Annotated in this window: 55 protein-coding genes (1 of these 55 only partly in view); 12 read left to right on the top strand and 43 right to left on the bottom strand. The window is 66.5% G+C overall.

All coding sequences use genetic code 11. The features are described from left to right. Window positions 1-747, top strand: the 3' portion of a protein-coding gene (locus tag CBM981_RS10080) for a glycerol-3-phosphate dehydrogenase/oxidase (RefSeq protein WP_087068294.1). The gene continues 867 nt to the left of window position 1, outside the view; 747 of the gene's 1614 nt are visible here — the last part of the coding sequence; its start codon lies off the left edge, out of view; its stop codon occupies window positions 745-747. Here the strand turns inward: CBM981_RS10080 and CBM981_RS10075 are convergent. The 7 genes from CBM981_RS10075 to CBM981_RS16215 form a co-directional block, all read right to left on the bottom strand. After that, on the bottom strand, window positions 639-2354 hold the full coding sequence (locus tag CBM981_RS10075; protein ID WP_087068293.1) for an alpha-amylase family protein: 1716 nt from the start codon (window positions 2352-2354) through the stop codon (window positions 639-641). The two genes, CBM981_RS10080 and CBM981_RS10075, sit on opposite strands and share 109 nt — an antisense overlap. Before the next feature lie 99 nt (window positions 2355-2453). Then, on the bottom strand, window positions 2454-3440 hold the full coding sequence (locus CBM981_RS10070; protein ID WP_087068292.1) for an ABC transporter ATP-binding protein: 987 nt from the start codon (window positions 3438-3440) through the stop codon (window positions 2454-2456). After that, on the bottom strand, window positions 3437-4198 hold the full coding sequence (locus tag CBM981_RS10065; RefSeq protein ID WP_087069343.1) for a carbohydrate ABC transporter permease: 762 nt from the start codon (window positions 4196-4198) through the stop codon (window positions 3437-3439). The genes CBM981_RS10070 and CBM981_RS10065 overlap by 4 nt, the downstream gene beginning before the upstream one ends. A gap of 110 nt (window positions 4199-4308) precedes the next feature. Further along, the gene (locus CBM981_RS10060) at window positions 4309-5151 is read right to left on the bottom strand and encodes a carbohydrate ABC transporter permease (protein WP_087069342.1); all 843 of its coding nucleotides are present in this window, start codon (window positions 5149-5151) and stop codon (window positions 4309-4311) included. 23 nt (window positions 5152-5174) lie between these two features. Then, window positions 5175-6482 (bottom strand): ABC transporter substrate-binding protein, encoded by a 1308-nt coding sequence (locus tag CBM981_RS10055; protein ID WP_087068291.1) that lies wholly within the window; start codon window positions 6480-6482, stop codon window positions 5175-5177. After that, the gene (ggpS, locus tag CBM981_RS10050) at window positions 6479-8008 is read right to left on the bottom strand and encodes a glucosylglycerol-phosphate synthase (protein ID WP_087068290.1); all 1530 of its coding nucleotides are present in this window, start codon (window positions 8006-8008) and stop codon (window positions 6479-6481) included. The genes CBM981_RS10055 and ggpS overlap by 4 nt, the downstream gene beginning before the upstream one ends. Window positions 8009-8615: 607 nt before the next feature. Then, the gene (locus tag CBM981_RS16215) at window positions 8616-9212 is read right to left on the bottom strand and encodes a hypothetical protein (RefSeq protein ID WP_369801602.1); all 597 of its coding nucleotides are present in this window, start codon (window positions 9210-9212) and stop codon (window positions 8616-8618) included. Window positions 9213-9231: 19 nt separating this feature from the next. Between CBM981_RS16215 and argS the strand changes: the two genes are divergently transcribed. Then, window positions 9232-11046: an arginine--tRNA ligase gene (gene argS, locus CBM981_RS10040; RefSeq protein WP_087068289.1), complete on the top strand. Its 1815-nt coding sequence runs from the start codon at window positions 9232-9234 to the stop codon at window positions 11044-11046. A gap of 26 nt (window positions 11047-11072) precedes the next feature. Here argS and CBM981_RS10035 read toward each other — a convergent pair whose 3' ends face one another. The 3 genes from CBM981_RS10035 to CBM981_RS10025 are packed head-to-tail and all read right to left on the bottom strand — an operon-like array spanning window position 11073 to window position 14186. After that, the gene (locus CBM981_RS10035; RefSeq protein ID WP_087069341.1) at window positions 11073-12020 is read right to left on the bottom strand and encodes an amidohydrolase family protein; all 948 of its coding nucleotides are present in this window, start codon (window positions 12018-12020) and stop codon (window positions 11073-11075) included. Window positions 12021-12024: 4 nt separating this feature from the next. After that, window positions 12025-12888 (bottom strand): aldo/keto reductase, encoded by an 864-nt coding sequence (locus CBM981_RS10030; RefSeq protein WP_087068288.1) that lies wholly within the window; start codon window positions 12886-12888, stop codon window positions 12025-12027. A gap of 35 nt (window positions 12889-12923) precedes the next feature. Next, complete coding sequence (locus CBM981_RS10025) at window positions 12924-14186, bottom strand: MFS transporter (protein ID WP_172820871.1); 1263 nt, start codon at window positions 14184-14186, stop codon at window positions 12924-12926. Window positions 14187-14568: 382 nt separating this feature from the next. Here CBM981_RS10025 and CBM981_RS10020 point away from each other — a divergent pair, with 382 nt between their 5' ends. From CBM981_RS10020 to CBM981_RS10000, 5 genes are all read left to right on the top strand, one after another. Continuing rightward, on the top strand, window positions 14569-14805 hold the full coding sequence (locus tag CBM981_RS10020) for a hypothetical protein (protein ID WP_197686653.1): 237 nt from the start codon (window positions 14569-14571) through the stop codon (window positions 14803-14805). Between the two features lie 310 nt (window positions 14806-15115). Beyond that, on the top strand, window positions 15116-16027 hold the full coding sequence (locus tag CBM981_RS10015; protein ID WP_087068286.1) for a DnaJ C-terminal domain-containing protein: 912 nt from the start codon (window positions 15116-15118) through the stop codon (window positions 16025-16027). Further along, complete coding sequence (locus CBM981_RS10010) at window positions 16020-16328, top strand: chaperone modulator CbpM (protein WP_087068285.1); 309 nt, start codon at window positions 16020-16022, stop codon at window positions 16326-16328. The genes CBM981_RS10015 and CBM981_RS10010 overlap by 8 nt, the downstream gene beginning before the upstream one ends. 19 nt (window positions 16329-16347) lie before the next feature. After that, entirely contained in the window at window positions 16348-16629 is a 282-nt protein-coding gene (locus CBM981_RS10005; protein WP_087068284.1) for a hypothetical protein, read from the top strand. A gap of 175 nt (window positions 16630-16804) precedes the next feature. Then, a complete protein-coding gene (locus CBM981_RS10000; RefSeq protein ID WP_087068283.1) occupies window positions 16805-18130 on the top strand; it encodes an alpha-amylase family protein in 1326 nt (441 codons plus the stop codon). 19 nt (window positions 18131-18149) lie between these two features. Here CBM981_RS10000 and CBM981_RS09995 read toward each other — a convergent pair whose 3' ends face one another. The 10 genes from CBM981_RS09995 to CBM981_RS16210 all read right to left on the bottom strand — a co-directional run bounded on the left by CBM981_RS09995 (window position 18150) and on the right by CBM981_RS16210 (window position 28251). Beyond that, window positions 18150-19781 carry a glutamate synthase-related protein gene (locus CBM981_RS09995; protein WP_087068282.1) on the bottom strand — a complete coding sequence of 544 codons (1632 nt, stop codon included), beginning with the start codon at window positions 19779-19781 and terminating at the stop codon, window positions 18150-18152. 673 nt (window positions 19782-20454) lie between these two features. After that, a complete protein-coding gene (locus CBM981_RS15350; RefSeq protein WP_157665402.1) occupies window positions 20455-20898 on the bottom strand; it encodes a hypothetical protein in 444 nt (147 codons plus the stop codon). A 357-nt stretch (window positions 20899-21255) separates the two neighbouring features. Continuing rightward, window positions 21256-22367 (bottom strand): IS3 family transposase gene (locus tag CBM981_RS09990; RefSeq protein WP_087068281.1). Its coding sequence is split into 2 segments (ribosomal slippage): window positions 21256-22106 and window positions 22106-22367, totalling 1113 coding nucleotides; the frame shifts between segments, so codons are not numbered across the junction. Between the two features lie 227 nt (window positions 22368-22594). Next, window positions 22595-22951 (bottom strand): endoribonuclease MazF, encoded by a 357-nt coding sequence (gene mazF / locus CBM981_RS09985; RefSeq protein ID WP_087068280.1) that lies wholly within the window; start codon window positions 22949-22951, stop codon window positions 22595-22597. Next, window positions 22951-23193 (bottom strand): AbrB/MazE/SpoVT family DNA-binding domain-containing protein, encoded by a 243-nt coding sequence (locus CBM981_RS09980; protein ID WP_087068279.1) that lies wholly within the window; start codon window positions 23191-23193, stop codon window positions 22951-22953. The genes mazF and CBM981_RS09980 overlap by 1 nt, the downstream gene beginning before the upstream one ends. A 214-nt stretch (window positions 23194-23407) precedes the next feature. Continuing rightward, window positions 23408-23752 (bottom strand): hypothetical protein, encoded by a 345-nt coding sequence (locus tag CBM981_RS09975; RefSeq protein ID WP_197686652.1) that lies wholly within the window; start codon window positions 23750-23752, stop codon window positions 23408-23410. A 173-nt stretch (window positions 23753-23925) separates the two neighbouring features. Continuing rightward, complete coding sequence (locus CBM981_RS09970) at window positions 23926-25452, bottom strand: IS5 family transposase (RefSeq protein WP_225867339.1); 1527 nt, start codon at window positions 25450-25452, stop codon at window positions 23926-23928. A 187-nt stretch (window positions 25453-25639) separates the two neighbouring features. After that, complete coding sequence (locus CBM981_RS09965; protein WP_087068278.1) at window positions 25640-26689, bottom strand: ATP/GTP-binding protein; 1050 nt, start codon at window positions 26687-26689, stop codon at window positions 25640-25642. A gap of 302 nt (window positions 26690-26991) precedes the next feature. Next, window positions 26992-27888, bottom strand: coding sequence for a hypothetical protein (locus CBM981_RS15345; protein ID WP_157665401.1), 897 nt, complete (start codon window positions 27886-27888; stop codon window positions 26992-26994). Between the two features lie 189 nt (window positions 27889-28077). Next, on the bottom strand, window positions 28078-28251 hold the full coding sequence (locus CBM981_RS16210; protein ID WP_369801695.1) for a hypothetical protein: 174 nt from the start codon (window positions 28249-28251) through the stop codon (window positions 28078-28080). On the opposite strand from CBM981_RS16210, the gene CBM981_RS09955 reads away from it, so the two are divergent. Next, window positions 28250-29386 carry an IS5 family transposase gene (locus CBM981_RS09955; protein WP_087066680.1) on the top strand — a complete coding sequence of 379 codons (1137 nt, stop codon included), beginning with the start codon at window positions 28250-28252 and terminating at the stop codon, window positions 29384-29386. The genes CBM981_RS16210 and CBM981_RS09955 overlap by 2 nt on opposite strands. Here CBM981_RS09955 and CBM981_RS15710 read toward each other — a convergent pair. From CBM981_RS15710 to CBM981_RS09900, 13 genes are all read right to left on the bottom strand, one after another. Beyond that, complete coding sequence (locus tag CBM981_RS15710; protein WP_197686651.1) at window positions 29361-29765, bottom strand: addiction module antidote protein; 405 nt, start codon at window positions 29763-29765, stop codon at window positions 29361-29363. The two genes, CBM981_RS09955 and CBM981_RS15710, sit on opposite strands and share 26 nt — an antisense overlap. Then, entirely contained in the window at window positions 29765-30067 is a 303-nt protein-coding gene (locus CBM981_RS09945; RefSeq protein ID WP_087068277.1) for a type II toxin-antitoxin system RelE/ParE family toxin, read from the bottom strand. Before CBM981_RS09945 ends, CBM981_RS15710 begins: the two co-directional genes overlap by 1 nt. Before the next feature lie 168 nt (window positions 30068-30235). Continuing rightward, window positions 30236-30568 carry a type II toxin-antitoxin system HicB family antitoxin gene (locus CBM981_RS09940; protein WP_087068276.1) on the bottom strand — a complete coding sequence of 111 codons (333 nt, stop codon included), beginning with the start codon at window positions 30566-30568 and terminating at the stop codon, window positions 30236-30238. Then, window positions 30565-30819 carry a type II toxin-antitoxin system HicA family toxin gene (locus tag CBM981_RS09935; protein ID WP_087068275.1) on the bottom strand — a complete coding sequence of 85 codons (255 nt, stop codon included), beginning with the start codon at window positions 30817-30819 and terminating at the stop codon, window positions 30565-30567. Before CBM981_RS09935 ends, CBM981_RS09940 begins: the two co-directional genes overlap by 4 nt. 371 nt (window positions 30820-31190) lie before the next feature. Continuing rightward, on the bottom strand, window positions 31191-32129 hold the full coding sequence (locus CBM981_RS09930; protein ID WP_087067884.1) for an IS481 family transposase: 939 nt from the start codon (window positions 32127-32129) through the stop codon (window positions 31191-31193). A gap of 105 nt (window positions 32130-32234) precedes the next feature. Beyond that, window positions 32235-33482 (bottom strand): fibronectin type III domain-containing protein, encoded by a 1248-nt coding sequence (locus CBM981_RS15340; RefSeq protein WP_157665400.1) that lies wholly within the window; start codon window positions 33480-33482, stop codon window positions 32235-32237. Window positions 33483-33685: 203 nt separating this feature from the next. Continuing rightward, window positions 33686-34702 (bottom strand): hypothetical protein, encoded by a 1017-nt coding sequence (locus tag CBM981_RS15335; RefSeq protein WP_157665399.1) that lies wholly within the window; start codon window positions 34700-34702, stop codon window positions 33686-33688. A 376-nt stretch (window positions 34703-35078) separates the two neighbouring features. Continuing rightward, window positions 35079-36329, bottom strand: coding sequence for an NAD(P)/FAD-dependent oxidoreductase (locus CBM981_RS09925; protein ID WP_087068274.1), 1251 nt, complete (start codon window positions 36327-36329; stop codon window positions 35079-35081). Window positions 36330-36369: 40 nt separating this feature from the next. Next, the gene (locus tag CBM981_RS09920) at window positions 36370-37851 is read right to left on the bottom strand and encodes a DUF1254 domain-containing protein (protein WP_087069339.1); all 1482 of its coding nucleotides are present in this window, start codon (window positions 37849-37851) and stop codon (window positions 36370-36372) included. Window positions 37852-37998: 147 nt separating this feature from the next. Continuing rightward, window positions 37999-38391, bottom strand: coding sequence for a large conductance mechanosensitive channel protein MscL (mscL, locus tag CBM981_RS09915; RefSeq protein ID WP_087068273.1), 393 nt, complete (start codon window positions 38389-38391; stop codon window positions 37999-38001). Window positions 38392-38468: 77 nt separating this feature from the next. Continuing rightward, on the bottom strand, window positions 38469-40043 hold the full coding sequence (locus CBM981_RS09910; protein WP_087069338.1) for a mechanosensitive ion channel family protein: 1575 nt from the start codon (window positions 40041-40043) through the stop codon (window positions 38469-38471). Window positions 40044-40125: 82 nt separating this feature from the next. Then, a complete protein-coding gene (gene ligA / locus CBM981_RS09905; RefSeq protein ID WP_087069337.1) occupies window positions 40126-42228 on the bottom strand; it encodes an NAD-dependent DNA ligase LigA in 2103 nt (700 codons plus the stop codon). 28 nt (window positions 42229-42256) lie between these two features. After that, on the bottom strand, window positions 42257-42676 hold the full coding sequence (locus CBM981_RS09900) for a hypothetical protein (protein ID WP_087068272.1): 420 nt from the start codon (window positions 42674-42676) through the stop codon (window positions 42257-42259). Window positions 42677-42732: 56 nt separating this feature from the next. Between CBM981_RS09900 and CBM981_RS09895 the strand changes: the two genes are divergently transcribed. The 3 genes from CBM981_RS09895 to CBM981_RS09890 all read left to right on the top strand — a co-directional run bounded on the left by CBM981_RS09895 (window position 42733) and on the right by CBM981_RS09890 (window position 44720). Next, on the top strand, window positions 42733-43281 hold the full coding sequence (locus CBM981_RS09895) for a SprT family zinc-dependent metalloprotease (RefSeq protein ID WP_087068271.1): 549 nt from the start codon (window positions 42733-42735) through the stop codon (window positions 43279-43281). 670 nt (window positions 43282-43951) lie between these two features. Beyond that, entirely contained in the window at window positions 43952-44170 is a 219-nt protein-coding gene (locus CBM981_RS15905) for a hypothetical protein (RefSeq protein WP_172820870.1), read from the top strand. Between the two features lie 28 nt (window positions 44171-44198). After that, window positions 44199-44720, top strand: coding sequence for a DUF1269 domain-containing protein (locus tag CBM981_RS09890; protein WP_087068270.1), 522 nt, complete (start codon window positions 44199-44201; stop codon window positions 44718-44720). Here CBM981_RS09890 and CBM981_RS09885 read toward each other — a convergent pair. Both CBM981_RS09885 and CBM981_RS09880 read right to left on the bottom strand, forming a co-directional pair. Continuing rightward, window positions 44660-45193 (bottom strand): hypothetical protein, encoded by a 534-nt coding sequence (locus CBM981_RS09885; RefSeq protein WP_197686650.1) that lies wholly within the window; start codon window positions 45191-45193, stop codon window positions 44660-44662. The two genes, CBM981_RS09890 and CBM981_RS09885, sit on opposite strands and share 61 nt — an antisense overlap. Before the next feature lie 84 nt (window positions 45194-45277). Beyond that, on the bottom strand, window positions 45278-45916 hold the full coding sequence (locus CBM981_RS09880; protein ID WP_087068269.1) for a chorismate lyase: 639 nt from the start codon (window positions 45914-45916) through the stop codon (window positions 45278-45280). 56 nt (window positions 45917-45972) lie between these two features. On the opposite strand from CBM981_RS09880, the gene CBM981_RS09875 reads away from it, so the two are divergent. Beyond that, window positions 45973-47067 (top strand): glycosyltransferase family 4 protein, encoded by a 1095-nt coding sequence (locus CBM981_RS09875; RefSeq protein WP_157665398.1) that lies wholly within the window; start codon window positions 45973-45975, stop codon window positions 47065-47067. On the opposite strand, the gene CBM981_RS09870 is transcribed toward CBM981_RS09875, so the two are convergent. The 8 genes from CBM981_RS09870 to CBM981_RS09835 form a co-directional block, all read right to left on the bottom strand. Then, entirely contained in the window at window positions 47051-47923 is an 873-nt protein-coding gene (locus CBM981_RS09870) for a hypothetical protein (RefSeq protein WP_157665397.1), read from the bottom strand. The two genes, CBM981_RS09875 and CBM981_RS09870, sit on opposite strands and share 17 nt — an antisense overlap. An 80-nt stretch (window positions 47924-48003) precedes the next feature. Next, complete coding sequence (fghA, locus tag CBM981_RS09865; RefSeq protein WP_087068266.1) at window positions 48004-48915, bottom strand: S-formylglutathione hydrolase; 912 nt, start codon at window positions 48913-48915, stop codon at window positions 48004-48006. A gap of 11 nt (window positions 48916-48926) precedes the next feature. After that, entirely contained in the window at window positions 48927-50039 is a 1113-nt protein-coding gene (locus CBM981_RS09860) for an S-(hydroxymethyl)glutathione dehydrogenase/class III alcohol dehydrogenase (RefSeq protein ID WP_087068265.1), read from the bottom strand. Window positions 50040-50110: 71 nt separating this feature from the next. Further along, the gene (gene mnmG / locus CBM981_RS09855; RefSeq protein ID WP_087068264.1) at window positions 50111-52060 is read right to left on the bottom strand and encodes a tRNA uridine-5-carboxymethylaminomethyl(34) synthesis enzyme MnmG; all 1950 of its coding nucleotides are present in this window, start codon (window positions 52058-52060) and stop codon (window positions 50111-50113) included. Between the two features lie 104 nt (window positions 52061-52164). Continuing rightward, the gene (locus CBM981_RS09850; RefSeq protein WP_172820869.1) at window positions 52165-52923 is read right to left on the bottom strand and encodes a hypothetical protein; all 759 of its coding nucleotides are present in this window, start codon (window positions 52921-52923) and stop codon (window positions 52165-52167) included. Between the two features lie 5 nt (window positions 52924-52928). Next, on the bottom strand, window positions 52929-54344 hold the full coding sequence (dnaB, locus tag CBM981_RS09845) for a replicative DNA helicase (RefSeq protein WP_087068262.1): 1416 nt from the start codon (window positions 54342-54344) through the stop codon (window positions 52929-52931). A 208-nt stretch (window positions 54345-54552) separates the two neighbouring features. After that, window positions 54553-55011 (bottom strand): 50S ribosomal protein L9, encoded by a 459-nt coding sequence (gene rplI, locus CBM981_RS09840; protein WP_087068261.1) that lies wholly within the window; start codon window positions 55009-55011, stop codon window positions 54553-54555. A gap of 65 nt (window positions 55012-55076) precedes the next feature. Continuing rightward, window positions 55077-56054, bottom strand: coding sequence for a fatty acid desaturase (locus CBM981_RS09835; RefSeq protein WP_087068260.1), 978 nt, complete (start codon window positions 56052-56054; stop codon window positions 55077-55079). Window positions 56055-56120: the final 66 nt, after the last annotated feature.

The following is a 56120-nucleotide window of genomic DNA, read 5'->3' as shown; positions in this document are numbered from 1 at the left end:
AACCAGCCGAGTGCGGAGGAAGAGGCCTACCTGCTCAGCTACGTGCGCCGCTGGTTCCCCGGGCACGGCGAACCGGAGGTGGCCAGCCGCTGGGCCGGAGCCCGGCCGCTGCTGCGGCCCGCCGCTGCCGCCACCGGCGACACGGCCACCGTGGTGCGGGAGCACGAGGTGGAGACCCTCCCCTCGGGCCTGATCAGCGTGATGGGGGGCAAGTGGACCACCTGCCGGCCCATGGCCCTCGATGGTCTGGAGGCCGTGGCGGCCCAGCTGGGCCATCCCCTGGGCGAGCCGGCGGGGCCGACGCCGATCCTGGGGGCCGCCGCCAGCCCCGAGGCCACCCGCCGGGAACTGGCGGCCCTCGAGCATCGCCTCCTGGAGCACCATGGCCCGCAGCTGGTGCGGCACCTGCTGGCCAGCCACGGGCTGCAGGCCGAAGCCGTGCTGGCCTGCGCCGCCACGCCGCAGGAGTGGGAGCCCCTCAGTGCCGTGATCCCCCTCACCGCCTCCGAGGTGCGCCATGCGGCCCGCCATGAATGGGCCCGCAGCCCCGAGGATGTGCTGGCCCGTCGCTGCCGCCTGAGCTTCGTGGACACGGCCGAGGCGGAGCGGCTCACCCCGCTGGTGCAGGAGCTGCTGGATCAGGAGCTCGCTGACGCGCCGGGCCGGCCGGCGGCGGCGGAGACCACGCTGGAGTCGGTGGCTGAGTCGGCGTCGGGTTCGCCCACCAGCCACCAGAAGAACCCGTAGGCCGGCAGGTACACGTACCAGGCGTCACTGGCGGCGGGGAACTCGCAGCCCCAGAGCACCTCCCGCACCCGGCTGCCGCGCCAGCGGTCCAGGTCGAGCTGGGTGGAGGCCCCGGCGGCCGAGAGATTGGCGGCCACCATCACCGTCATGTCCTCGCTGCGGCGCGCGTAGCAGAGCACGCTGGGGTGGCCGCTCTCCAGCAGCTGGAAGTCGCCGGAGCGCAGGGCCGGCAGCTGCCGGCGGCTGGTGAGCATGCGGTGGTGCCAGTTGAGCAGGGAGCCGGAGAGCTGCTGCTGCACCGCCACGTTCACCACGCGGTAGTCGTAGCCGGGTGCGGTGATGGGGGGGAGCACCAGCAGCGGATCGGGGGCGGTGGAGAAGCCGCCGTTGCGCTCCGGCGTCCAGGCCATCGGCGTGCGGTTGGCGTCCCGGTCCCGCAGGCCGGGCCAGTCGCCCATGCCCAGCTCGTCGCCGTAGTACAGGCAGGGGATGCCCGGCAGGCTGTAGATCAGCCCGTGCAGCAGCGTGTTGGGGCGCGGGTCGCCGTTGAGCAGGGGGGCGAGGCGCCGGTTGATGCCCCAGTTCAGCCAGTGCCCCTCCGCGTTGGGGAAGCCGGTGCGCACCGCCTCGATCACGGATTCGTCCACCAGATGGCCGTCCCCCAGCCAGAGCTCGTCGTGGTTGCGCAGCGGCAGGGCCCAGCGGCAGCCCGGCACCGTGGCCTGGGCCTCGCGCAGGCAGCGGCGCAGCTGATCGCAGCGGCCCCGTGCCACCGCCGCGAACAGGTGGGCGGTGAGCCCGAACTCGAAGGCGGCGTGCAGTTCCCCCTCCGCCAGGTAGGGCGCCGATTCCTGCACGGGCTGGATGGCCTCCGCCAGCAGCAGCACCTCCCGGCCGCAGGCGTCCACCCGCCGGCGCAGTCGCCGCAGGAAGGCGTGGGTTTCGGGCAGGCCCTCACAGCGGCTGCCCTCCTGCTCGAACAGAAAGGGCACGGCGTCGAGGCGGAAGCCGTCCACCCCCTGGGCCAGCCAGAAGTCCACCACCGCCAGCATCTCCTCCTGCACGGCCGGGTTGGCGTAGTTGAGGTCGGGCTGGTGGCGCAGGAAGCGGTGCAGGTAGTACTGGCCGGCCACCGCGTCCCATTCCCAGTTCGACTCCTCGAAGTGGCGGAACAGCACCGGCGCCTCGGCGTAGCTGCGGTCGTCGTCGCGCCACACGTAGAAGTCGCGCTCGGGGCTGCCCTTGGCGGCCCAGCGGGCCCGCTGGAACCAGGGGTGCAGCACGCTGGTGTGGTTCAGCACCAGATCGAGCACCACGCGGATTCCGCGGGCCTGGGCCTCCTCCAGCAGCCGCGTCAGATCCTCGAGGCCGCCGAGCTCCGGGTGGATGGCGGTGAAGTCGGTGATGTCGTAGCCGCCGTCCTTGAGGGGGGAGGGGTAGATCGGCGTCAGCCAGATCGCGTCCACCCCCAGCCACTCCAGGTAGGCCAGCTTGGCGGCGATGCCGGCCAGATCGCCGATGCCGTCACCGTCGGCGTCGGCGAAGCTGCGCGGCATCACCTCGTAGATCACACAGCCTTCCCACCAACGCACCTGGGGATCGGGCATCCGGCACCAGCGCCTCGGCTCTCTGCTCCGGGTCTAGGCGCCTCCGCCGGGCGGCGCCAGCGGCTGTTGCAGGCTGCTCGGCTGTTGGCCCCCCGGGCTTCAGCAGCGCTCTCCGCTGGCCTGGTGGAAGCGATGTTCGTGGCAGGGGTCCCAGCCCAGCTGCAGCGCCGCGCCGATCTCCTGGCTGCCGCCGGTGGTCCAGCGCAGCTCGCCGTGGCGGCTGGCCAGGGTGAGCTGCTGGCTGGCGCCATGCCACTCGCGGCTGCGCACCTGCACCGGCAATCCCCCCTCCGCCACCGGATGGAGGTGTTCGGGCCGGATGCCGAGCACGGTGCCGTCGTCCATCGGCAGCAGGTTGATCTGGGGGCGGCCGATGAAGCTGGCCACCACCACGTTGGCGGGCCGGCCGTAGAGCTCCTGGGGGGTGCCGCACTGCTGCAGCCGGCCGTCCTGCAGCACGGCGATGCGGTCGGCGATGCCCATGGCCTCCTGCTGGTCGTGGGTCACGTACACCACCGGCGCCTGGCCGCCGCAGAGGATGGCGCGCAGCTGGGGCCGCAGCTCCTCGCGCAACTGGGCATCGAGGTTGCTCATCGGTTCGTCCAGCAGGAACACCCGCGGCTCCCGCAGCAGGGCCCGGGCCAGGGCCACCCGCTGGCGCTGCCCGCCGGAGAGGTCGGCCGGGCGGCGATCGCGGAAGCCCTCCAGCTGCAGCATCGCCAGCACCCGGGCCATGGCCTCCTGGCGGCGCTGCCGCGGCACGCCCCGCAGCTCCATGCCCAGCGAGAGGTTGCGCGCCACGCTGAGGTGGGGGTAGAGCGCGTAGCTCTGGAACACCATCGCCACCTGGCGCCGGCCCGCCTCCACCCCGGTCAGGTCGCGGCCGTCGAGGAGGATCCGCCCGCCATCGGGCTGATCGAGCCCGGCGATCAGGCGCAGGATCGTGCTCTTGCCGCAGCCGCTCGGCCCCAGCAGGGCGAGGCATTCACCAGCCTCCACCGAAAGGTCGATGCCGGCCAGGATCACCTTGCCGTCCAGGCGCCGCTCCAGCCTGTCCAGGCGCAGGGCCGGGGTCGTGCTGCTCATCCTTTGATCGCTCCCTGGGTGAGGCCGGCCACGATCTGGCGCTGGAACAGCAGCAGCAGGGCCAGCAGCGGCACGCTGCCGAGCACGGTGGCGGCGGCGAAGGCGCCGTAGGGCACCGTAAACACCGAGGACCCGGCGATCCGGGCCATGGCCGGCGCCAGGGTGAGCAGGTCGGTGCGGCTCAGCCAGGTGAGGGCGATCGGGAACTCGTTCCAGCTGAACAGGAACACCAGCAGGCCCGTGCTCACCACCGAGGGGCCCATCAGGGGCAGCAGGATCCAGCGCAGGCGCTGGGCCAGGCTGAAGCCCTCCAGCACGGCGTTCTCCTCCAGCTCCACCGGCAGCTCGGCGAAGGCCGCCTGCAGCAGCAGCAGGGCCAGGGGCAGGGAGAGGCCGGCGTAGGGCAGGCAGAGGGCCAGCAGGTTGTTGGCCAGGCCGAACTGCCGCGCCACCTCCAGCAGGGCCAGGAACAGCAGCACGTAGGGGAACACGGCTGCCGCCAGCAGGCCGCCGCCGATCAGCAGCCGCAGCAGTCCCTGGCGGCGGCTGAGGGCGTAGGCGCAGGGGATGGCGAGCACCAGGGTGAGCAGGGTGCTCAGGGCCCCCACCACGGTGCTGTTGAGCAGATAGCGCCAGAAGGGGGGATCGCCGCTGAGCACGGCGCCGTAGTTGGCCAGGGTCCAGCCGCGGCCGAGGCCGCCGGCGCCGGCCAGCAGCGCTTCCGGGGTGCGCAGGGAGGTGTAGAGCTGCCACAGCATCGGCCCGAGGCTCCAGAGCAGCAGCAGGGCGATCAGGGCGTTGCGGCCCGGGGACCCGGTGCGGGAGGGCCGCGGCGGGGCGGAACGGGAGGAGGTGGAACGGGAGGACGTCATGACGCGCCCCCCCCGGCGCGGCGCTGGCTGAGCACCAGCAGGGCGGCGCCGGCCAGCAGCAGCACGAACATGCCGAGCATCACGGTGGCGCTGTAGCCGAAATCGAGGAAACGCATGGCGTTGAGGTAGGCGTAGAGCGCCAGGCTCTCGGTGCTGCTGGCCGGGCCGCCGCCGGTGAGCACCACCACCAGGTCGAACACCCCGAGCGCCTGGGCCAGGCGGAACAGCAGCACGATGAAGATGTAGGGCTGCAGCAGGGGCAGGGTGATGCGGCGCAGGGCCTGCCAGGCGCCGCCCCCCTCGAGGGCGAAGGCCTCGTAGAGGTCGGCCGGGATCATCTGCAGGCCGGCCAGCAGCAGCAGGGCCACGAACGGGGTGGTCTTCCAGACGTCGGCGAACACCACCGCCAGCCAGGCCAGCTGGGGGGAGGCCAGGAACGGCAGGGTCGGCAGGCCCAGCAGCTGCAGCAGGCCGTTGATCGGGCCGTTGGGATCGTTGAAGATCCAGCGCCAGCCCAGGGCCATCACCGTGGTGGGCAGGGCCCAGGGCAGCAGGGTGAGGCTGCGCACCACGCCGCGGCCCCGCCAGCGCTGATGCAGCAGCAGGGCGATGCCCAGGCCCAGCAGCAGCTCCAGCCCCACGGACACGGCCGCGAAACGTACGGTCTGCAGGGCGTCCTGCCAGAAGCGCCCATCCCCCAGCAGCCGCTCCCAGTTGGCCAGGCCCACCGGCACGGGCTTCAGGCCCGTGAACACCGACTGGGCCTGCAGGCTCAGGCCGGCGTAGTCGAGGATCGGCCAGAGGAACACCGCCAGCAGCAGCAGCAGGGCCGGCGCCATCAGCGCCAGGCTGAGCACCGGGCTCACGGCGTCACCTCCCGGCCGCTGGCGGCGCGCTGGCCGCTGGCCTCCAGCAGCTGCCGGCTGGCGCGGCCGGCGCGGGCCATGGCTTTCCCGGGCGCCGTGTCGCCGGTGATCACGCCGCTGAGCTGGCGCTGCACGATGTCGCTGAGCTGGGCGTAGCCGGGGTTGATCGGCCGCAGCACGGCGTCCTCGAGGGCGGCGCGCAGCACCGGCAGCAGCGGCCGCTGCGCCACCAGCTCCGGGTCGTCGAACAGGGCGGTGAGGGTGGGCGTGTAGCCCCAGCGCTCCACCAGCCGGCGCTGGCTGGCCGGGCCTGTGAGGGCCTGCAGCGCCTGCACGGCCTCGGCCGGATGGCGGCTGCCGGCGAGCACCGAGAGCCCCCAGCTGCCCTGGGTGGCGCCTGGGGACCGGCCGGGCTCGGCCACCATCGTGGTGACCCCCACCTTGCCGGCCACGCGGCTGCCGCTGCCCTGCAGCTCCTGCCAGGCATAGGGCCAGTTGCGCAGGAAGGCGGCCTCGCCGGCCTCGAAGCTCTGCAGCGCCTCGGGTTCGGCGAAGTTGGCCACGGCCGGTGGACTGACGCCCGTGTCGATGAGGCTGCGCAGCCAGGTGGCCGCTTCCGTGGCTGCGGCGGAGTCGAGCCCGAAGCCGGGCCCGACGGGTCCCCAGGTGCCGCCAAAGCCGTGCAGCACCTCCAGGAACACGCAGCTGAGCCCTTCGTACTGGCGGCCCTGCCACACGTAGCCCCAGCGCACCTGGCCCCGGCGCTGCAGGTCGCGGGAGACGGCCACCAGCTCGGCGGGGGTGCGGGGCGGCTCGTCCATCAGGTCGGTGCGCCAGTAGAGCAGGCCCATGTCCGCCACCAGTGGGACGCGCCAGAGGCGGCCGTCGATGCGGTTGCCCTCGCGGGCGCCGGGGGCGAGGGGGGCGAGGGCGTCGGGACCCAGCCAGTCGTCGAGGGGCAGCAGCCAGCCGGCGGCGGCGTACTTGGCCGTCCAGGTCACGTCCATCAGCAGCAGGTCGTAGGGGCTGTCGCCCAGCAGCAGGCTGCTGATCGCCAGATCCGACACCGACTCGGTCTCGAAGGGGCCGCGGGTCACGGCCAGGCGGACATTCCGCTGCCCGCGGTTGAAGGCGTCCACCAGCTCGGCGGTGGCATCGGCGAAGGGGGCCGGCATCAGCACCCGCACCGTCACCGGGGCCCGCGCCCACACCAGGCCGCCCCAGGCGAGGGCGACGGCCAGGCCGAGGGCCAGCGCCAGGCCCAGGCCGCGGCCCAGCCGTGTCCGCCTCCCGGCCAGGCTCAAATCGCCCGCAGGGCGCCGAGTTCCTGCTCGGCCCAGTGCTGCACGGTGAACTCCTCCACGGCCTCCGACATCGAGGCCATGCGCCGCACCTGCTCGTCCTTCGGCATGGTGAGGGCCGTGAGGATGGCGTTGTCCATGCTCCGGTGGGAGTAGGGGTTGGTGACCACCGCGTCCTCCAGTTCCACCGAGGCGCCGGAGAATTCCGAGAGCACCAGCACGCCGTCCCGGCCCTGGCGGGCGGCCACGTATTCCTTGGCCACGAGGTTGAGGCCGTCGCGCAGCGGCGTGATCCAGCACACGTCCGACTGGGTGAACCAGGCCACCAGCTCGTTGTATGGCGTGCGCCGGGTGGAGAGGCGCACGGGGGTCCAGTCGATGCGGCCGAAGCGGCCGTTGATCCGGCCGGTGATCTCCTCCACCGAGCGCTGGATGTCCTCATAGATGCGCATGCCACTGGCGGCGGCGACGCAGGCGAGGAACAGCTCCACTTTTCCGTGCCACTCGGGATTGTTCTCCAGCACGCGCTCATAGGAGAGCAGCATGTCCTCATTGCCCTTGGTGTAGTCCACCCGGGAGGCCGAGATGATCAGCTTGCGGCCGGCGTGCTGCTCGGCGATCTGGGCCGCCATCCCCTGCACCTCCTCGGAGGCGGCGATCTCGCGGATCACGCCCGGCGAGGTGCCCACCGGGGAGGCCTGCACGTGCACGCGGCGGCCGTTGTGCTCCAGCCAGGGGATCACCGTGGGCTGGGCCAGGGCGCTGCCGAAGTGGCGGAACTTCTCGGCCACCGGCACCGGCTCGCCGCATTGGGCGCCGCGCAGGTTGATGGCGGTGCGGGAGAAGTTGTCGGCGTAGCGGGGGATGTGAAAGCCTACCAGATCGCAGCAGAGCAGGCTGTCGAGAATTTCATCCCGCCAGGGCAGGATGCTGAACACGTCGTTGGAGGGGAACGGCGTGTGGTGGAAGAAGGCGATGCGCACGTCGGGCCGCAGCTCCCGGATCTGGGCCGGTACCAGCCAGAGGTTGTAGTCGTGCACCCAGATGGTGGCGCCCTCGGCGGCCTCCTCGCAGGCGGCCCGCGCGAAGGAGTGGTTCACCTGCACGAAGGTGTCCCAGTCGGAGTTGTCCACACTGAACAGCCCCGGAAAGCTGTGCAGGATCGGCCAGAAGGATTCCTTCGAGGTGACGTGATAGAAGCTGGAGATCTGCTCCTTGGTGAGGGGAAGCCGCCGCAGGGTGAAGGGGCTGGCGGAGGGAACCGTGAGGCGCTCGTCGGGGGCGGTGGCGGCGTCGGCCTCCTCCCGCCAGGAGATCCAGGTGCCGGAACGTTCCTCCTGGAAGAGATTGCGCAGGGTGGGAATGATGCCGTTCGGGCTCTTCTGATCCACGAACTCCACGCTGCCATCGGCCGCCGTCTTCAGATCGTAGGGGGAGCGGTGGTACACCAGCACAAAGCTGCTGGCGCCGAAGCGGGGAGCGGTGACAGCGGGTTGCTGGGAGGTGAGCATGGAGGAGGGTGGCGTCATGGTGAGAACGGGATGGCCGGAACTGGAAGGTTTGAGCTGGACGGCAGGAGCGCGGCCGGATCGCCCGGAGCCACTGGATCGCTCGGAGCCATGGGAGCCAGAGCCATGGGAGCCAGGACATCGGGCGGGCGTGGAGGTCGCATCAGCCGTGGCGCAGTCACCATCCGCGCTGGGATGGATCTCGCTGGGATGGATGGATCCAGACCAGAATCGTGGCGGTGAAGGTGACGCTCAAGCGAAGAGATCTCTGCGGCTGAACCTGCAGTTGACTGGATGGCTGCACTTTCTTTCTGAGACCTCATTGCGGCGGCGTCGCTCTGAAACTTGTCCGTCTTCCTGTATCTCTTGCAAGAACACTCGCAGATGATTGTAGAACATCTGTATCGCTATTGTCAACCGATGCCGGATTCGTTTGCTCTGATCAGGGGGAGAGCTCCGCATCTCCAGAGGGTTGCCTGCATCGTGGCTTGCCTGCGTCGTGGCTTGCCTGGATCGTGGGCTGCGCCCGCGCTGTGCTCGTCGTGATCTCGGTCACATCGCGCCGTGAGCGGCAGCACAGGAGCGTGGCGGGACGCCGCCGGGACCCCGGCGCAGCCCTACGTTGCGGTCACCCTGTCAGAGGCTTGGACGTGCCGCTCAGCTCGGTCAACGCAGGACAGCGGGTGCGGATCGAGTCCCTGCCCCAGCATCCGGCCCTGAAGCTGAGCAGGTAGAAGCCGAACAGCACCAGCCCCGGCGCCCACCAGGGCCGCGGGAAGAACACCCCCACCAGGAAGAGATACACCGTGAGCCGGGCCTGGCAGAGGGCGAAGGGGATGCAGAGCATCGCCAGCAGGCGCATGCCCCGGTCGCGGATCACGCGGGTGCCCAGGATCGAGGGCACGTTGCAGCCGAAGCCCATCACCTGCAGCACGAAGGCCCGCCCGTCCAGCCCCAGCCACACGCCGTCGATCAGCAGGCCCCGCACGAACTCCGGCGCGCCGATTGCCGCCAGGGCAGGGTCCAGCGCCAGGTTCTGGATGCCGTCGAGCAGGCCCGCCAGCAGCTCCTGCAGCGGCGCGGTGATGGCGTAGAGCAGCTGGAACACCAGCAGCACCAGGGCCAGGTGACCGATGTGGCAGGCCTGGCCTCCAGCCCCTGCCCCGGGGCCGCCCGATGGCGGGGGGGGATGATCGGAGCCGGACCGCTCCCTTGCCCCGGCCACCAAGCCGCCGCCGCCCTCCATGCTCCGACTCGCCCAAGCCCTTGAAGCCCAGCTCGCGGCGGCCCTGGAGCGGGCGTTCCCCGAGGCGGCCGCCGCGGCCCGATCCGCCGGGAGCCCCCTGGATCCCCAGCTGGCGCCCGCCAGCAAGCCCGAATTCGGCGACTTCCAGGCCAACGGCGCCCTGCCCCTGGCCAGGCCGCTGAAGCAGCCGCCGCGGGCGATCGCCACCGCGATCGTGGCGCAGCTTCAGGCCGATCCGGCCTTCGCGGAGCTCTGCGCTGAACCCCAGATCGCCGGGCCCGGCTTCATCAACCTCACCCTGCGGCCCCAGCGGCTGGCGGCGGAGGTGGCCGAGCGGCTGGGCGACCCGCGCCTGGGGGTGCCGCGCGTGCAGGGCCCCGGGGGCAAGGCACCGGCGCCGGTGGTGGTGGACTTCTCCAGCCCCAACATCGCCAAGGAGATGCACGTGGGGCACCTGCGCTCCACGATCATCGGCGACGCGCTGGCGCGGGTGCTGGAGTTCCGCGGCCACCCGGTGCTGCGGCTCAACCACGTGGGCGACTGGGGCACCCAGTTCGGCATGCTGATCACCCACCTCAAGCAGGTGGCGCCCGAGGCGCTCACCACCGCCGACGCGGTGGACCTGGGCGATCTGGTGGCCTTCTACCGCGAGGCCAAGAAGCGCTTCGACGAGGACGAAGCCTTCCAGGCCATCGCCCGTGAGGAGGTGGTGAAGCTGCAGGGGGGCGATCCGGTGTCGCTGAAGGCCTGGGGGCTGCTGTGCGACCAGAGCCGCCGCGAATTTCAGAAGATCTACGACCGGCTCGACATCCAGTTGCGCGAGCGCGGCGAATCCTTCTACAACCCCTATCTCGAGGCGGTGGTGGCCGATCTGGAGGCCGCCGGCCTGCTCGTGACCGACGCCGGCGCCCGCTGCGTGTTCCTCGAGGGGGTGAGCGGCAAGGACGGCCAGCCGCTGCCGGTGATCGTGCAGAAGAGCGACGGCGGCTTCAACTACGCCACCACCGACCTGGCCGCGATCCGCTACCGCTTCGCGCCGCCGCCTGTGGGTGACGGGGCCCGCCGGGTGATCTACGTGACCGACGCCGGCCAGGCTGGGCACTTCGCCGGCGTGTTCCAGGTGGCGCGGCGGGCCGCCTGGGTGCCGCAGGGGGCGCGGCTGGAGCACGTGCCCTTCGGGCTGGTGCAGGGCGACGACGGCAAGAAGCTCAAGACCCGCGCCGGCGACACGGTGCGGCTGCGGGATCTGCTCGATGAGGCGGTGGAGCGGGCCGAGGCGGATCTGCGCCGGCGCCTGGAGGAGGAGGGCCGCAGCGAAGACGAGGCCTTCATCGCCCACGTGGCCACCACGGTGGGCCTGGCGGCGGTGAAGTACGCCGACCTCAGCCAGAACCGGATCACCAACTACCAGTTCAGCTTTGATCGGATGCTGGCGCTGCAGGGCAACACGGCGCCCTATCTGCTCTATGCCGTGGTGCGGATCGCCGGCATCGCGCGCAAAGGGGGCGATCTGGAGGGGGCGGTGGAGGCCTCTTCCCTGCGCTTCAACGAACCGCAGGAGTGGGCCCTGGTGCGGGAGCTGCTGAAGTTCGACGCCGTGGTGGCCGAGGTGGAGGAGGAGCTGCTGCCCAACCGCCTCTGCAGCTATCTGTTCGAGCTCAGCCAGGTGTTCAACCGCTTCTACGACCAGGTGCCGGTGCTCAAGGCCGACCCTGAAGCCCGCCTCTCGCGCCTGGCCCTCTGCCGGCTCACGGCCGATACCCTGCGGCTGGGGCTGGGGCTGCTGGGCATTCCCACGCTGGAGCGGATGTGAGCCGGCGGGCGGGTCCGGGCCTGCCGTCAGGGTGACGCTTCGGGGTCGTCCCCGAAGAAGATGCGCGCGGCGTTGCCGCCGGCCACCCGCCGCCGGGCCTGCGGGGAGAGGGCCTGCAGCAGGGCGTCGTAGCGGCGCAGCCGCTCACCCAAGCCGTCGAAGTGGCCCACCAGATCGGAGCCGATCATGAAGCGGTCGGCGTGGCGTTCCACCAGGGCGATCCACTCCGGCCGCACCAGCCCGCGGGCGCACATCTCATCGTCGAACCCCACCCAGGACGTGTCCACGTGCAGGCCCGGGTGGGCCGAGAGCATGCGGTCCACCATCGCGTGGTAGCGCTCGTGGAACACCCGCCGCGACAGGCCGCAATGGCCCCACACCACGGTGAGGCGGGGATGGAGGCTGAGGGCCTCTTCCAGTTCGTGCAGATAGACGTAGTGGTCGTGGCGGCCCACGGAGGTGCTGTTCTGATGCAGCAGGATCGGCAGGCCGTGCTCCTCGCAGAAGGCGTACACCGGCATCATCGCCGGGTGGTTGGCCCGTGCCGTCTCCTCCTGGGTGAGGTTGGTGAGGTCGTCATGGCGCAGCAGCACCTCCCCCACGCCGCGCCACAGCCCCGGCTGCCGCATCAGCCGCTCGATGTGCCGCACCCCATGGCGGTCGGTGGGATTGAAGCCGCAGATCAGGGGCGCGAACCGGCGCCGCTGCTCGGCCGGGAGCTCCTGGAGGCTCTCCGCCACCAGCTGGTCGGTGTAGGCGTAGTAGTAGCAGCGGGCCTCGTCGTCGAGGTAGTAGTGGGGCTCCACCGGATCGAAGGCCTCCCACTTCTTCACCAGGGGCATGCCGAACAGCACGGCCCGCTCCACCCCGGCGGCGTCCATGTGGCGCAGCAGCACCTCCATGCCGTCGGAATCCTGCAGGAAGTCCACCAGGTGCAGATGGCTGTCGATCAGCGGCAGGCCAGGCACACCCATCAACCTAGGCCCAGGTATCGGGGTGGGGGCCGATCCGGCCGGCCTCGCCCCGGTCGAGCCCATCGATGGCGGCCATCTCCTCGTCTGAGAGCTCGAAGCCGAACAGGTCGAGGTTGTCCTGCATCCGCTGCCGGTGCGCCGATTTCGGGATCACCCCATGGCCATGCTGGCAGTGCCAGCGCAGCACGATCTGGGCCACCGTTCTGCCGTGAACGGCGGCGATCCGGCCGAGCAGGGGGTCGAGCAGCAGACTCCCCTGGCCGAGAGGGCTCCAGGCCACCACCACCACCCCATGGCGCTGGGAGGCCTGGCGGGCCGTGCGGTTGGCGAAGTAGGGGTGCACTTCGATCTGATTCACGGCCGGCACCCGGCCGGTGGCGCCGATGATGCGCTCGAGGTGGGCGGGCTGGAAGTTGGACACGCCCGCCGTGCGCAGACGCCCGTCGTCCACCAGGCTCCCCATGGCGTCCCAGGTGGACACGTAGTCACCGCCGTAGCGGCTGGGCAGGGGCCAGTGCATCAGGAACAGGTCGAGCTGCTCGAGCCCGAGCCTGGCCAGGGTGTCGCCGAACGAGCGCCGCACATCCTCCGGGCGGTGGTTGTCGTTGCCGAGCTTGCTGGCCACGTAGAGCTCCTGCCGCGGGAGGCCGGAGACGCCGATCGCCTCGCCCACGCCCTGCTCGTTGCCGTACATCTGGGCGGTGTCGATGTGGCGGTAGCCCACATCGAGTGCGGTGGCCACCGCCCGGGCGGTGGCCGCGTTGTTCGCCCGGGTGGGCTGATGGTCTGGATGGATGTTGAACGTGCCGAAGCCGATCTGCGGCAGGGCAGTGCCGTCGAGCAGCGGGATTCGAGGCGTGCCGGCCATGGTGCCGCCCCCGGGGTGCCACCAGCGTAGGGGCCTCAGGCGGAGGCATGGCGGCGCCAGCTCCCCACCAGCAGGGCCACCAGCAGCGCCAGGGCCAGCAGGGTGAGCGCCAGTGGCCGCTGGGTCGCGTGGGGCAGCAGCGTGGCGAGGAACACCACCAGGGCCGAGCCCTCCTGCTGCAGGAAGCCGGTGAGGGCGGAGGCCTGGCCGGCACGGGTGGGGAAGGCCTGCATGGGCATCGCCAGGCCGATCGGGATGATCAGGCCGCAGCCGATGGTGACCAGGGCCATCGGCAGCACCAGGGAGGCACTGCTCAGTTGGGCTGTGATGCCCAGCAGGAGCATCAGCAGGCTGCCGCCCACGAGCCAGAGGCCCCCGGCGGCCAGCAGGCGGTGCTGCCCCACCGCCACCACCCGGCGGCTCACCGTGGCGGCGCCGGCCAGGTAGGCGGCGCTCATCGGCAGGGAGAGCTGGCCGAACCGGCCCTGGCCCGCCCCCAGATCCGTCTCCAGCAGGAAGGGGCTGACCGCGTCGTAGCAGGCCAGCATCGCGGTGCTGAGCGTGGCGAGGGCCGCCGGCAGCAGGAAGCGCGGATGCAGCAGCAGCGTGATGTAGCCGGCCAGGGTGGCGCCGGGATGCCCGCCGAAGCTCCGCTGCGCCGGGGCGGGGCTGTGGGTTTCCTTCACCCAGCGGAGGATGAACCAGGCCGTGGCGAGGGCGGCGAGGGCGAGCAGGAGAAAGTCCAGCCGCCACGAGCCCAGGCGCGCCACCAGGCTGCCGGCGAACGGCACGATGCCGAGGGCTCCGGCGAAGCAGATGCCCACGATCGACATCCGCTGGGCCAGGCAGCGGTCGCTGAACACGTCCCGCAGCGCCGCCCTGGACACGGAGGTGCCGCAGCCGGCCCCGATCCCCATGGCGAGCCGCACCAGCAGGAAGGCGGGCAGGGAGGTGAGCGTGGCCAGCAGGAGGCTGGCCGCTGCGTAGAGTCCCAGACCGGCCAGCAGCACGAGGCGACGGCCATGGCGATCGGCCAGGGGGCCCCAGACCAGCTGGGCCAGGCCATAGCCCAGGGCATAGGTGGTGATCGTGTTCTGGGCCGCGGCGTCGCTCACCTGGAAGTCGCGCGCCATGGCGGGCAGGGAGGCGAGGTCCACAAACAGCCCGGCCTGGCCCAGCACCGAGCCGAGGCAGGCCAGCGTCACCACCGCCCAGCCGCCAGCCACCGCCCCGTCGCCCCCGGCCGGATCGTCAGCCGGATCGTCGGCCGCCTGGTCCTGGGGCCGTACCGGGGCCACGGTGGGATGGGGGTGCTGCGCCAGCTTCCCCTGCTCTGGCTGCCAGGGCAAGCCGCCGGCAGGTCCGCTTGCCTGCCGCTGGGGGAGCTCCCGTGCCTGCCGGGCCATCCCCTCGAGCTGGAGCAGGGCAACACGGCTCCCGATCCGTTCGAGCTCTACCAGGGGTTCAACAGGTGCTGCGACCAGGTGCCGGTGCCCAGGACCGACGCTGAAGCTGGGCCTGCTGGGAAGGCCCACCCTGGGGCGGACGTGAGGGGACGTGCGCGGACAGCGTCGCCACCACTGGCTCGAGGCGGCTCCCACCGACCGGCGGCGGCAACGGCCTACCTGGCTACTTTTTTTTATCCCCCTGCCCAGGTCCCTCCGGATCCGTGCCCAGCCGATGAAACGCTTCGCCATCGCCGCCCTCACCACCCTGGCCACCGTGGCGGCCCTCACGGTGCAGGTGCCTGCTCAGGCCAACCAACCCAACATGAAGGCTGCTCTGGTGAGCCTGAATCAGGCCAGGCAGAGCCTGGAGAAGGCCACCCATGACAAGGGCGGGCACCGCGTCAAGGCCATCCAGCTGATTGACGAGGCGATTCGGGAAGTGGAAGCCGGCATCGAATCGGGCCGCTGAGGCAGCGAGCCGCCGAGGCAATCGCCGGGATCAGGCCGGGGAGATCCTTCAGCCATCCGGCGCCTGCCTTCACCCCTGGGTGCATCGCGGCACGGGGATGGTGCGTCGAGGTTCGCGCGGTACGAACGCCTTGGACATGGGCGCCTTGGAGGCATCCCTCTCCGCGCCCTGTCTGGGTGCGCTCGGTGGGTGGTGATGCGTCGCGTGATTGAAGTGGAGGGGTCTGGTCCTGCCGCAGGGGGCTGGCCGGCGGGAGGATGGCACCGAAGCACCCACCCACCTGCAGCCGGCTGGCTGCCGTGACGTCTCCATGAAGTTCAAGGACTACTACGAGACCCTCGGCGTCGGTCGGGAGGCGAGCGAGGAGGAGATCAAGAAGGCCTACCGGCGTCTGGCGCGCCGCTATCACCCCGACATCTCCAAGGAGGAGGGCCACGAGGAGCTCTTCAAGGCGGTGAGCGAGGCCTACCAGACCCTCTCCGATCCGGAGAAGCGCCAGGCCTACGACCAGCTGGGCCGCCATCGCCCCGGCGAGGAGTTCCACCCGCCGCCGGAGTGGGACACCCGCTTCTGGCAGGGCCAGCCCTACCGGGAGGTGGACCTCTCGGAGCTGTTCGAGCAGATGGGCTTCCGGGCCTCCCAGCGGCGGCAGCCGGGAGGGGGTGACTTCCCGATTCGCGGCCAAGACGTGGAGGCCGTGGCCCGCCTCCGGCTGGATGAGGTGTGCCACGGCACCGAGGTGACGCTGGAGAAGCCGGAGGGACTGGTGCGCATCCGGGTGCCGAAGGGGGTGGTGGATGGCGAGCGGCTGCGCATTCCCGGCCGCGGCGGCGCCGGCAGCGGCGGGGCACCCAACGGCGATGTGTACCTCAGGATCGAGCTGCTGCCGCACCCCCTGTTCCGGCCGGTGGGGCACGACCTCTACCTCGAGCTGCCGCTGGCCCCGTGGGAGGCGGCCCTGGGGGCCGCGATCGAGCTCCCCACCCTCGAGGGCCGGGTGACGGTGCAGGTGAAGCCCGGAGCGCAGCCGGGCCAGAAGCTGCGGCTGGCCGGCAAGGGCCTGCCGAAACGGGGGCAGGGCGCCGGTGATCTCTACGGCGTGCTGCAGATCGTGGTGCCGAAGGAGATCGGCGAGGCGGAACAGCAGCTCTATCGTGAGCTGGCGGCGGCGTCCTCCTTCCAGCCCCGTCCGCAGTTCAACGGAGGGTCGAGCGATGGCTGACGATCTGCTGATCCCGGCGGAGGGCGACGCACCGGTGGAGTCGGCGGAACTGCTGGCGGCCTCGGGCCTGGCCCAGGAGGAGCTGGTGGAACTGGTGGAGTTCGGGGTGTTCGAAACCCAGGCGGGCGGCAGCGGCTGGAGCTTCCAGGCGCGGGTGGTGCACCAGGCCCGGCGGGCGGTGAAGCTGCGCGATGCCTTCGGGCTCAACCCCCCCGGCATGGCCCTGGCCCTCACCTATCTGGAGAAGATCGAAGCGCTGGAGCAGCGGGTGCGGGAACTAGAGTGTCATCTGCCCCGTTGAGACCAGGGAGGTTGTCGCCATGGAGCCTGCCGATCTCACAGCTACCGAGCAAACAGCTACCCAGCGAACAGCTTCCGAACTCACCACAACCGAACACAGCACCGAGGCCCTGATCACCCGGCACCTGAGCGTGCAGCAGGTGAGTGATCTGGCCCTCTACGAGCAGCATTCCGCCATCATCCAGCGGCTCTGTGACGCACTGGGCTTCGAGCAGCCGGCCACCGCGATGGCCTGGGTGTTCGATCAGCTGGAGCAGTCGAAGGATCTGCAGAAGGCGATCTTCGATCTGCTCAACGACTGACGCCCAGCGCCGCACGCGGCAGCACAGGGCCGCCATGGGGGTGTACGGCTGGACACGGTCTGGAGCCGGTGATCCGGGATACGGTGCCGGCATCCAGACGCAAGGGTTGGCAGCGGCCTGATCGCCTGCCCTACGCCACGCTTGCTCGTTGCCACTCCGGGAGGTTCCTGTTCCCATGCGCACGGTTACCCTGCACGCCTTCAACTGGACGTACCAGGACATCCTTGACAACCTGGATGCCATTGCAGCGGTGGGCTACGGCGCCATTCTGATCCCGCCGCCGCTGTATTCCGACCCGAACGGCGAGGCCTGGTGGCAGCGCTACCAGCCGAAGGATTACCGCATCCTGCTCTCCCACCTCGGCGGCAAGCGGGAGCTGGAGCAGCTGATCGCCGCCTGCCATGCCAGCGACCCACCGATCCGGGTGTATGCGGATCTGGTGATCAACCACATGGCCAACGAAGCCCGCGACGACCGGCTGAACTTCCCCGGCGCGGCGGAGCTGGAGCGCTACCGGCAGGATCCGGACACCTTTGAGCGCAACCGGCTGTACGGCGATCTCGGCGAAGGCCTGTTCTCACCGTGGGACTTCAACCAGGCGGGCGAAATCGACGGCCATGAGTGGAGCGATCGTGGCGCCGTGCAGTTTCAGAACCTCTCCGGCCTGCCCGACCTGCAGGATTCTGCCTGGGTGCTGGAGCAGCAGCACCAGATGGTGAGCGCCCTGGTGGCGATGGGATTCGATGGGTTCCGCGTGGATGCCATCAAGCACATCACCGAGAAGATGGTGGACAACCTGGCCGACAGGCCCGCTGTGAGGAACAAGTTCTGGTTCGGCGAAGTGCTCACCGGCGGCGATCACGATGAGCAGGTGTTTCTGTGGCCCTTCCTGCAGGAAACCTGGATGTCTGCCTATGACTTCCCCCTGTTCACCACGATGCGGGAAGCCTTCGGTTTCGGGGGGTCGATGCGCAGCCTGGTGGACCCCGCCGCTGCTGGCAACGCCCTGCCCTGGCACCGTGCCGTGACGTTTGTCGTGACCCACGACATCCCCCACAACGATGGCTTCCGTTACGCCATCCTCGATCCCCAGGATGAGCATCTGGCCTATGCCTATGTGCTGGGCCGCGATGGGGGCGTGCCGCTGATCTACTCCGATCACAATGAATCCGCCTATGCGGTGGATCGCGACCGCTGGTTCGATGTCTACAAGCGCGCCGACCTTGCGGCCATGGTGCAGTTCCACAATGCCGTGCACGGCGAGGCCATGGCCCTGCTCCATGCCACCGACGTGCTGCTGATCTTCCGGCGCGGCGAGCGGGGGATTGTGGCGATCAACAAAAGTGCCACCGAGCAGTGGGCCGAGTTCAGCACCTGGGGGCTGAGGAACCCGGGGCAGTACAGGGATCTGATCCATGGGCACACCATGACCCTCTCCGGCGACCGGCTCAGCCTGTTTGTGCCGCCCCGCACAGCCCAGATGTGGCTCGCCACGGGGTAGCTCGGGTAGCTCGGGTAGATCAAGCCGATCCACCCGTCGGCGCCGCCCCGCTCCAGGCGATGCCGGCCAGCTCCGCCAGGGGCCGCTGCCAGCTGGCCAGATCGTGGCGGTCCATGCGGTGCAAGTGGTCGTGGCCGCAGGCGCGGGCCATCGCCTGCATCAGCGCCACCGTGGCCCGCAGGAAGCGATCCAGCCACTGGGCGGCGGGCTCCACCTGCAGACGGCTCCGCAGCGCGGGATCCTGGGTGGCCACCCCGGCCGGGCAGCGGTTGGTGTGGCAGATGCGCGAGCCCACGCAGCCGATCGCCTGGATGGCGGCATTGGCCAGGGCGATGCCGTCGGCGCCCAGGGCCAGGGCCTTGATGCAGTCGGCGGGGGTGCGGATGCCGCCCGTGATGATCAGGCTCACCTGGCCGCTGGCGCCGCGGCGCTCGAGATGGGCCCGGGCCCGGGCCAGGGCGGGAATGGTAGGCACGGCGATGTGATCGCGCAGCAGCTGCGGGGAGGCGCCGGTGCCGCCGCCGCGGCCATCGAGGATCAGGTAGTCGGCCCCGGCCTCGAGGGCGAAATCGAGATCCGCCTCGATGTGCTGGGCGCTCAGCTTGAAGCCCACCGGGATGCCGCCGCTGAGCTGCCGCACCCGATCACCGAACTGGCGGAAGTCGTCTGGGGTGCGGAGGTCGGCGAAGCTGGCGGGTGAACAGGCGGCCTCACCTGCGGGGATGCCCCGCACCGCGGCGATGGCGGCCGACACCTTGGCGCCAGGCAGGTGCCCGCCCACGCCGGTCTTGGCCGCCTGGCCGGCCTTGAAGTGAAAGGCCTGCACCCGGCTCAGGAGCTCCTCGCGATAGCCGAACATCGCCGGGGCGAGTTCGTAGAGGTAGCGGTGGTTGGCGGCCTGCTCGGCGGGCAGCATGCCGCCTTCGCCGGAGCAGATGCCGGTGCCGGCCAATTCGGCGCCGCTGGCCAGGGCCCGCTTGGCCTCCTCGGAGAGGGCCCCGAAGCTCATGTCCGACACCAGCAGGGGGATCTCCAGCCGCAGCGGCTGCCGGGCCCGGGGGCCGATCACCAGCTCGGTGCCCACCGGGGCGGCATCGGCCAGGGGCTGGCGCGCCAGCTGGGCCGTGAGGATCTGGATGTCGTCCCACCGGGGCAGCAGGGAGCGGGGCACCCCCATCGACACCACCGGCCCCTGGGGCCCCACCTGCGCGAGGCCGTGCTCGGCGAGCTGGTGGATCAGCTCCAGATTGGGCTCCTCCTGCGTGGCCCGGGGCTGGGGCATCTTGCCGCCGGAGGACGCGCCCTGCTCCGGCGGCTCGTGCTCACCCTCCTCGTCCTCGCCCGCTTCGGCATCTCCGCTGTCGGCATCCCCGTCCTGGTCCACGGCGTAGGTGGTGCCCACCCGATCGGCGGGAACGCGGGCATGGGTGCCATCGCAGTAGGGGGGCGTGGCGGTCTGCTTGCAGCGGCAGAGCACCGCCTTGCCGCTCTTCTGGGCCACGAAGGCCAGGGGAGTGAAGCCGCTGCCCTCGTGGGAGCCGTCGCAGAAGGGCTGCTCCGAGGAACGGCCGCAGGCGCAGTAGTAGTACTCCTTCCCCTCCTCCAGGCTCACGGCGATGGGCGTACGGGCGGCAACCTTCGGCGCGGTCATCGGTCGTTCTCCACTAACTCCGGGGCCCGGGGCCCCTCTTTCAGTCTGTGGGCCTTCAGCTGGATCGGCAGCGTGGGGGCCAGGCTTGTTCAAGAACGATCGCGACACGGCCCTTGTCTGAGCCGCCGTCAGGAACGATCAGCTCCTCGCTGATGGTCAGGCGGCCGCGCAGTTCCACAGGGAGGGCTTTGTGCTCCGTGAACGACGGGTGGCCGAGTGAATCCCACAGGAGTGCCCCGTGATAAGCAGCCTTTGGCTAGACGTCTGCATGGAGGAGTGAATTCAGACTCCACGGGGCAGGTTCTGGCGAGCCAGTACCAGCAGCTTTCCCAGTGATCTGCCTCGAAAAATGATGGCCTTCGTAGGCGACGTATTACTCTATCGCGCTATCGGGTGCCCTGTGCTGCAACCAGGATCAAAGAATGTTGATCTAGGAGAGATGTCTGATCACAGTGCATGGCGATAAGTCTGCTCGCGACCAAAGAGGCTGGTGCTCGCTGCGCTCCATGGGCGGACTGCCTTGCTGTAAGGCTTGCGGTTCATCTTCGCGGCGCTACTCGCAACCGGCACTTCAGTGCACACGCGGATAGCAACTCTCTGTTTGCAAGTGAATTCATAGCACCTCTTTCCCGCGCCTGGAGGATGGCCAATGCTGCCGCTGCATGGGCTTTGGCTACGGTGTGAGGAACGTTAAGTTGCTGATCTTTGCCTGCGCGGTTGAGCTCGTCGCTGCTTGTGGGTCAAGGGATGCGCCAGCCAGTTTCAGAAGCTTGAGGGGGATGTCCATGCGTTTATCTTTTGCAAGCAGAGCCAACTCATTGATTGGGGGCGTCTTTCCCTGATAAATCGCCTCACCACTCGTCAGGTAAAAGTTGATTCCGTTGGACCAAGAGTCTGGAAGTTTGAGCTCTGAATTAAATTCTCCCATCAGACTGATAGCGGAGAAGCTGAGGCTCGCCAGCTTGAAGGCGCAGGAAACTTGATCCGCATTGGATTTTGTCCACTCATCTTTAAGCTGCGCAGCGCCATAGGCCAGCCATATAGCGTCCACTCCCAGCTTTAGATGTGGATGAATCTGGGAGCTGATAAAGGATGCGACTGACTTCAGAAGCGACAACTCTGGGGTATGGCTGAAAAGGCTTGACGTGGCTCTCGGAGTCGCTATCAACGCTGGAAACTGTCTCGGATGATATTGGCCGAGCAATCCATCGATTGACTTCGCTGCTCTGCTGTACTGCTCTAGAAGTGGCTTGGTTGAAACAATTAGACCAGGGCAGCCGTTTTCTGTTCCGGTGGGAGTAAGCAGCTCAGAGCTTAGTCGCTTCGGCAAAGAGACTTTGCGTGTAGATTGAATCTCCATGAGTGTTCTATGCTGGCCGGGGAAGGTTCGGTTGACCTAGGTATTTAAGGGGACTGAGATGCGAGTGACGTGACCCCCATTACTGGTCCAGTTCTTCTGAGAGCTGGTGGGTGGTCAGGCCGCTCTCCACTGCTGGAGGGTCTCCAGGGGCGTATGCCCCTGGAGCGCCGAATGCGGTCTGTAGGTGTTGTACTCCATCCGGTACTGCTCTGCCAACAGCCTGGCTTCCGGCACCGACGCGAACAGCTCGATATTCAGGAATTCATCCCGAAAGCGGCTGTTGAATGATTCCACAAATGGATTCTCCCAGGGTGAACCTGGCGCGATGTACGCCGTGCTGGAGCCACTGCCTGTGCACCATTCCTGCAATGCATGGGCAATGAACTCAGGCCCATTGTCCATTCGCAGATGAGTGGGTGCTGGATGCTGCTTGAGTAGTTCCTCAATGGTGTCGATCACGTCGACCGCCTTGCAGCGTCTGCCGACATGAATAGCCAGGCACAGTCGACTGTATTCATCCACAATATTGAGGAACTTCAGTCTGCGCCCATCCATTGTCTGGTCGAACTGGAAGTCGACCGCCCACACGTGGTGTGGGTACTCGGCCCTCAGCAGCTCCTTTGAGCCGCCCGCAGGCCGGGAGCGCTTGCGCCGGCGCGGCAGGGGCCGCTGGAGACCCTCCTCCCGCCAGATCCGTTGCACCCGCTTGTGGTTGACGCTCCAGCCTTCCAGCCGCAACCGGCGGTAGACCAGCCGCCGGCCCCAGCGCACATGGCGCAGGGCCAGCTCGCGGATCCGCCGACGTAGCTTCTGCTCCTCGATGGCCGTCACCGGCATGGGCCGGCGCTGGGTGTTGCGGTTCTGGCCCGCCAGCCGGCAGGCACGACGCTGTGAGACCCGGAAGCGATCCTGCAGAACCATCACGGCCCTGCGGCGTCGTTCCGGGCTCAGAAGTTTCCCTCGGCCAGCTCCTTGAGCATCGCTTTATCGAGCTCAGCATCCGCGAGCAATCGCTTGAGCCGGCTGTTCTCCTGCTCCAGCTCCTTGAGGCGTTTGGCCTCGGTGGCTTTCATGCCGCCATAGAGCTGCTGCCAGCGGTGGTAGGTGGGAGCAGAAACCTCCAGGGTCCTGTACACATCAGCGACGCTCTGGCCCTGGTTGAGAAGCTGCTCAGCGGTGCGCAGCTTGCGGATGATCTGCTCGGGTGTGTGACGCTTGCGTTTCATGGGGCTTCTCCTGGCCAAGTCTGGCCGGTCGGGAAGCTCTCATAAGGACTGGTTCAGTTTCCGGGGTCCACGTCACGAGGCTGATGCCCTTGCTTGCGACCACTTTTCCGCAGTGCAGTTGTCCAGACCTTCCCTAACGCTTGCCATCACCTGGCCGCCAAGAGTGTGTGAGACGACCGCCACAGGCTTCCATGGAACATTGGGGGCGGACCAGGTGAATGGCTGTGTTAGAGAGTGGCAGGAGTGTCAGGTTCAAGAAGCGGTAAAATCCGCGCAGTCACCATCGCCATTACATGGGAGGAAGCTCGCTCGATGAACTTCACTTTCCTCGATCGCCAGTCAAGGCTCTTGAGCTGGTCTGACAAAACAACTCCGCTGACGGAATATCCATCAGGGAGCTCCACCTCAAAGGGATATCCCTTGACCTTGGACGTTACAGGACAGCACAAGAGCAGACCGACTTTTCCGTTGTAGGACCTTGGAGATAGAACAAGTGCTGGCCTTCTACCACGCTGTTCACTCCCGGCTTGAGGTGTGAACTCCAGCCATACCAAATCACCACGATCGGGCACGTGGGACGACATCAGAATGCTTCGGCGCCTACTGCATCCCCTGAATCAATAGACGCGTGGATGTTCTCTGGCGTGACCTCTGCAAGAAGATCCGCAAGCTTGAAGCGGCTTGGCACAGAGGGCCTCAGGACCAGCTCACCATCCTTCGCGGTGAGGCTGACCTCGGTGCCGGCACCCAACCCAACCTCCTCAGCCAAGCCGCGTGGAATCCTCACACCAAGGCTGTTCCCCCACTTTTGGACCTTCGTCTGCATACCTCGGTGGCGGCTATACGTCGACTATACCTCTTTTTGCCTCGGCAGCCTGTGCCCCCATCTCTCTAACGCCCAAGATCAGCGGCGTGGATGAGTCTTAAAGATTTAACTGAGACCTCAGTGCGCACGCCCGCTGAATCTTGATGTTAGATGCCTATCAAGCCAAGGTTGCTTCCCGTTGTCCACTAGAAGCGGGATAATGCTTAATGGCGCACTACGCAACAGACCAGACTAGGCCATGCATCCTTCCAGTCTCTGCAACGATAGGATGAGGATCAATAGCCTTGAGCACTTGTCTGAGTTTTAGTTGTACATTTACGGGGTTGATGGCTCTTGGAAACAACTTTGAATGTTTTGCCGGCTGCTCTAGATGTAGTACAAGTCTAAGCCGGCCTCGTCTGAGAGTCTCAGCGGCAAACCTCCTTTCCGTGAGGTCAGTGGCGTTAGCCTTTGCAGGCAGCAGTGCTGAAAGTGTGTGCAGGACTTTCTCGGCGAACTCCTGATGGATGTCAACTATCTTCGTTCTGCGATGAACTCTGTAGTCCTTGACCTCAATCATCCATGCTGTATCGGGATTGAGCGCAATTAAGTCTACTGATTTAATGCCAGGCCGCATGCGCAGAAACTGATTGCGATAGAAACTCCATTCGTCGTACTTGGGGCCTCCTGAGAAAGTGAGCCGCGGGCAATGCGCACCACAATGAGCCTGCCCGGGCGACCTCTGAGTGATCCTCAGGCCCCGCTGAGCTGACAACTCAGCTCTCTGCTGCTGGAGCTCAGAGCCCGTGCGGCGGAGACCAAGAGTTGCCAGCAGAGCACAAAATAGAGACAAAGAAGCTCCAGGAGCTTCTGGAGGTTCATGACCAGGACATTCATCGCGATGGATGAACCCTGTGTTGCCGGCAGTTTCTCTCGGATCAATCCCAATCCATAGCGACGCTTGCCTTGACCGATCTTGCCTTCAACAGCATTGCGCCGCCTTTGATCATCAACGAACTGCCGCCTCTCGGCTGCCACCAACTCCGGATCATTCTTCGGGCGACCAAGACGAGGCCCACTCAGCCGAATGCCGTGACGCTGGCAGAATGCCCGATTTGATCTTGTGCGGTAGATCTGATCAGCGCAGATCACCTCCGGATAGCAGCCGTATCGACGACGATAGGCTTGGGCCTGAACTTTCAGATCTTCCCCTTCGTTGTAGGGGTCAAAGCTCAGCCGATCCAGGAAAGCAAATCCTTCATCGGTGACAGAAAGTGAGATCTTGGCGCCGAACTCAACATTGCACCTCGCCTTGCCGCGAACAATTGGCCTGATGTGCGCTTGACAGAGGCTGACGATGCGAGCGGGAATACTTCTGGTGTCTGAGCGATAGAGAATGTTCTGCTGGCGGACCAGCTCACTGACAACCAACAGCTTCTGATAGGCATGCCGCCCAGCCGCCAGAAGGCTTGCGCCACAGGCTGTCAGGGCGTCAATGTTGGCAAGGTTGCGCTTGAGATGCCCAAGCTGTTGCTTGATCGCTTTGCGGATCTTGAGAAACCGAGGGCGTTTTTTCTTGGCCACGGCGAGGAACTGCTGCCTGGCCTGCTTCCGATGCGTTCGTGGTTTGTGACCAAAGGACTCTCTGACCTGCGAATACATGGCATCGATCAGAGTCTCGGTGAGCTCTCGGCCTTCATTGAGCAGCGAGAGATCCGTTGGATGCCGAATATCTGCCGGAACGCATGTCGCATCAATCAGCAGTGACCCCTGATTTGGCCGTGGCGTTTTGGATTCAATCTTCTGATCAGCTGCGCTCCCGGCTCCGCCTCCATCGCTGCTGTCGTGCTCATCAACTGCAGACGAACGGATCACGTTCAGACCGTGACGCACGATTCGTTCATTGCAGTCATTCACGACCGAATCTGGCAGCCGCTTCCGGAAGTACACCATCATTGATGGGTCAAACGGAGCCGAGTACTGAAATGCCTCCAGGCCGATGAAGAACTGGAGATAGGGGTTCTCTTTGATTTGCTCAACCAGTTCTTCATCAGTCAGCCCCATGCGGGCCTTGATGATCAGGGCGCCCAGTGCCATGCGAAATGGCTTTGCCGGGGCGCCAAAGCCCTTGCAGAACTGAGCTGCATAGTCACCTTCCAGCTCATCCCATGGGATCAGCTCAGCCAGCTTGATCCAGCGATTGTCACCAGAGAGCTTTCCTCCAAACGGCAGGAAGAAGTCCTCGAACGAGAGCTGATCACGATGCTCACGTCGGTACATGTGGAAAACTCTGGGCGGCTTTTGGGCGCAAACGAGCCCAATCTCGTACATTTTAGCCGAGAAAACTGCTCACATCCATTGCGCTGCAGTGGATGTGGCTTTTCTCAGGAGGCCCTACTTGCTTGCTAGCCAAGGCGAAGGGAAGTCGAATACTAACCCATCTACATGATGCACAGTCATGGCGAGGTCATGCTTCGATAAATCTATCGGACTGGGCAAGTTCTTCGTCAAGCGAGGTGATATCTCCGATCTCATCTATTGAGTCACCTTGAGATACGCTTACAGATCCATCGGCATCTTTATGCAACCCGAAGAACCTTGCGCTTAGCCCATCAAAGGGCTGTTGAGATGTAAGGATCTCGATCTCTCGCAGCAAGAATAGACTGTGAGTTGCCAAAAAGACCTGAATGCCTGATGAACTTAGAGACAGAATGCTTTTTGCTACCTGTTTAATTAGCATAGGATTAAGATTCGCTTCCGGCTCATCCCAAAACAAGAAACCTTTGTCCAGCAAGCTTCCAGTCGCAACCAACCTTGCAAGCATTCCAAGCTTCCGCAGGCCCTCTGCGACTAGAGGCATCTCCAGTCGTCCATTTGGAGTGCTGAGATAAAAGCGCCCAACTTTATCGAGCTCAATCTTTCCCCCCATAGCATCCTCGATAGGCGCTAAGAGTTCTTGAATGCGCTTTTCTCTAGGCCCTCTTTGTAGAGGCTCGCCTAACATTAAGCAGGTATCCCTCCAAGTCTCTTCAAACTCAAGATAGTGTCCCTCGTAAACTGAGACGAAGTTGGGAAAGATTGTGAGCAGCTCCCGTGTCGGGAAGTAGGCGGCAGACACTTCTAGCCAAGAACTTGGGGTCACTTCAAGTGCAACTTCGGTCTTACTGTTGGTGGCAAAGCTAAAGGATATGTTGTGCTTGCTGTCTGTGAACTTAAGGCTTACATCACATCTTTCCCGTCCAGGCTTTCTGCGAGTCAATCGCCCGAGTGCCTCCGGGCGGAAGACATTGACTAGCTTGTCTGCGAGTTTGACCTGCAGATGAGTCTTCGTAGGTGTAGTTGGACTCGGCTTCCTTCCTTCTTCCCAGAAAGTTGCAATCACTGAATAGGCCAGTTTTAAAAGGTGTGTCTTGCCGGCGCCATTCTCGCCAACAATTACATTTAGCCCCTTGCCAAAGGTCAAGTCAGCCTTAGTGAAGACGGTGAGATTCTTTGCTGTTAGGCGCTGCAGTGCCATTGAGGAACCAGTTTTAGGGGAGTTGCGCTAGATCTGTTAAAGGTTGATTTTACCATGCTAGTCATCAATTGGCCTCCATGAACGAATGGGGGTGGCGGTGCATAATCAAGCCCATTTCACTCAGATCAAGGCCCTGCAGCGATGGATATGTATTCAACACTTCTGTTTTCCTGTGTCTTCAGTTGCTAGTCCGGCCTGAGTGGCTGTGCATCTAACGCCCGCCATCACCAGGCCGCTGATTGATTACGCGACTTGAGACATCCCTCGGTGGCGGCTCTGGTGGATGGCGTTGTTATACGTTCTCATCTAGAAAGTAGGATAATAATCTCGCCGAGTAGTACGTCAAGCATCTGGGAGAAATGAACTTGCTGAGCTGTTGGCAAAGACTCTTTGTGACGAATCTGGGAATGAAGTTGATTATCGGCAATCTTTCGAAGGCCGCGATCAAGATATTCCATTGAATCCTTGAATGACCTTCCTCCATAATTTGAGGCAACCTCTCCGAAGGTTGATTTATTGAAGATTGGAGGGATGTGATCGGTGATTGCCCTGACTAGCATGGCGCAACTCATGAAGCAGCTGTTCTCGTAGTTAGAGTTGAGCTCTTCAAGCAGGCGAACCAGTCTTGATAAATCAAAGCCCTGCGGGGTCAGTGATCTAAGTTCTTCTATTCGCCGTGAGCTCACGTATGCCACCTTTCCAACTTCTGGAGGATCTTCGTCTGCAAGCCGAGAACTACTTATAGTGCTTTGTAGATCAATCAACTTCCTTTCCATCTCTCCCACTACATGGGACACAATCTCACGGTTGAACGTATCCGACATATCTTGAAACTTTGATGCCCCATAGGCATCAACGCAAAATCTTTGAAGGTCAATCCTCCCTGCCTCAATCTCCTCCAGGAACTGATAAAAGAGCACTGCCCTGGTGGTATTGTCTGTGGGTATAGAATATGACTTTGTCCCAACAAAAGAGTTTCCTGTTGCCTGGAACTCGGACCACCAGTCACGAAAAGCGACGGCACTTTGCTGACTAGCTTCCTTTAGAATATCGGCGAGATAAGGATTGTCTCTCATAAAGGTCATTAAGCCACTGAAATGCCCTGGCCATGTCTGATAACGAGCATTTAAGACGTTCTCCCACCGCTTGCGTAGCTCTTGAAGGGCAGCAGCGATTTCGAATGAATCTGGCTTCAACATCAGACCTTGCAGGTTCCTTGCTTGATAGCTGAAAGCTTAGCGATACGTATAACGCTGCCCCTGAGTGGCAGGCAAGAAGCTATCGCTATCGAAACAGACTCGGCGGCGGCCTGCCCGCTCCAGGGGCTTGTTCGAAGGTGTCGCATCTCAACAGGCAGCGTTTGCGGACCTACGCCTCATCTGTAAAGCTCAAGTCACCTCCGCTTCACTTCTCACACTCGCGCTCAACTTCAGGCCCAGGGCCGCGACCACCCTCAGGATTGTGTCAAAGCTGGGACTGCGCTCTCCAGACAAGGCCTTGTAGGAGTTCGCTGAAAAACCCGCCCACCCCTGCGAAAATGGAGTATCCGCCTCAGGCTTGATGCGTGGTCAGCAGGAGCGCACAGGCTCACTGTTCTCCTACGTCTCGATCGAGGAGCGGATTCCGGCCGGCCATCCGCTGCGGCGGATTCGCAAGCTGGCGGATCAGGCTCTCGATCGCCTCAATCCCACCTTCTGCCATCTCTATGCCTCAGAAGGCAGGCCATCGATACCGCCTGAGCAATTGCTGCTGGCCTCACTGCTGCAGGCGTTCTACGGGATCCGTTCGGAGCGCCTGCTGCTGGAGCAGCTCGACTACAACCTGCTGTTCCGCTGGTTTGTGGGCTTGAGTCCTGACGATCCGATCTGGCATCCGACCACGTTCACCAAGAATCGTGAGCGGCTGCTCAACGAGCAGTTGATGGGCCGGTTCCTGGAGAAGCTGATGGCGGCACCGGAGGTGAAACCGCTGCTCAGCAATGAACACTTCTCCGTCGATGGCACCCTGCTCCAAGCCTGGGCCTCACATGCCTCCCTGGAGCGAATCGACGGAGAGGATGACCCGCCGCCTCCGCCATCAGGCCCTGGCGAGGGATTCGGGGCGGCCAAGGATGGCAGGAAGCGGGCCAAGGGCGACTTCCGCGGGGTGCGTCTCAGCAACAAGACCCATCGCTCCGGCACGGATCCCGACGCTCTTCTGGCCCGCAAGTCGAATGTTCACCCGGCCCTGCCCAGCTACCGGGGGCATGTGCTCATGGACAACCGCCATGCCCTGGTGGTGGATTGCCGGGTGACCCAGGCTGACGGCTACGGCGAACGGGATGCGGCCAAGGAGATGGCCGCCGATCTCCCCGGGCACCACCAGAAAACCATCGGTGCTGACAAGAACTACGACACCCATGGATTCGTCGCAGAGATGCGACGGATCGGCGTTACCCCGCATGTCGCCCAGAACGCAGGACGCTCCGGCGGCTCCGCCATCGATGGCCGCACCACTCGCCATGAGGGCTATGCCAAGTCGATCCATGCACGCCGCGGCATCGAGAAGGTTTTCGGCTGGATCAAGCAGTTCGGCGGCCTGCGCCAGTTCAAGCTGCGCGGCCAGGCCAATGTCAGTGCCATGTTCGGACTGCATGTGATCGCCTACAACCTGATCCGCCTGAGCAACCTGCTCAGGCCTGTGGAGGCGATGGCATGAACAGGCCGTTCTCCAGAGATGGGAGCCTGCGAGGAGATTCAGCGTCGAGCGAGGTACCAATCCCGAGGATCAGGGACTCACAGCGAGCCTGAGTCATTCCAATAATCGCCTCGCCATGACCAGCTGGCTGGGTCACGGAGGGGGAGAACTCGCCTCGCGACGAGATTTTTTCTGCAAACTCGTAGAGACTCTCCCTCGAAAGTCCTGAGTCTCTGGCCACCTGGGTCATCCCCTGGGCCCTTGCGATGTCACCCAGGGCCTTGGCAATGAACGCAGCATCTCCATCCGCCTCCTCGATGCAGGCTTCCAGGTAGGCCGCCATCTCCTCTTGCGTTCGAAGATGCTCGGCAACGTCGTAGGGGATTGTCGTGGCTTTCATCAGATCTCCTCCGTCAGGTTGCTTGCTAAACGAAGGGCCTCATCAATGTCCTTGGCTTGTGAGCTCTTGTCTCCGCCGGCTAAAAGGATGATCAAATCGGTTCCTCTCTGCAGGAAGTAGACCCTGTATTCAGGGCCGTAGTTGATCCGCAACTCCGAGACACCAGCCCCAACGGGCTTTACGTCGCCAGGATTGCCGCCGATGAGACGCTCGATCCTGGCCAGAACCTTCGCCCGGGCTCTCAGATCACGCAGACCCGCAAGCCATCGGACGAACCGCTCTGTCTGGCGGACTTCAACCATCCACCAACTGTAGCCTTCTGGCTACGGTCGCGCAACGCTGCCTTGTTGGCTCCCATCAAGAACGCCACATCCTTCGAACGCTGCCCCTGAGTGGCAGGCAAGAAGAATGGGCTATGGGTGAGAACTTTATGGTGGCCTGACCACTCGAGGGGCATGTTATCCGCTCCCCTATGCCGTGACACTTCTCTGCAGTGCTTCCTGAGCGAGGGTGTTCAGACTCTTCCCCTGCACCTCTGCCGTCATCGCCAGCTTCTCATGCAGTTCAGGAGGAATTCGCAGATTGAACCTGCCAGAATACTGTCTACGTGGCTCGATTCCTTTCTCCTTGCACACTTCAAGAAAAACCTCCAGTGATTTCTTGAATTCTCGACGAAGCTCATCCGGGCTTGATCCATAGAAGTCCGCTCCTCCAGCGATTCCCAGAATTTCCCCGCGAAACTGATCTGTTTCCTCGTCGTACTCAATCTTGGCGTGGTAGCCGTCCACATTCATCAGATTCATGGTGTCACTCCGTGTTCTTCGAACCATTTGCGGATAGAAGCCACAGCACCCTTGTCTGTATCGGGCGATGGGTGGGGTCTGTGGAAGACCTTGACATCGCCAAACAGAACGACCGCGACCCGGCTGCCTGCCCTCTCACTTACCTCCCCGCCAAGCTCCTGAAACAGGGCTTCGATGTCCCTCCACGGCAAGCTGCCGCTTACAGGCCGGGAGAAGATCAGCTCAAGGGTGCGCTGGTGCTTCCGCTTCATCCCATAATGGTACTACTACCTAGTACCAGGCGCAGCCTCGTGTCAACTGCTTGCTGGATACGGATAACGCTTAAGATCAGCGGCGGGAACAGAAGGTGCTCATGACACTGTATTGCCGCTCCCGTCCGCTGGATCTTGATGTTCGGCAAAACGTCAGAGTGTATCCCATGGCATAACAACGAATTGCTTCTGCCTGCCTTCGCCATCTCATGTTGGCACTGTATGAAGGTCCTTCTATGTGTCATGTGCCTTTTTGAATTCCTGGAGACGAGTTCTGTCATCAGATCAAATGCACAGGCATTGAGAATGGCAAATGCTTCCTCACAGTCGGCGACATTTGACATCCCGCCTAGCTGTGTTTTCTCACCAGGTCATTCAGCGATCAGCAGTCGCTGGAGGGACTGCTGAGGCGTGAGGCCACCGAGAGCCATGTGGCACCTGTTGCCGTTATAGATGGCCAGATAGCGACGTAGCCAGCGGTTGCGTTCCTCTGATGTCTGGTAGGCGATCACGTAGGCCCATTCCGCCAGGATCGTTTTGATAAACCGCTCGGCCTTGCCGTTGGTTTGCGGCGTATAGGGCTTGGTGCGGATGGGTTTCAGATCCAATGCCCGGCAGGCTTTTCGCCAATCCCCTGAGCGGTAGGCGGAGCCGTTATCCGACAGGATCCTCCGGCAGGTGATCCCCTGCTCCGAGAACCAACCGACTGCACGGGCCAGGAATCCAACAGTCGTTGCCCTCTGCTCGTCGGCCAGCACCTCCACATACGCCAGGCGGGTGGCGTCGTCGATGGCGACGTGCACCTTCTCGTAGCCGGCGCCTCGGGAAGAGCCTTGACGACGGTCACCGGTGATCCGGTGACCGACCCGCTCAAACCTGGCCAGCTGTTTGGTGTCGACATGGATCATGTCGCCAGGCCGCTCCCACTGGTAGCGGCGAACTGGAACCTTGGGTTCAAGATTTCTGAGCCGTCCCAGCCCCAGGGCATTCATCACACGTCCGACGGTCGAGAGGGGCGCCTTGACGGCCCTGGCGATGCGCCGGAGAGTGCAGCGCTGGTGCCGTAGATCCACAGCCTGCTGCAGTTGCTGCGGATCGAGCGTCCGCCGCTGGGTGCGGCGAACACTCCGTCGATCCGCCAGTGCCGTTACGCCGCCATCACGGAAACGCGCCAGCCACTTGTAGGCGCTGCGCAGGCTGATCCCGGCTTGTGCCGCAAGGGCCTTGAGCGGCACGCCCTCATTGAGGTGCCGACGAATCAGGCGTTCCCGACTGATCGGCGTCAGTCGGGCATTGGGGTGGCTATGCATGGGGTGTGAGGTCTTGGGATGGGCGGTGACACCCCGACCCTGGCGACCTCACACCCAATCGTCAGCTGAACAACGTGGTGGGACTACACACCTAGCCTCTTCTCTTCAAAATCCCGTATTGCCGTTCTTTCTTAACAAGTTGTAGAAACTCTCTCTGATCATCGCCAAATCTGTTTTGGATGATACATCGGTAGCCTTGGACCGTAAAATGGATAGTTCGGACTTGACTTCTGCAGTGGCACCCGCTCTCCGTGACTCTGTAATCATCAGACTTGCTTGATAATGGCTTGCCACTTGAGCGGTGACAGCACCTAGTCCGAGAAGGAGTATAATATAAGCTCTACACTGTAATTTCCATTTAAGAACAAAGAAGCTGAGGTAATTCTCAGGGAAAGTTGAAACTACTAAAAGCAAGGCTAAGCTCGTTAGGCTCATGGTCAGGGCAATCTCAATTACTAGGAATAGAAATCTCACTTCCTGTCTCTCAGGCATATTTGCTGACAGCTCTTTCCTGTCATAGTAGTCTATCTCGTTTAATAGAGCTCTAACTTTCTCTGGATCAACTCGCGCAATGGCCTGTGATGGACCTATCAGGCGATTGCCTCTAGCCCGAGCAACGGGCGAGAATGAACTGCCAAACGAGTTAAAGCTTGTTATTCGATATGTGTACCCTAGACCTGGGACAATGCTCCTGTCACTAAAACTATTTTGGCTTGCCGGTAGCACAGCAATTTCCTCGTAATCATCACCAGCTTTCTCTAATGACTGTCTTTGTATTCTGTAGCCATCTTCATCAGGCTTTGCATCTCGCCAAGAAAGATCTATTCTTGCCTCTTTCTCCGATGGGCGAGAGAACAGAGCGCTTGGCGGTGTTGGTGTCGAATTCGGGATGGGGACATTGTCTTTAATCGCAGGGCTGGTGCTGCTAAAGTTGGGTGTCTCCGAGGGTGATTTAGCCTTGGTAGAAAAAAGAGTTATTACCTGTTGACCCGCCCATGCTGCGATAAGCAAAGTGGTTAGAGACAGGATTATAAGCACCCACTTTGGTTGGCGAGACGCATCACTATTTTGTTCCCTTTTTCTTGATAACGATAGCCAGCATGCTAATGGAAGAGTAAGAACAAGGAGCCCAAGTATTGAGAGATTCGCCCATAGAGGCAGGCACGAGGTTTCGAGCCCGCCTAAAGGGGTTGGCACCTTAATGCTCTGGCACTTTACATCCTTTCCCTCGCTTGGCGCATTCCTCAGCTGATTGGTGTCCTTGCCTTGGCTGGAGAGTGAAGCACTTTGCCCAGCTTGCAAGCTGTCTTGCTTGGCTATTGGCAGATTCTTGGTAGATGTATTAGGTGTCATCAAGTTCGTGGTTCAAGTCAAGGAGGAACTATAGTTGTTTTGTCTTCCTTCAACGGCTTCGTGCCGAACGCTCAAGATCAGCAGCGGATAAGAGATCTACCTGTTGATTGGGCGTCACAGCGCCCGTCCGCTGGATCTTGGTGTTGGACGAGCGCTAGCACTAATTTCATTGTACGGTCACAATTACAATACAGTGCCTGTATCTAAAGCGTTGTACTCACTTTGCTCCAAATAACCTTTGCAGTAGACGTAACCAATAGACCAAACAAAATCCACCCTACTCTGCCAATGATTTCTGACGATAGAGATCTATTATTGACTTGATGCCCATCAACGGCATTCTTGTCTCCCTTTGATATTGAGAAGACTGGATATCTTTCAAGCTTGTCGATTCGAGAGTCAATGAACCTTTCGAGTTTTCGTCCAAAGTACGTGCCGATCACAAAGACTGACGTCAGAATGATGCCTATATCGATCATAGCGTGAATATTATCGTGACTTTCGCTACCAAGAAGTGGCTCATACAGATCGAAGTATTGCCTCGCTATCATGAGAAGGCTGATTGGCAAAAGCATACGAAGAATCTCGCTCACGCGCTTACCCCTAGATATAAGAAACGTGCCTATGCTCGACCTCTCAGGGATGGAGGCCAATCCTTGATACCATTGCTCAACTATATTTAGTAGCTCGTTTGCTAAAACATCGTTAACAAAGTCAACCTTGACGATGCAAGGAGACTGAGCCTCCATAATCTCGATGACATCATCGGTTGTCATCATTAGCTGAAATATATCCTTTGGAGCGACTTCTCTCCCGATTCGGCATCTTAAGGAGTGCCTCTGGCGATTTTTGAACTGAGGCAACTGAATGCGCATGTCCCATTTTATAGTTACCGCTTGGACTGTGCTATTGACCGTATCCCAGTTCTCCCTTTCAAACTCATCCCAGGTCGAATAGTCCTTAATGGACTTATTAGACATTATGAAATTTATTGATGAACTTGTAATATTATCATAATTTTGAAGCTTCGCTAGAATCCTATCATTTATTGATCTCAAGTCGGCAAGTGTCAAATACCGTTTGGCGCCAAGTAGCCTGGTTTCCGTATCGGGTTTGGCATTGAACTCATATAGAAGTGCCTTTAGATCGTCAAGCGAAGCAAGTTTTCCGGCATCGTTCCTTACAATTGAAGTAGGAAGATCATCCTCCGGACTTGTCATATGATCAGGTTGCATCTGGAAATCTATTTCGAGATTTTACCCCACTCCGCCCAGTCCGTCCAACTACTCATTGGAGTGTTCCGTGAACCACGGTCGTCGGCCATCTCCTTTCCGATAACCACAGGGGACAGAGGAATGAATAGCTTGAGAAGCCAGCTCTGCCATGGGCTTCTGGTTCCAAGGGTAAAGAAGGTTGCTTGGTTCACGGGTCCGAGAACCAAGTGGTCAGAAGGCTACACACTGAGGCTGAGCTGTGTAACCCAACCTGGCCCTGATTTCATCCGTTCGGCCTTGGTCGGGGTGGCTCACCTGCTGTCGGTCGACCAGCGGGACGGTTGCGGCCGGAGTGGATGCTGGGCTGCCCCTGCGCACCGGATCACTGCCCGTCACACTCCTTCCCCTGCCGTGCCGGTGGCGGCTGAACCTCCGGTGCTGCGGCCGCCAGCAGGTCGTCGGGCCGTCCGCTGCGCGGCGGGTAGATCCGCTGGCGGTTGATCAGCATCTTGGTGCGCTTGGCCGCTTCGCCGCTGGCCACCACCTGGCGATCCCAGCCTTCGGTGTAGAGCGCTCCCTGGCTTCCCAGATCCAGCACCGTCACATACCAGGGGATGTGCAGAGGCAACATCGGCTTGTCGAACAGATCGCAGACGGCGTTGTGTCCAGCGAAACGGCCCATGGGCCGGGCGTGCTGGCACGAAGGCACCGAGGTGTGCGGCGGATCCAGCGGGGCCCGGGCCGCATCGCCGGCCGCGAACACATGCTCCACCCCCTCCACCCGCAGGAAGGCATCCACCGGCAGGCGGCCGAGGTTGTCGCGCTGCACCGGCAGGCAGCCAGTGAGCGGGTTGGCGCGCATGCCGGCGCACCACACCACCGTGGCGGCGGCGATGCGCTCACCGCCGGCAAGGAGCAGTCCGGAGGGGTCGATCGCCGCCACCTCCACACCCAGGCGCGTCTCGACCCCCAGCGCCGCAAGGGCCGCTGCGATCCACGGCCGGGCGCCGTCGCCCATGTCGGAGCCCAGCCGCGGGCTGTGGTCGAGCAGGAGCACCCGCGCCGGCTGCGCCGCCGGACTCTTCTGGATCAGCGCCTGCAGCCGTGCCGGCATCTCCGCCGCCACCTCGATGCCGGTGAGGCCGGCCCCCACCACCACCACCGTGAACCGGCCGTCGGCGGCGGGGCGCCGGGGCAGGGAGCGTAGATGGCGCTCGAGCCGCAGCGCGGCGCCGTAGGTGTCCACATCGAAGCCGTGCTCCGCCAGGCCCTTCAGCGGTGGCTTGACCACCTGGCTGCCGAGGGCCACCACCAACCGGTCGTAGGGCAGATGGTCGCGCCCGGTGGCGGTGGCCACCGCCACGGTGTGGGCGGCGGGGTCGAGGCCCACCACCTCCGCCTTGATCCGCTCCACCCCCACGGGGGGCAGCAGCTCATCCAGGGGCACCCGCAGGCCCCGGAGGTCGGGCTCGTAGTTGCGCACCCGGATCGCGTGGAAGGCATCGCGGTTCACCAGGCTCACCCGGGCTGTCTCCGGCCCGATGCCCAGCTGCCTGAGCTGGCGGGCAGCGCCGAGCGCACTCCAGAGCCCCGCGAAGCCGCCCCCCAGCACCAGGATCCGCTGCGTGGGCATGGCGTGGGTCAGAGGGGGGTGAGACCGGTGGCTGGGGTCATCACCCCTGCAGCTCCAGATCGCCGGGTTGCCAGGTCTGGTTGAACCAGGGCTCCAGCGGCCCGTAGAGCCGCAGGATCAGGTTGTAGCCCTTGCCCGGCATCGTCTGCACCCAGTTCGCCTCCTGGCCCGGCGGCGGCTTGGGGCCGAACCACACCGTGGCGCCGCCATCGGCATTGGTCTTCAGGCCTGGCAGCAGGCTGTCGATGCCCGCCGCCTTCTGGTCGGTGGGCAGCAGCGAGCGCGTCTGGTTGTCGTACACCGTGAGGGCCCAGAAGTTCCTGGCCGGAATCGGCCCCGGCAGGGTGAGCGCATAGGTGCGGCCCCCATCGAGATAGCGGCCGTCCCCATCGCGCACGGTGAGGGCATAGGCCGAGCCCGTACCCGGCTTCGCGTCGCTCATGGCGGGCGTGATGCCGGTGGCCAGATAGAAGAACTGCGCTCTCGCATCCAGCAGACGCTCCGCTCCCGAAAGGAACTGGTAGCTCCCCCCCACGAACGGCGTGGTCCATTGCCTCTCCTTGAAGATCCGGGTGCGGGGATCGCGCGACGCGAAGGCATTGGCGCGGGCGTAGGCGTTGCCCACGGCCACGGCTTCCGTGAGCGTGGCCTTCAGGCGCGGGGCGGGCGCGAACGGCTGGCCCTTGCGGATCCCGATCGATGCGTACAGCCCCACCGTGTCGGGGTCCACCCAGTCGGCCGGCTCGTTCTGCACCACGGCGTTGAGCTCCTCGTAGAAGCTGAAATCGTTGGCGCTGATCGTGTTGAACCGCACGCCCGAGAGGTTCACGAACGCCCCCGCCGGGGGGGTCGCCGCCTCCGCCAGGGGGAACACCGCGGCCTTCGCCTTCACCTGAGCCGTCGCCGCGGCCAGATCACCCTGCTCCACGAACACCCGGTAGAACACCACCAGCCGGTTGGTGCGCGGCTTCGCGATGTGGAAGCCCTGCTGGGGCAGGGTTCCCGTGTACCCCGGTGGCACGAACAGATAGTCGCCGCCGGCGCCCTTGTCGGGCCCGGTCACGCCCACGTCCGTCACCCAGCGGAAATCGGCGTCATCCACTGGGCCGAGCGCCCGCGGCGGCACCCGCACCACCATCGGCCCGTCGTGGAGATTCACGCACTGCAGCACGTACACCGTGGTGGTGTTGGGCGTGAGGAACAGCGAGCGCGCATCCATCAGCTGCTCGGTGATGCCGATGCCGCCGTTGGGCTTCACGCCCGCCTCCTCCAGGCCGCGGCAGATGGCGTACACCGAGGTGGCCGACATGCCTCGCACGAAGGCGGCCATCCCCCGGCTGAAATCGATCTGGTCGTAGGCAAGCTGCACCGTGGCCGGATCGGGAGCGCCGTCCCGGAAGCGCAGGGTGCCGACGCGGGTCTTCACCGTGTCCGGTGTGGTGATCCTGGCCGGCAAATCCGGCGTGTAGGTCGGCTGGGCGGGCCTGCCGGTCTTCATGGTCTGCCCCTGGACCTCGGCCATGGCAGCGGCCAAGGCCGCCAGGGTGAAGGCCAGAAGCCTCGGCCGAAGAGCGCGGTGGGACAAAACGATGCGATCGGTCAGGCCAGCCCCCGGACGCTAGGAACGGGATCGCGATCTGAACGTCAACGGCTCGCCGGCTCTGGGCCTCTACAGCCCGCGGCGATCCAGCGCCTCCACCAGGCGGGTCACCGCCGAGGCCAGCTGGGCCTGGGTGTCGGGAGCGGCCTCTGCCTCGGCCTTGGCGGTTTCCTTGCGCTTGGCCGCCTCGATCGCCCGCACGATCAGGAACACCACGAAGGCGATCACCAGGAAGTTGATCAGCGCCACGAGCACGGCCCCGGCCGGCCAGGCCTGGATCGACTCCACCTGGGCGGCCTTCAGGGCCGGCTCCAGCAGGCTGGTCATCACCAGCGTCACCACGGCGTCCACCACCTTGCCGAAGGCGCCGCCGATCACCACCGCCACGGCCAGATCCACCACATTGCCCTTGTTGATGAAGGCCTTGAAGTCGGCCAGCAGGCCCGGGCGGCGGGAGGGCATGGAGATGCAGGGAGTGACTCCTGGAAACCTAGTGACCCAGGTGCGCCAGGCAACACCAGGGCCGGGTTTCGTAAGGCTCAGGGTTCCGGGGGCTGCTGCCGCTCCACCAGGGCCTGAAGACCGGCTTCGACCGCGGGCGGCAGACGGATCTGCAGGTTGCCGTGGTTCAGGTGGAGATCCCGCTGGGGGAAGGGCACCGTGATGCCGCGTTCCCTGAGCAGCGCCTCGATCCGGAAGTTGAGGTCGCTCACGGTCTCGTACTGGCGCTTCGGTTCCCGCGTCCACACCAGCAGGGTGAAGTTGAGGGCACTGTCGCCGAAGCTGCTGAAGTACACCCGCGGTGGTGGCGCCTTCAGCACGGCCGGATTGTCCCGGCAGGCGGCGATCAGGGCCTCGCGCACGGCGGCGGTGTCGGAGCCGTAGGCCACGCCCACCGGCACCTGCAGCCGTGACACCGGGCTGCCATGGCTCCAGTTGATCACCCGCGACTCCAGAAATTCGGAGTTCGGCACGATGATCGTGACCCGGTCCAGCGTGGTGACCTTGGTGCTGCGCAGTCCCAGACTCTGGACACTGCCCTGCAGATCGCCGATCTCCACGAAGTCGCCCACCTGGATGGGGCGCTCGAAAATGATGATCAGGCCGCTGAGGAAGTTCTTGCTGATCCCCTGCAGCCCCAGGCCCACCCCCACCCCGAGCACGCTGGCGAAGAGGGTGAGGGAGGTGAGATCGAGGCCCCAGAGCTGCAGCAGCACCAGGGTGCCCACCAGCAGCAGCCCGTAGCGGGCCACGAAGGCCACCGCCTCCTGGCCCCCCTCACTCATGCCCGTGTAGCGCAGCACCCGCCGGCGCAGCAGGCTCTGCAGCATCCCCACCGCCTGGGCCAGGGCCACGAACAGCAGCACCAGCACCACCACGTCCTGCAGCGAATAGCTGCGGGAGCCCAGGGGCAGGAACGGGGCGCTCAACCAGCGGCGGGTGGCCTCCAGCACGCCGGCGCTGAGGCGGCGGCTGAGGGGGAACAGGTCCATCACCAGGGCAGTGGCCCCCAGCCACACCACGGTCTGCAGCAGCAACAGGGTGCTGCGCAGCAGAAAACGATTGGAGCGGTCACTGCGCTCCCCCTCGGTGGGCAGGGGGGCCAGCGCCTTCGGGCACCACCGCCGCCACAGCCGCAGCAGCAGGATGTGGAGCCCCAGGGCCCCCAGCAGGATCGCCAGCACCCGCGGCAGCATGCGCGCCACGTGTTCCGGGCTGCGCTCCTGCCGCGCTCGGGCGATGGCCTGCTGCAGCTGGCCCTGCCACTGCTCGGCCTGCTCCCGTGCCTCCAGGCCCTCCGGCACGTCCCGCTCGGTGACCGTGACCAGGGTGCGGTCGTTGAGGCGCAGCACCGGCAGATGGTTGACCTCGCCCACCTGAACGCTCACGGGCCGTCCTGCGGCCACGGCCTCCTCCAGCCGGCTGTTCACCGTGCTGCTGCGCTGCGCTGCCGAGAGATTGCGCGACGGCCAGAGGCTGAACAGGGTGCGGCCATCGAGCACGATCGGTGCTGGCGTGGCCTGGCCCGCCAGGGCTCCCTCTCCCCCCTCCTGGGCCAGGGCGGGACCCAGGGCGGACCATCCCGTGGGGGTTCCCAGCACGAGCAGGGTCATGGTGACCAGCCCCGCCAGCCAGGCCCGCGCTCTCATGGCATCTCGGCAGTGGGCCCAGGTTAGGGAGGGGAACCAGGCCGCCTCATGCCGAGGCCGGCTTCCCCTGCTCCAGCAGAGCCAGCAGACCCTCTTCATCCAGCACCGGCACCCCCAGGCTCTCGGCCTTGGTGAGCTTGCTGCCGGCCTCGGCGCCGGCCACCACATAGCTGGTCTTCTTGCTCACCGAAGCGGTGACCTTGCCACCGGCGGCCTCGATCAGGTCCTGGGCCTGGCGACGGCTGAGGCTGGGCAGCGTGCCCGTGAGCACGAAGGTGCGGCCCGCCAGAGGGGCGGCGTCGCCGGAATCGCCGGCTCCACCGGCGCCCTGGCCGGCAGCCCGCTCCGCCGCGCCCGCGGCCAGGGAGAAGCCTTCCCGCTCCAGCTGCCGCAGCAGGCCCTGGTTGGCCGCGGTGGCAAACCACTGCTGCAGGCTCTGGGCGATCTCGTCGCCGATGCCGAACACCGCGGTGATCCGCTCGGGCGCCTCGGCGGCCGCCGCCGCCAGCTCCGCCGCGCCTGGAAACGCCCTGGCGAGGGCTTTGGCGTTCACCTCGCCCACGTGGTGGATGCCGAGGCCGTAGAGCTGGCGGTGCCACGGTTGCCCCTTCGAGGCGGCCAGGGCCGCCACCAGGTTGGCCGCCGACTTCTCCCCCATCCGCTCCAGGCTGGCCAGCAGGGCGGCATCGAGCCGGTAGAGGTCGGCGATCGAGCGCACCAGGCCCCGGTCCACCAGCTGCTCGATCAGCTTGCTGCCGGCGCCGTCCACATCCAGGGCCCCCTTGCTCACCCAGTGGCGCAGGGCGCCGCGCAGGATCGCCGGGCAGCTGCTGTTCACACAGCGGGTGGCCGCCTCGCCGGCCTCCCGCACCAGCTCCGAGCCGCACTCCGGGCAGGTGGGGGGCAGCTGCAGCGGCAGGGCCCCGGCAGGCCGCAGCTCCGGCAGCACCCGCACCACCTCCGGGATGATCTCGCCGGCCTTGCGCACCACGATCGTGTCGCCGGCGTGCAGATTCAGCTCCGCGAGCCGGTCGGCGTTGTGCAGGGTGGCCCGGCTCACGCTGGTGCCGGCCAGGGGCACCGGTTCGAATTCCGCCACCGGGGTCACCACGCCGGTGCGGCCCACCTGGCAGCTCAGCCGCAGCAGGCGGCTGGGGGCCTCCTCGGCGGCGTACTTGAGGGCGATGGCCCAGCGGGGCGCCTTCTGGGTGAAGCCGGCGTCGGCCTGCAGGCGCAGATCGTCGAGCTTCACCACCACGCCGTCGGTGGCATAGGGGAGCTGGCGGCGGTCCGGCTCCCAGCGGGCGAAGAAGGCCTCCACCGCGGCCAGATCGTCCAGCAGCTCGGCGTTGGGATTCACCTTGAAGCCCGCGGCCCGCAGCCAGGCCAGGCTTTCCCATTGGCTGGCCGGCCGGGGCGGATCGTCCGGTCCGGGCTGCCAGTCGTCCGGCAGGTGCAGGGTGTAGGCGAAGAAATCCAGCCGGCGATCCGCCACCACCTGGGGATCGAGCTGGCGCAGGGTGCCGGCGCAGGCATTGCGCGGGTTGGCGAAGGCCGGCTCGCCGCGGCCCTGGCGCTCGGCATTGATGGCGGCAAAGGTGCCATCGGGAATCAGGGCCTCGCCGCGCACCTCCACCCAGGCGGGAGGGTGGCCCAGTTGCAGCCGCAGCGGCACGCTCTGGATCGTGCGCACGTTGGCGGTGATCTCCTCGCCCCGTTCGCCGTCGCCGCGGGTGGCGGCCCGTTCCAGCAGGCCGTCCCGGTAGCTGAGGGCCAGGGCGTTGCCGTCGATCTTGAGCTCCCCCACCATCGGCAGCGCCGGCAACGGTTCGCCGGCGGCGGGGGTGCGGTCGAGCACCTTCAGCAGCCGGGCGTACCAGGCCTCCAGCTCCTCGGTGGAGAAGGCGTTGTCGAGGCTGAGCAGCCCGATGCGGTGCTCCACGCTGCGGAAGCCCTCGGCCGGGCTGCCCCCCACCCGCTGGGTGGGACTGTCGGGCCGGATCAGCTCGGGGTAGGCCTGCTCGAGCTCCAGCAGTTCCCGGTAGAGCCGGTCGTAGACCGGATCCTCCATCACCGGAGCATCCAGCACGTAGTAGGCGTGGGCGGCGTGGGTGAGCAGCCGGCTCAGTTCAGCCACGCGCGCCGCGATGGGCTCAGGGGCTCCCGCCACGCTGGCCTCAGGCGCCCACCGTGCGGATCCGGTCGATGCGCCACTGGTCCTCCACCTTCACGAAGGTGAAGTCGAGCGGCAGTTCCTCCTTGGCTTCGGTGAGCAGCTTCACCGTGAGGATCAGCTGGCCCTCCTGCAGCCGCGGCCGGCCGGATTTGAGGTTGCGGTACTTGTTGAGCCTGAGGCCGGCCAGGTACTGGATGAACTGCTTGCGGTTCACGTGGGTGCGGTAGTTCTTCGTGGTGAGCAGGTAGGCCCCGTCCACCTGGCCGCTGGCCACCTGGGTGAAGAACTGTTTGATCAGCGGGTTGATGCCCCGGGCGCTGAGCACCAGCTTCACCGCCGTGTACGTCCAGTAGAGGAGCAGGGCTCCGGCACCGGCCAGGAGGGCCTTGCTGCCGATCTCGCGGGTCAGAGCCCAGTCCATAGGCCGGTGAAACTGTGTTGAATGACCCCAGAGTCTGACTGACCAGGCCCCCCGGCGTGCCGCTCGAGCCCCTGCTGCCCCTGTTCCACCGGTTGAACCGGGAGCATTTCGACGCCAGCCTGGCTCCGCACGGCACGCCGCTGGTGGATCTGCGCTGGAGCGATGGCCGCATGCGCCGCACGGCCGGCCTCTACCGCCGGGGCCGCCGCGCCGACGGCAGCGCCCTCTGCGAGATCGTGCTGTCGCGGCCCCTGCTGGACCCCCTGCCCCGCGAGGCCCTGCTCAGCACCCTCTGCCACGAGATGATCCACGCCTGGGTCGACCGGGTGCTGCAGGTGCCGGAGGTGCACGGCCCCCACTTCCGCGCGCGGATGGCGGCCATCAATGCGGCCCAGGATGGCTTCGCGGTGAGCCTGCGCCATCGCTACCCGCTGCCCGGGGGAGCCACGCCCGCCAGCCGCTGGATCGCCCGCTGTCCGCTCTGCGGCATCACCGCGCCCTACCGCCGCCGCGTCCGCGGCCTGGCCTGCCGGGCCTGCTGCGAGCGCCACCATGGCGGCCGCTGGGACGCCAGCTGTCAGCTCCACTTCCACCGGGCCGCCTAAGGTCAGCGCCCCTGCAACCTGGGCGTGGGTGTGTTCCTCTGGACCCTGCAGATCGCCGGGGTCAGCATCGCGCTGGTGGGTCTGAGCCGGGAGCGCTGGCTCGCCCGTCGGCGCCGCGGCGTCCTGCCGCCCTGAGCCCTGGCTCGATAGCGTGGCCGCAACGGCATGGCCCCATGCGAGAGCCCTGGTCCAGGTCCCCATCATCAGCGGCCGGTGGTGACGACGCGCTGCGGGGCTGGCGGCGACCCCCCTCCCCGCGTGTCCAGGGGGGCCGCGGGGAAGGCGTGCGCGGCGATCTCGATCGCTGGGTTTCGGCTGGGCGCCAGCTGGTGGATGGGGTCTCCGGGGCTCGCCCGGGCTCGCGTGCCTCGGGGGGCCGTGGCGCCGGGGGGCTGCCCCGCCTCAATGACCTCGGCCGGTGGGTGGAGGGCAAGCTCGACTGGATCCTGGACGACGAGGACGACTGGCGTGAGTCCTGGGAGGAGCCGCCGGCGCGCGCCGAGCGCGGGCCCACGCGCCGCAGCGACCCCGCAGCGGCAGCGGCCCCATCCCCTTCCCCTTCCCCCCGGCGCCCCCTCGAGGCCCGCTCGCGCCGAGGTGGCGGCGGCGGGTCCCGCGGCGGGGCCCGGGATCAGGGCCTGGCCCCCCCCGCCGGCCCGCTTCTGAGCCCGTGGACGGTGCTGGTGCCGGTGGAGAGGAATGGCCGGAGGAGGACAGCTTCACCCTGCCCCGTTGGCGCCGTTCCAGTGACGCCAGGCCGTCGTCTGCCGAAACCCCGAGCCGCCCGGACCAGGGGCGCCCAGGCCCGGCAGGGGCCTCCGCTCCGGAGCGCGGGGCCGGCGCCAGCCCACGGCCGATGCCCCGCTCCAGCCGGCGCCGCCCGCGCTGATTAGCTTGAGACTCTCTGCATCCCTGACATGAGCAGCCTGGTGGTGGTGGGCTTCCCCAAAGCGGAGGAAGCGGAGGCCGTGCGGCGCGAACTGGTCGACATCCAGCGCGAGCAGCTGATCGCCCTCGAGGATGCCGTCGTGGTGGAGCACGACGCCGAGGGCCAGGTGCATCTGCGCCAAGCCCTCAACCTCACCGCCGCCGGAGCCCTCGGCGGGGGCTTCTGGGGCACCCTGGTTGGCCTGCTCTTCCTCAATCCCCTGCTGGGGGCCGCCGTGGGGGCCGGCGTGGGAGCGGCTTCCGGCTCCCTCTCCGACATCGGCATCAACGACGGCTTCATGCGGGAGCTTGGCGAGACCCTGCCGCAGGGAACGGCCGCGCTCTGCCTGCTGGTGCGGGAGGCCACCCCGGACCGGGTGATCGAGCGCCTGCGCTCCCATGCCCCCCACGCCAGGCTGCTGCGCACCAACCTCAGCCATACGGACGAGGATCAGCTGCGGGACATGCTGGAGCGTGCCCGCCAGCAGGCGGAGGCCTTGCGGCTCGGCTGACTGCGGCCCGGCTGGCTGCGCCGCCGCGGGCTGGCCACCAGGAAGCCGCTGCCGCGCAAGCGCAGCTCCTGGTTCACCGAACCCACCAGCTCGCTCGGAACCTCTGCCGCCATTTCCTCGGCGGAGGTGCTGATCGCGCTGGAATCGCTCAGCAGGGCTTCCAGCAGATCGGCCCACAGTTGCACCAGCCGGTTCTGGGCCACCGGCTGCAGACCCTGCTGCTCCAGAACCACGCCGCAGGCCTGGCGGTTCCACAGGGCGCTTCGGTGGTGGGCCCGCGGGTGCGCCAGCAGGGCCAGGCCATGGCTCAGGGCGTAGGGGGTGGGGGCGCCGTGGCTCTGACGCAGTCCTGCGCCGCTGAGCTGGCGCCCGCACAGAACGGCGGAGATGCCGTAGAGCCGGCCGAGTTCGGTGAGGCTCAGCCAGTCGGTCTCGGGAGGGGAACCCCGGTGGAGGTGGGAGGACTGGGCCATGGGGGCAGTGGGCGTTGACATGGCCTCCATGATCGAGACGCACCTGCCACCGTCAATCCGTCAAGTCTGCGCGGTAGCAACTTGTTACCGTCTTTGCAAATTGACATGTTGAGATGGGGCGGTCTGCGGCGCTGCCGCCCGGGAGAGCACGGCCGGCCCCAGCCACCGTTCCAGCTCGGGGGAGAACACCTCGCGGATCACGGTGAGCGGCAGACCGCCCCGGAAGAAGCGGTAGTGGCGGCTCCAGAACGGCCCGGACTGCCCGAAACGATCACTCAGCCAGGGGGCTTCCACCTGGCCGAGGCCGTCCACCTCCCGGAACAGCTCGGCGCGGTTGCTGGTGAGGCTGCGCCAGATCGGCTGGTCACGCCGCTGCAGATGTTCCTCGGCGCGCACCTGATTCCACCAGCTCTCGGCCCAGGCCAGGGTGTGGGGACCGCAACGGAGCCACACCTGGCGCCGGATCAGGGGCTCCGCCAGCTCCTCCACTTCCGCGGGCGGCGAGGCTCCGTCCCCCGGCTGTTGCGGGCCCATGGCCACCAGTTCGATCTCCACCGGCAGACCCGTGAGGGATTCCAGATGGCGGGTCGGACTGCCGTCACCCAGCAGCAGCAGCCGCCAGGGGCCGGTGAGCTGCCCGCAGCAGCCCTGGCGCAGAGCCCCCTGCACCAGGGCGGTCTGCCACAGCAGCGTCGGCGATGGAGCGGGGGCAACCACCGGCATCGGACTCCTTCACCCAGGATCAGTACCCTAGAAATCGCCGGAGGGTCGCCGCGGCCATGACCCAGGTGCTCCCAGCGGTGGTGGTGGCCAACCTGCATCGCCGCTACACGGGGGTGTCGGCCACGGTGTGCTCCCTCCTGCCGCTGCAGCGCCGCACTCTGGCGATCGGCCTGCTCGACACCGGACGGCTGGGCCTGGCGCCCGCCATGGGCTGGTGGGATCTGGTGCTGCAGGGCTGGAGTCCACCGCCCGGGCAGCGCTGGCGGGTGTGGCACGCGCGACGCGATCTGGAGATCCTGCTGGGGGTGCTGCTGCGTTCGGTGCTGCGCCAGCCCTGGCGGGTGCTGTTCACCTCCGCCGCGCCGAAACCACCCGGCCCCGTCCTGGGCTGGCTGATCCAACGCTGCGACGCGGTGATTGCCACATCGGAGCGTTCGGCCGCCTTCCTGCCGCCCGGCTGCGTGACGGCCACGATCCATCACGGCGTGGACACGGCATTCTTCAGCCCGGATGTCAGCCCGGATGGGGCGCCCCCGGCGCTGGCCCCCCTGCTCTCGGGCCGCCAGGGCGCTGGCCTCGATCTGATCGGCTGCTTCGGCCGCATACGCCCCAGCAAGGGCACCGATCTGGTGGTGGAGGCCTTGATCGCTGCCCTGCCCGACCGCCCCCGCTACGGAGCCTTCTTCACCGGATTGGCGCGTCCGGCGGACCTGCCCTACCTGGAGCGGTTGCGGCAGCGGATTGCGGCGGCGGGGCTGGGCGGGCGGATTCTCTTCCTCGGTGATCTCGACCGCAGGACGGTGCGGGACTGCTACCGCCGCACCAGGCTTTGCGTGGCGGCCTCGCGCCGGGAGGGCTTCGGCCTGACGCCTCTGGAGGCGATGGCCTGCGGCTGCGCCGTGCTCACCTCCCAGGAAGGGGTGTGGCCGGAACTGATTGATGGCGCCGTTGGCCGTCGCTTCGCCACCGGCAGTGCGGCTTCGCTCACCCAGGAACTCATCTGGATGCTCGATCACCCGGCGGAGCTGGCGGCCATGGGCCAGAGGGCCCGGCAGCGGGCCCTGACCCGGAACTCCCTTCAGAACGAGGCCGAAGCGATCAACGGGGTGTACCAGGCCTTGCTGGCGGGCGGCATCAGCCGTTGCCGCTGATGCTCACCCGGCGCTGTTCACCGCCGCGCTCGATCACGGCGGAGTCGCCCTGGGCCGAGCGCAACCGCCAGCCCGAGCTGCCGATCGCCTCCCCCACCGCGGCGCTGGTGGAGGCATTGCCGATCTGGAAGATGGCCGAACCGCCATGGCCCTGGGCCTGCACCACGCCCACCAGCTGGGGGGCGTCTCCGCCGCCGGAGCCGCCGGGCCGGGGACCGGTGCCGACGGAACGGCCAGCGCCGGATGCTGCCGGCGCGGGACTGGCCACCCGGCTGCTCATGGGAACCTTCAGCACATTGGCCGGTGGTGCGGTGCTGGCCGGCAGGGTGGCCAGCTCCTCCATCCAGGGCTCGGCGGGAGGCGGGGGTGGCAGGCCGCCATCGGCGGCTGAGGCGGCATCCACCCCGGCCGGGAGGGTGGCGGCCTGGGTGGTCGGTGCTTCCGCTGCGGCAGGACCCATGCTCCGGAGCCGCTCGATCATCAGCATGTTGCGCTCCTGGCGGATCGCCTGCTGGCTCTGGTTCCAGACATTGAGCCCGATCAGCCCGAGGCCGGACAGCAGGGTCACCGTGACGCTGACACTGGCCAGAATCAGCGAGGGTGAGAGGGGCGACGCCCCGGTGTGCTGCTGCCGGGCGCGGGGCCGTTCACGGCTGGGAGGTCTGGCGGGGGCAGGAATCGGCGATTCCGCGATCCGGCTGGCTGGGCTTGCCGGGCTGCTGGCGGGCAGCGGCGGCGGAGTTTCGCAGATCTCCACATCCACGACGGCGTCCGGCGAGAACACCCTGTTCATCACCTGTTCGGCGCGAAGTTCCCAGTAGGCGCGGGAGGTGGGTATGCCCCGAACCGGTGCCACGGCAGCCCTCCACAACAGCGAGGCGCCAACCTTACCTTCATCTTTCCGAAATGACGAGCAGTGTCCCGCCACCAGGCTGCTCAGCCCCGGACCGGCCGTGCCGGCTCCGGCTCCGGCTCCGGCTCCTTCAGGGCGCTGGCATGCCGCTCGAGGTGGTCGTCGATGAAGCTGGCGATGCCGAAGTAGCTGTGGTCGTAGCCCTCCTGCAGGCGCAGATCCAGCGGCTGGCCCACGGCAGCAGCGGCCTCGGCGAGGGCTTCAGGGTGGAGCTGGCTGCGCAGGAAGGGATCGGCCGTGCCCTGATCCACCAGGATCGGCAGGGGGGAGCCACCATCCGGGCCGATCGCCCGCCGCCCCTCCCGTAGCAGGGCCGTGGCATCCCAGCCCTGCCAGGTGGTGCGATCCGGCCCGAGCAGATGGCCGAAGGCTTTCTGTCCCCAGGGGCAGGCGGCGGGATGGGCGATCGGGGCGAAGGCGGAGACGGCGCAGTAGCGGCCGGGATGGCGCAGGGTCGCCACCAGGGCGCCGTGGCCACCCATCGAGTGGCCGCAGATGCTGCGCCGTTGCGTGAGGGGCAGCGCCGCCTCCGCCAGCTGGGGCAGTTCCTCCACCACATAGGTGTGCATCCGGTAGTGCCGGCACCAGGGGGATGCGGTGGCGTCCACGTAGAAGCCGGCGCCGAGGCCGAAGTCCCAGCCGCCGTCGGGGTCGCCGGGCACCTCGGCTCCGCGGGGGCTGGTGTCGGGCAGCACCAGGGCCAGGCCCAGCTCGGCGGCCCGCCGCTGGGCGCCGGCCTTCTGGGCCATGTTCTCGTCGGTGCAGGTGAGCCCCGAGAGCCAGTACACCGCCGGCACCCGCGCACCCTGCAGGGCGGCCGGCGGCAGAAACACCCCGAACACCATCGAGCAGGCCAGCTCCCCGGACTGGTGGCGGTAACGGCGCTGGGAGCCACCGAAGCAGCGGCTGTCGCTGAGCAGTTCGAGCTGGGTCACGGGGCCGGGCCTCAGAAGTGGATCACGCTGCGAATGCTCTGGCCTTCGTGCATCAGCTCAAAGGCCCGGTTGATCTCCTCGAGCCCCATGGTGTGGGTGATGAAGGTGTCGAGGGGGATCTCACCCCGCTGGGCCCGCTCCACGTAGCCGGGCAGCTCGGTGCGGCCGCGCACGCCGCCGAAGGCGGAGCCCCGCCACACCCGGCCGGTCACCAGCTGGAACGGCCGGGTGCTGATCTCCTGGCCGGCGCCCGCCACGCCGATGATCGTGGATTCGCCCCAGCCCTTGTGGCAGGCCTCCAGGGCGGCCCGCATCACCTCCACGTTGCCGATGCATTCGAAGGAGTAGTCCACGCCGCCGTCGGTGCGGTCGATCAGCACCTGCTGGATCGGCGCCTCGTGCTCCCGTGGATTGATGCACTCGGTGGCGCCCAGCTGTTCGGCGATGGCGAACTTGGCCGGGTTGAGGTCGATGCCGATGATCCGCGAGGCTCCCGCCATCACCGCGCCGATCACCACGGCCAGGCCGATCCCCCCCAGGCCGAACACGGCCACGGTGCTGCCCGGTTCCACCCTGGCGGTGTTGAGCACGGCGCCGATGCCGGTGGTGACCCCGCAGCCCAGCAGGCACACCTTCTCCAGCGGCGCCTCCTTGCTGATCTTCGCCACGGCGATCTCGGGCAGCACCGTGTACTCCGAGAAGGTGGAGGTGCCCATGTAGTGGTGGATCATCCGCCCGTCCCTGGAGAAGCGGCTGGTGCCATCCGGCATCAGGCCCTGGCCCTGGGTGGTGCGGATCGCCTGGCAGAGGTTCGTCTTGCCCGAGAGGCAGAACGTGCACCGGCGGCATTCCGGTGTGTAGAGGGGGATCACGTGGTCCCCCACCGCCACCGAGCTCACCCCCTCGCCCACCGCCTCCACGACGGCGCCGCCCTCGTGGCCGAGGATCGCCGGGAACAGGCCCTCGGGATCGGCGCCCGAGAGGGTGTAGGCGTCGGTGTGGCACACGCCCGTGGCCACCAGCCGCAGCAGCACCTCACCGGCGCGCGGCGGGGCCACATCCACCTCGGTGATCTCCAGGGGCTGGCCCGGGCCCCACGCCACGGCGGCACGGCTGCGGATCATCGGCTCAGGGCGGCTGCCCTCATCCTGAGCGCGGCGGGGAGCGGCTGACCACAACGGCCGCTGCACTGCAATCAGCCGGATTCGGTGGCCGTCAGCGGTTGGGCGGCGCGGCGCTTCCTCAGCTCCAGCCACAGCATCAGCGCCGTGATGTCCGCCGGGCTCACCCCCGGCACCCGTGAGGCCTGCCCGAGGGTGTGGGGCTGCACGGCGGCCAGTTTCTCGCGGGCCTCGTGGGAGAGGGTGGCGATGGCGGCGTAGTCGAGACCGGCCGGCAGGGGCCGGTCGGCCTGCTTTCGCACCTGGTCGATCTGCTGCTGCTGGCGGGCCAGGTAGCCGCTGTACTTGATGTCGATCTCGGCCCCCTCGCGCACATCGAGGGGAAGATCGGCCGCGGCCAGGCCGTGGCGCACCAGATCGGTGCTGTGGAATCCGGGGCGGCGCAGCAGATCGGCCAGGGTGATGGAGCCCTTGATGGCCGCCCCTGTCTCGGCCTCCACCGCGGCGGCCGCAGGATCGCTCGCCTTGAGGCGCACCGCGGCCAGCCGCCGCTTCTCGGCTTCGATCTCCTCCTGCTTGGCGGTGTAGATCTGCCAGCGGCGTTCATCGATCAGCCCCAGCTCCCGGCCCAGGGGGGTGAGGCGCCGGTCGGCGTTATCGCCCCGCAGCACCAGCCGGTATTCGCTGCGGCTGGTGAGCACCCGGTAGGGCTCCCGCAGGTCTTTGGTGATCAGGTCGTCGACCATGGTGCCGATGTAGCTGGTCTCCCTGGGGAAGTGCACCGGTGCCTGGCCCCGCAGCTGGCGGGCGGCGTTGAGTCCCGCCACCAGCCCCTGGGCGGCGGCCTCCTCGTAGCCGGTGGTGCCGTTGAGCTGGCCGGCGCTGAACAGCCCGGCGATGCGCTTGGTCTCCAGCGAGGGTTTGAGCTGGGTGGCCGGCAGGTAGTCGTAGTCCACGGCGTAGGCGGGGCGCAGCATCACGCACTGCTCCAGGCCCGGCAGGGTGCGCAGCAGCTCCAGCTGCAGCCGCTCCGGCAGCCCCGTGGAGAAGCCCTGCACGTAGATCTCGGGGGTGTCGCGCCCCTCGGGCTCCAGGAAGATCTGGTGGCTCTCCTTGTCGGCGAAGCGCACGATCTTGTCTTCGATCGAGGGGCAGTAGCGGGGCCCCTTGCTGTCGATCACGCCGCCATAGATCGGCGTGAGATGGAGGTTGTCTTTGATCAGCTGGTGGGTGGCCGCCGTGGTGCGGGTGATGTGGCAGCTCATCGGCTCACCGCTCACCCAGCTGGCGGGATCGAAGGAGAAGTAGCGCTCGTGCGCATCGCTGGGCTGCTCCTCGAGCTGATCGAGGGCGATGCTGCGCCGGTCCACCCGCGCCGGAGTGCCGGTCTTGAGGCGTCCCATGGCAAACCCCAGGGCCTCCAGGGCTTCGGTGAGCCCTTCGGCCGCCTGCTCGCCGGCCCGCCCGGCCGCCATCGATTGATGGCCCACCCAGATCTGGCCCCCCAGGAAGGTGCCGGTGGTGAGGATCACGGCCGGCGCGGCATAGACGCTGCCGAAGTAGGTGCGCACGCCGGTGATCCGGCCGATCGCCCCGTGCCCCTCCGCTTCAGCGGGATGCTCCAGTTCCACCTCCAGCCCCGTCACCATCGCCTCGCGCAGGGCCAGGTTGGGGGTGTGCTGCAGCAGCTGCAGCATCTGGCGGCTGTACTGGCGCTTGTCGGTCTGGGCGCGCAGGGCCCACACCGCCGGGCCGCGGCTGGCGTTGAGCACCCGCTTCTGCAGGGCCGTGGCATCGGCCAGGCGGCCGATCACCCCGCCGAGGGCATCCACTTCGTGCACCAGCTGGCTCTTCGCCGGGCCGCCCACGGCCGGGTTGCAGGGCTGCCAGGCGATGCGGTCGAGGTTGAGGCTGAACAGGGCCGTGGAGAGCCCCAGCCGCGCCGCCGTGAGGGCCGCCTCGCAGCCCGCATGGCCGCCCCCCACGACGATCACGTCGAAGGATTCGGTGGGGGACACGTACATCGCCGGCTCGGGTGGAAGGTAAGGATCAGCCTGATCCCGAGTATGGCGGGCGCCGGCAGGGGGAGGTTCTCGGGCCCGGGCAGGCAGCACCCGGCAAAGCGGGCTCAGCTCAGCAGCCAGTGCTCGGTGATGTCTCCGGCCAGGTAGGCCCACAGGTCCGGCCGCCCAGGGTTCTTCAGCACCGTCTGGGTGGGGTGGCGCCAGGGACGCAGCACCTCATGGGGCCGGGGCCGGCCATGGAACTTGAGCACACACGCCGCCTGGCGGGCCCGTTCGGCGGCGGCGTCATCGCGGCGGGCCCGTTTGCGCAGGCCCCGGTAGGAGGCCACCAGCCCCTCGGGCCAGAAGGCCAGGGCCCCGGGGGCGTGCTGCCGCAGCACCCGGAAGATGAAGTTCTGGTTGGGCCCGGGGGTGCCGTGGTCTTCCCCCTCCAGATAGGCCTGCCACACCCGGGCCGTGGCGTCGCCGGGCCGCAGCTGCATCAGGCAGGAGTTGAGGGTGGGGTAGTTCCAGTCGCGCACCCCGATCACCGGTGCCGGCTCGGCCGCCGCCGCCCGCAGCAGCGGCGCCAGGCTGGCGCGCACCACCAGGGTGATGTCGAAGTAGAGGAACGGCTCGGTGCCGGTGAGGGCCGGGTTGAACAGCTGGATCTTGCTGCAGAAGCCCTGCAGGCCCCGCTCCTCCAGGCAGCGGTGGGGCTGCCCCAGGCTGGCCATGGCCGGCCGGTTGGCCGCGTCACAGAGCACGGTGAGCCGGTGGGGCTCCGGCAGGTGGCGCGCCAGCATCCGCTGCAGCCGCTCCACGTACACCGGCGCGTAGGTGCGTCCGCTGAACACGGTGAACACCGGCATTGGCACCGGCACCGGCATCAGGCCGCCAGGTTGCGGAAGCGGGTGAACTGGGGCTCGAACAGCAGCTTCACCGTGCCCACCGGACCGTTGCGGTGCTTGGTCACGATCACCTCGGTGATGCCGCGGTCGGGCGTCTCGGGGTTGTAGTACTCGTCGCGGTAGATCATCAGCACCAGATCGGCGTCCTGCTCGATCGAGCCCGATTCCCGCAGATCGCTCAGCATCGGCCGCTTGTTGGTGCGCGATTCCACCCCCCGGCTGAGCTGGGAGAGGGCCATCACGGGCACGTTCAGCTCGCGGGCCATGCCCTTGAGGCCCCGGGTGATGCGGGAGAGTTCCTGCACCCGGTTGTCCGGGGTGGAGCCCTCCATCAGCTGCAGGTAGTCGATCACGATCAGCCCCAGCTCCTTGCCGCTTTCGGCCATCAGCCGGCGGCAGAGCGAGCGCATCTCCAGCACGCCGGCGTTGGGCTTGTCGTCGATGAACAGGGGCAGCTGGCCGAGGCTGTTGATGCCCTGGCCCAGCAGGGGCCATTCCTCCTGCTGCAGCCGGCCGGTGCGCAGGCGGCCGCTCTCGATGCCCACCTCCATGGCCAGCAGCCGGTAGGTGAGCTGCTCCTTGCTCATCTCCAGGGAGAACACGCACACCGGCAGCTGGTGCAGCTGGGCCACGTTCTTGGCGATGTTGAGCACGATCGAGGTCTTCCCCATCGCCGGCCGGCCGGCCACGATGATCAGGTCGCTGCGCTGCAGCCCCTGGGTGATGGCATCCAGGTCGTAGAAGTTCATCGGGATGCCGGCCACCGAGGTGCCGAGCGAGCGGCTCTCGATCTCGTTGAAGGTGCTGGTGAGGATCTCGGCCGTGGGGGTGAGGCCCTGGCTGGGCTTCTCCTGGCTGATGGCGAAGATCTTCTGCTCGGCCTCATCCAGCACCTGCTCCATCGGCTTGCTCTGGTCGAAGCCGAGCTGGATCACCTCGTTGCCGGAGCGGATCAGCTGGCGCCGCAGGAACTTGTCCATCACCAGGCGGGCCACCTGGTCGATCGAGGCGGTGGAGATCGTGCGCTCCACCAGCTCCACCAGCCGGCCGCTGCCGCCCACCTTCTCCAGCAGGCCGGTGTCCGCCAGCCAGGCGGTCATGGCGGTGAGGTCGGTGGGCTTGCCCTGGCTGTGCAGCATCAGGGCGGTGCGGTAGATCTCCCGGTGGGCGCTCAGGTAGAAGGCCTCCGGCCGCAGCACATCCGCCACCCGGCCGATGGCGTCGGGATCGAGCAGCACGCCGCCCAGCACCGCCTCCTCCGCCTCCAGGTTCTGGGGCGGCACCGAATCGGGCAGGGCCTCGAAGCTGGCCTCCTCCCGCAGCCGCGCCCGCCTCGGGCCCGGGCGGGCGCCGTCGCCATCGGCATCGCGGTTGCTGACAGGCACGCTCACCATTGCTGCACGGCTCGCTCGCTGGCTGGGGCCGGCAGCCCGGCCGGGGCTGACGGGGGTGGTCCGCCATTCTGGCGGCAAGGCCAGCCGGACGCCGATGCCGGGCCGACAGCCCCGGCGACAGCGATCCAAAGGGAAACCCCACCCCCGCCGCGCTCAGGCCGAGGGGGTCGGGCTGGGATGGGGGCGCTCAATCCGGCAGCTGCCGGGTTCAGTGGCTCACCACTTCGAGGTTGATCTCGGCCACCACCTCCGGGTGGAGCTTCACCTGCACGCGGTAGGAGCCGGTGCGATGGATCTCGGGCACGAGGATGTCGCGGCGATCCACGTCCTTCTTGGTGGCGGCTTCGATCGCCTCGGCCACATCGCCGTTGGTCACGGTGCCGAACAGCACGTCATCGCCGCCGGTCTGCTTCTTCACGGTGAAGCGGCCGATGGTGGCCAGGGCGGTGCGGAAGGCCTCGGCCTCGGCCCGCAGGGCGGCCTGGCGCTCGGCCTCCTTGGCGCGGCGGGCCTCCACCTGCCGCAGCACCGCGGGGGTGAGGGGCACCGCCTTGCCGGTGGGGAGGAGGAAGTTGCGGGCGTAGCCCGGCGCCACCTCCACCAGATCACCGTCCTTGCCCAGGCTGAGGACGTCTTCGCTGAGTACGACTTGAACGCGCTTGGCCATGGGGAACTACGGGGGGTCTGAATCGCGGGCCGATCGGCCAGCCTACGTGACGGGCTCAGGCCGAATCAGCGGCGGAGGTTGCGCAGGGCCGCCGCGGCCGGCAGCCGCACCTGGCTGGCCAGGCCGAGCTTGCGCATCAGGCGGATGTGCTGCCAGGTGAGGTCGATCTGGCGGCCGAAGCCCTGGCGCGCCGAATGGGGGAAGGCGTGGTGGTTGTTGTGCCAGCCCTCACCGAAGGTGAGCGCGGCCACCCAGGGGTTGTTGCGCGACTGGTCGCCGCTGTCGTGGGCCACGCGGCCCCAGCAGTGGGTGGCGGAGTTCACCAGCCAGGTGCAGTGGTACACCACCACCAGGCGCAGCGGGATGCCCCAGAGCACCAGGGCCCAGCCGCCGGCGCCGGTGACGGTGCCGATCCAGAACAGCAGGCCGGCCAGGGGCAGCTGCAGCACCAGGAACCAGTTGTTCAGCCAGCGGTAGTAGGGATCGCGGGCCAGGTCGCCGGTGAGGCGGGGCACCGCCGCCATGGCCGGAATGGTGTGGAACATCCAGCCCATGTGGCTCCACCAGAAGCCCCGCAGGCTGCTGTGGTGATCCACCTCGGTGTCGGAGAATTTGTGGTGATGGCGGTGCAGGCCCACCCAGTCGATCGGGCCGTGCTGGCAGCTGAGGGCGCCGCAGGTGGTGAAGAAGCGCTCCAGCCAGCGGGGCACGCGGAAGGCGCGGTGGCTGAGCATCCGGTGATAGCCCAGGGTCACCCCCAGGCAGGCGGTCACCCAGTAGAGGATGAGGAAGGTGGCCACGGCCTGCACGCTCCAGAACTGGGGCAGCAGCGCCACCAGGCTGAGCACGTGGATGGCCACCATGAAGCCGATCGTGCCCCAGCGGGTGCCCCGCTTGATGGTGGGCAGGGGTTCGCCGGCCCGGGGCAGGTGCAGGGCGGCGGCGCGACGGCTGCCCTCGGCGCCGCTGTTGACGAAGGCCGGCTGGCGGGTGGCTCGGGTCCCTTGACGGGGCCGGGTCCTGGCTGGTGCTGTTGCGGTCATAACGGACCGACTCCTGATCAATCGCTACGATGGTAGCAATACGAATCAAGATCGAGCAGACGGTTC

The sequence above is a fragment of the Cyanobium sp. NIES-981 genome (assembly GCF_900088535.1).
Classification (GTDB): Bacteria; Cyanobacteriota; Cyanobacteriia; order PCC-6307; family Cyanobiaceae; genus NIES-981.
Note: the sequence above shows the minus strand (reverse complement) of the source record. Positions and strands in the feature narration are given on the sequence as shown.

Excerpts from the sequence above, each read along its gene's own strand:
- CBM981_RS09890 (WP_087068270.1), top strand. The coding sequence starts at position 44,199 with ATGAGCAGCCTGGTGGTGGTGGGCTTCCCCAAAGCGGAGGAAGCGGAG.
- ggpS (WP_087068290.1), bottom strand. The coding sequence starts at position 8,008 with ATGACGCCACCCTCCTCCATGCTCACCTCCCAGCAACCCGCTGTCACC.
- CBM981_RS09995 (WP_087068282.1), bottom strand. The coding sequence starts at position 19,781 with ATGACCGCGCCGAAGGTTGCCGCCCGTACGCCCATCGCCGTGAGCCTG.
- CBM981_RS09930 (WP_087067884.1), bottom strand. The coding sequence starts at position 32,129 with ATGCATAGCCACCCCAATGCCCGACTGACGCCGATCAGTCGGGAACGC.
- mnmG (WP_087068264.1), bottom strand. The coding sequence starts at position 52,060 with ATGTACGTGTCCCCCACCGAATCCTTCGACGTGATCGTCGTGGGGGGC.
- CBM981_RS10010 (WP_087068285.1), top strand. The coding sequence starts at position 16,020 with ATGGCTGACGATCTGCTGATCCCGGCGGAGGGCGACGCACCGGTGGAG.
- CBM981_RS15340 (WP_157665400.1), bottom strand. The coding sequence starts at position 33,482 with ATGACACCTAATACATCTACCAAGAATCTGCCAATAGCCAAGCAAGAC.
- CBM981_RS15335 (WP_157665399.1), bottom strand. The coding sequence starts at position 34,702 with ATGACAAGTCCGGAGGATGATCTTCCTACTTCAATTGTAAGGAACGAT.
- CBM981_RS15710 (WP_197686651.1), bottom strand. The coding sequence starts at position 29,765 with ATGAAAGCCACGACAATCCCCTACGACGTTGCCGAGCATCTTCGAACG.
- CBM981_RS09955 (WP_087066680.1), top strand. The coding sequence starts at position 28,250 with ATGCGTGGTCAGCAGGAGCGCACAGGCTCACTGTTCTCCTACGTCTCG.
- CBM981_RS09885 (WP_197686650.1), bottom strand. The coding sequence starts at position 45,193 with ATGGCCCAGTCCTCCCACCTCCACCGGGGTTCCCCTCCCGAGACCGAC.
- CBM981_RS09925 (WP_087068274.1), bottom strand. The coding sequence starts at position 36,329 with ATGCCCACGCAGCGGATCCTGGTGCTGGGGGGCGGCTTCGCGGGGCTC.
- CBM981_RS10065 (WP_087069343.1), bottom strand. The coding sequence starts at position 4,198 with ATGCTGTGGCAGCTCTACACCTCCCTGCGCACCCCGGAAGCGCTGCTG.
- CBM981_RS09900 (WP_087068272.1), bottom strand. The coding sequence starts at position 42,676 with ATGGACTGGGCTCTGACCCGCGAGATCGGCAGCAAGGCCCTCCTGGCC.
- argS (WP_087068289.1), top strand. The coding sequence starts at position 9,232 with ATGCTCCGACTCGCCCAAGCCCTTGAAGCCCAGCTCGCGGCGGCCCTG.
- mazF (WP_087068280.1), bottom strand. The coding sequence starts at position 22,951 with ATGTCGTCCCACGTGCCCGATCGTGGTGATTTGGTATGGCTGGAGTTC.
- CBM981_RS09860 (WP_087068265.1), bottom strand. The coding sequence starts at position 50,039 with ATGATCCGCAGCCGTGCCGCCGTGGCGTGGGGCCCGGGCCAGCCCCTG.
- CBM981_RS10070 (WP_087068292.1), bottom strand. The coding sequence starts at position 3,440 with ATGAGCAGCACGACCCCGGCCCTGCGCCTGGACAGGCTGGAGCGGCGC.
- CBM981_RS09875 (WP_157665398.1), top strand. The coding sequence starts at position 45,973 with ATGACCCAGGTGCTCCCAGCGGTGGTGGTGGCCAACCTGCATCGCCGC.
- CBM981_RS09920 (WP_087069339.1), bottom strand. The coding sequence starts at position 37,851 with ATGGCCGAGGTCCAGGGGCAGACCATGAAGACCGGCAGGCCCGCCCAG.
- CBM981_RS09980 (WP_087068279.1), bottom strand. The coding sequence starts at position 23,193 with ATGCAGACGAAGGTCCAAAAGTGGGGGAACAGCCTTGGTGTGAGGATT.
- CBM981_RS10030 (WP_087068288.1), bottom strand. The coding sequence starts at position 12,888 with ATGGCCGGCACGCCTCGAATCCCGCTGCTCGACGGCACTGCCCTGCCG.
- CBM981_RS10035 (WP_087069341.1), bottom strand. The coding sequence starts at position 12,020 with ATGGGTGTGCCTGGCCTGCCGCTGATCGACAGCCATCTGCACCTGGTG.
- dnaB (WP_087068262.1), bottom strand. The coding sequence starts at position 54,344 with ATGGTGAGCGTGCCTGTCAGCAACCGCGATGCCGATGGCGACGGCGCC.
- rplI (WP_087068261.1), bottom strand. The coding sequence starts at position 55,011 with ATGGCCAAGCGCGTTCAAGTCGTACTCAGCGAAGACGTCCTCAGCCTG.
- CBM981_RS09945 (WP_087068277.1), bottom strand. The coding sequence starts at position 30,067 with ATGGTTGAAGTCCGCCAGACAGAGCGGTTCGTCCGATGGCTTGCGGGT.
- CBM981_RS09935 (WP_087068275.1), bottom strand. The coding sequence starts at position 30,819 with ATGAAGCGGAAGCACCAGCGCACCCTTGAGCTGATCTTCTCCCGGCCT.
- mscL (WP_087068273.1), bottom strand. The coding sequence starts at position 38,391 with ATGCCCTCCCGCCGCCCGGGCCTGCTGGCCGACTTCAAGGCCTTCATC.
- CBM981_RS10015 (WP_087068286.1), top strand. The coding sequence starts at position 15,116 with ATGAAGTTCAAGGACTACTACGAGACCCTCGGCGTCGGTCGGGAGGCG.
- CBM981_RS09975 (WP_197686652.1), bottom strand. The coding sequence starts at position 23,752 with ATGATTGAGGTCAAGGACTACAGAGTTCATCGCAGAACGAAGATAGTT.
- CBM981_RS09910 (WP_087069338.1), bottom strand. The coding sequence starts at position 40,043 with ATGACCCTGCTCGTGCTGGGAACCCCCACGGGATGGTCCGCCCTGGGT.
- CBM981_RS09940 (WP_087068276.1), bottom strand. The coding sequence starts at position 30,568 with ATGAATCTGATGAATGTGGACGGCTACCACGCCAAGATTGAGTACGAC.
- CBM981_RS10075 (WP_087068293.1), bottom strand. The coding sequence starts at position 2,354 with ATGCCCGATCCCCAGGTGCGTTGGTGGGAAGGCTGTGTGATCTACGAG.
- CBM981_RS09835 (WP_087068260.1), bottom strand. The coding sequence starts at position 56,054 with ATGACCGCAACAGCACCAGCCAGGACCCGGCCCCGTCAAGGGACCCGA.
- CBM981_RS10005 (WP_087068284.1), top strand. The coding sequence starts at position 16,348 with ATGGAGCCTGCCGATCTCACAGCTACCGAGCAAACAGCTACCCAGCGA.
- CBM981_RS09880 (WP_087068269.1), bottom strand. The coding sequence starts at position 45,916 with ATGCCGGTGGTTGCCCCCGCTCCATCGCCGACGCTGCTGTGGCAGACC.
- CBM981_RS10020 (WP_197686653.1), top strand. The coding sequence starts at position 14,569 with ATGAAACGCTTCGCCATCGCCGCCCTCACCACCCTGGCCACCGTGGCG.
- CBM981_RS09970 (WP_225867339.1), bottom strand. The coding sequence starts at position 25,452 with ATGTACCGACGTGAGCATCGTGATCAGCTCTCGTTCGAGGACTTCTTC.
- CBM981_RS09965 (WP_087068278.1), bottom strand. The coding sequence starts at position 26,689 with ATGGCACTGCAGCGCCTAACAGCAAAGAATCTCACCGTCTTCACTAAG.
- CBM981_RS10000 (WP_087068283.1), top strand. The coding sequence starts at position 16,805 with ATGCGCACGGTTACCCTGCACGCCTTCAACTGGACGTACCAGGACATC.
- CBM981_RS10060 (WP_087069342.1), bottom strand. The coding sequence starts at position 5,151 with ATGGCGCCGGCCCTGCTGCTGCTGCTGGCGGTGTTCCTCTGGCCGATC.
- CBM981_RS15345 (WP_157665401.1), bottom strand. The coding sequence starts at position 27,888 with ATGTTGAAGCCAGATTCATTCGAAATCGCTGCTGCCCTTCAAGAGCTA.